General features: G+C 65.1%; 53 protein-coding genes, 6 tRNA genes and 1 other RNA gene (1 of these 60 cut by a window edge). 37 read left to right on the top strand and 23 right to left on the bottom strand.

Going from position 1 to position 55792, the window contains the following annotated elements:
* A protein-coding gene (locus ACT4ML_RS09620) for an IclR family transcriptional regulator (protein WP_444720667.1) crosses the window boundary here: on the bottom strand, positions 1-663 show its 5' portion. Its footprint begins 144 nt before the window's first position; the window shows 663 of its 807 coding nt (coding positions 1-663); it begins with the start codon at positions 661-663; the stop codon falls past the left edge of the window.
* Between the two features lie 433 nt (positions 664-1096).
* Positions 1097-1996: a polysaccharide deacetylase family protein gene (locus ACT4ML_RS09615; protein WP_444720666.1), complete on the bottom strand. Its 900-nt coding sequence runs from the start codon at positions 1994-1996 to the stop codon at positions 1097-1099.
* Between the two features lie 134 nt (positions 1997-2130).
* Here ACT4ML_RS09615 and ACT4ML_RS09610 point away from each other — a divergent pair, with 134 nt between their 5' ends.
* Positions 2131-3444: a twin-arginine translocation signal domain-containing protein gene (locus tag ACT4ML_RS09610; protein WP_444720665.1), complete on the top strand. Its 1314-nt coding sequence runs from the start codon at positions 2131-2133 to the stop codon at positions 3442-3444.
* 26 nt (positions 3445-3470) lie between these two features.
* A complete protein-coding gene (locus tag ACT4ML_RS09605) occupies positions 3471-4394 on the top strand; it encodes an ABC transporter permease (RefSeq protein WP_444720664.1) in 924 nt (307 codons plus the stop codon).
* 198 nt (positions 4395-4592) lie between these two features.
* On the opposite strand, the gene ACT4ML_RS09600 is transcribed toward ACT4ML_RS09605, so the two are convergent.
* Positions 4593-6353, bottom strand: a complete 1761-nt coding sequence (locus ACT4ML_RS09600; protein ID WP_444720663.1) for a TCP-1/cpn60 chaperonin family protein — start codon at positions 6351-6353, stop codon at positions 4593-4595.
* A 124-nt stretch (positions 6354-6477) separates the two neighbouring features.
* Between ACT4ML_RS09600 and ACT4ML_RS09595 the strand changes: the two genes are divergently transcribed.
* The 3 genes from ACT4ML_RS09595 (at position 6478) to ACT4ML_RS09585 (ending at position 9270) form a co-directional block, all read left to right on the top strand.
* Positions 6478-7311 (top strand): ABC transporter permease, encoded by an 834-nt coding sequence (locus tag ACT4ML_RS09595; protein ID WP_444720662.1) that lies wholly within the window; start codon positions 6478-6480, stop codon positions 7309-7311.
* A gap of 91 nt (positions 7312-7402) precedes the next feature.
* Positions 7403-8371, top strand: a complete 969-nt coding sequence (locus ACT4ML_RS09590; protein ID WP_444720661.1) for an asparaginase — start codon at positions 7403-7405, stop codon at positions 8369-8371.
* Positions 8372-8496: 125 nt separating this feature from the next.
* Positions 8497-9270 (top strand): SDR family NAD(P)-dependent oxidoreductase, encoded by a 774-nt coding sequence (locus ACT4ML_RS09585; protein WP_444720660.1) that lies wholly within the window; start codon positions 8497-8499, stop codon positions 9268-9270.
* Between the two features lie 81 nt (positions 9271-9351).
* Here ACT4ML_RS09585 and ACT4ML_RS09580 read toward each other — a convergent pair whose 3' ends face one another.
* Both ACT4ML_RS09580 and ACT4ML_RS09575 read right to left on the bottom strand, forming a co-directional pair.
* Positions 9352-10536: an ABC transporter ATP-binding protein gene (locus ACT4ML_RS09580; RefSeq protein WP_444720659.1), complete on the bottom strand. Its 1185-nt coding sequence runs from the start codon at positions 10534-10536 to the stop codon at positions 9352-9354.
* Positions 10533-11657, bottom strand: coding sequence for an ABC transporter ATP-binding protein (locus ACT4ML_RS09575; RefSeq protein WP_444720658.1), 1125 nt, complete (start codon positions 11655-11657; stop codon positions 10533-10535). The genes ACT4ML_RS09580 and ACT4ML_RS09575 overlap by 4 nt, the downstream gene beginning before the upstream one ends.
* Before the next feature lie 332 nt (positions 11658-11989).
* On the opposite strand from ACT4ML_RS09575, the gene ACT4ML_RS09570 reads away from it, so the two are divergent.
* Positions 11990-12742 (top strand): 3-oxoacyl-ACP reductase family protein, encoded by a 753-nt coding sequence (locus ACT4ML_RS09570; protein ID WP_444720657.1) that lies wholly within the window; start codon positions 11990-11992, stop codon positions 12740-12742.
* 53 nt (positions 12743-12795) lie between these two features.
* On the opposite strand, the gene ACT4ML_RS09565 is transcribed toward ACT4ML_RS09570, so the two are convergent.
* The 3 genes from ACT4ML_RS09565 to ACT4ML_RS09555 all read right to left on the bottom strand — a co-directional run bounded on the left by ACT4ML_RS09565 (position 12796) and on the right by ACT4ML_RS09555 (position 15800).
* Positions 12796-14040 (bottom strand): M20 family metallo-hydrolase, encoded by a 1245-nt coding sequence (locus ACT4ML_RS09565; RefSeq protein WP_444720656.1) that lies wholly within the window; start codon positions 14038-14040, stop codon positions 12796-12798.
* Between the two features lie 1009 nt (positions 14041-15049).
* Positions 15050-15123, bottom strand: a tRNA-Ile gene (locus tag ACT4ML_RS09560).
* A 77-nt stretch (positions 15124-15200) separates the two neighbouring features.
* A complete protein-coding gene (locus ACT4ML_RS09555) occupies positions 15201-15800 on the bottom strand; it encodes an FxsA family protein (RefSeq protein WP_444720655.1) in 600 nt (199 codons plus the stop codon).
* Positions 15801-15937: 137 nt separating this feature from the next.
* Between ACT4ML_RS09555 and ACT4ML_RS09550 the strand changes: the two genes are divergently transcribed.
* On the top strand, positions 15938-17590 hold the full coding sequence (locus ACT4ML_RS09550; protein ID WP_444720654.1) for a DUF255 domain-containing protein: 1653 nt from the start codon (positions 15938-15940) through the stop codon (positions 17588-17590).
* Between the two features lie 81 nt (positions 17591-17671).
* Positions 17672-18475: a TrmB family transcriptional regulator gene (locus tag ACT4ML_RS09545; RefSeq protein ID WP_444720653.1), complete on the top strand. Its 804-nt coding sequence runs from the start codon at positions 17672-17674 to the stop codon at positions 18473-18475.
* Here ACT4ML_RS09545 and mptA read toward each other — a convergent pair.
* Together mptA and ACT4ML_RS09535 are read right to left on the bottom strand one after the other, a co-directional pair.
* Complete coding sequence (gene mptA, locus ACT4ML_RS09540) at positions 18472-19398, bottom strand: GTP cyclohydrolase MptA (protein ID WP_444720652.1); 927 nt, start codon at positions 19396-19398, stop codon at positions 18472-18474. The two genes, ACT4ML_RS09545 and mptA, sit on opposite strands and share 4 nt — an antisense overlap.
* A 243-nt stretch (positions 19399-19641) precedes the next feature.
* Positions 19642-19845 carry a hypothetical protein gene (locus ACT4ML_RS09535; protein ID WP_444720651.1) on the bottom strand — a complete coding sequence of 68 codons (204 nt, stop codon included), beginning with the start codon at positions 19843-19845 and terminating at the stop codon, positions 19642-19644.
* 209 nt (positions 19846-20054) lie between these two features.
* Here ACT4ML_RS09535 and ACT4ML_RS09530 point away from each other — a divergent pair, with 209 nt between their 5' ends.
* The 3 genes from ACT4ML_RS09530 (at position 20055) to ACT4ML_RS09520 (ending at position 22898) form a co-directional block, all read left to right on the top strand.
* Positions 20055-20975 carry a nucleotidyltransferase domain-containing protein gene (locus ACT4ML_RS09530; RefSeq protein WP_444720650.1) on the top strand — a complete coding sequence of 307 codons (921 nt, stop codon included), beginning with the start codon at positions 20055-20057 and terminating at the stop codon, positions 20973-20975.
* A 361-nt stretch (positions 20976-21336) separates the two neighbouring features.
* The gene (locus ACT4ML_RS09525) at positions 21337-22110 is read left to right on the top strand and encodes a DNA-directed RNA polymerase subunit epsilon (protein ID WP_444720649.1); all 774 of its coding nucleotides are present in this window, start codon (positions 21337-21339) and stop codon (positions 22108-22110) included.
* A gap of 119 nt (positions 22111-22229) precedes the next feature.
* A complete protein-coding gene (locus tag ACT4ML_RS09520; RefSeq protein WP_444720648.1) occupies positions 22230-22898 on the top strand; it encodes a DsbA family oxidoreductase in 669 nt (222 codons plus the stop codon).
* Positions 22899-22909: 11 nt separating this feature from the next.
* On the opposite strand, the gene ACT4ML_RS09515 is transcribed toward ACT4ML_RS09520, so the two are convergent.
* On the bottom strand, positions 22910-23746 hold the full coding sequence (locus ACT4ML_RS09515; RefSeq protein WP_444720647.1) for an NAD(+)/NADH kinase: 837 nt from the start codon (positions 23744-23746) through the stop codon (positions 22910-22912).
* Between the two features lie 391 nt (positions 23747-24137).
* On the opposite strand from ACT4ML_RS09515, the gene ACT4ML_RS09510 reads away from it, so the two are divergent.
* The 5 genes from ACT4ML_RS09510 (at position 24138) to ACT4ML_RS09490 (ending at position 27997) form a co-directional block, all read left to right on the top strand.
* A complete protein-coding gene (locus ACT4ML_RS09510) occupies positions 24138-24377 on the top strand; it encodes an amphi-Trp domain-containing protein (protein WP_444720646.1) in 240 nt (79 codons plus the stop codon).
* A 1-nt stretch (position 24378) separates the two neighbouring features.
* Positions 24379-24741, top strand: coding sequence for a hypothetical protein (locus tag ACT4ML_RS09505; protein ID WP_444720645.1), 363 nt, complete (start codon positions 24379-24381; stop codon positions 24739-24741).
* Between the two features lie 80 nt (positions 24742-24821).
* Complete coding sequence (locus ACT4ML_RS09500) at positions 24822-25250, top strand: universal stress protein (RefSeq protein ID WP_444720644.1); 429 nt, start codon at positions 24822-24824, stop codon at positions 25248-25250.
* A gap of 191 nt (positions 25251-25441) precedes the next feature.
* Positions 25442-26923, top strand: a complete 1482-nt coding sequence (locus ACT4ML_RS09495) for a hypothetical protein (protein WP_444720643.1) — start codon at positions 25442-25444, stop codon at positions 26921-26923.
* A gap of 108 nt (positions 26924-27031) precedes the next feature.
* The gene (locus ACT4ML_RS09490) at positions 27032-27997 is read left to right on the top strand and encodes a transcription initiation factor IIB (RefSeq protein WP_138246382.1); all 966 of its coding nucleotides are present in this window, start codon (positions 27032-27034) and stop codon (positions 27995-27997) included.
* A gap of 89 nt (positions 27998-28086) precedes the next feature.
* Here the strand turns inward: ACT4ML_RS09490 and ACT4ML_RS09485 are convergent.
* Positions 28087-28157, bottom strand: a tRNA-Gly gene (locus ACT4ML_RS09485).
* Positions 28158-28621: 464 nt separating this feature from the next.
* Between ACT4ML_RS09485 and ACT4ML_RS09480 the strand changes: the two genes are divergently transcribed.
* A complete protein-coding gene (locus ACT4ML_RS09480) occupies positions 28622-29416 on the top strand; it encodes an NAD+ synthase (protein ID WP_444720642.1) in 795 nt (264 codons plus the stop codon).
* A gap of 16 nt (positions 29417-29432) precedes the next feature.
* Here the strand turns inward: ACT4ML_RS09480 and ACT4ML_RS09475 are convergent, their stop codons facing one another.
* Positions 29433-29963, bottom strand: coding sequence for a GNAT family N-acetyltransferase (locus ACT4ML_RS09475; RefSeq protein ID WP_444720641.1), 531 nt, complete (start codon positions 29961-29963; stop codon positions 29433-29435).
* Positions 29964-30033: 70 nt separating this feature from the next.
* Complete coding sequence (locus tag ACT4ML_RS09470; RefSeq protein WP_444720640.1) at positions 30034-30738, bottom strand: enoyl-CoA hydratase/isomerase family protein; 705 nt, start codon at positions 30736-30738, stop codon at positions 30034-30036.
* A 60-nt stretch (positions 30739-30798) separates the two neighbouring features.
* On the opposite strand from ACT4ML_RS09470, the gene ACT4ML_RS09465 reads away from it, so the two are divergent.
* Both ACT4ML_RS09465 and ACT4ML_RS09460 read left to right on the top strand, forming a co-directional pair.
* Complete coding sequence (locus ACT4ML_RS09465; protein ID WP_444720639.1) at positions 30799-31560, top strand: DUF7114 family protein; 762 nt, start codon at positions 30799-30801, stop codon at positions 31558-31560.
* Between the two features lie 97 nt (positions 31561-31657).
* Positions 31658-31729 (top strand) — tRNA-Thr (locus ACT4ML_RS09460).
* Between the two features lie 94 nt (positions 31730-31823).
* On the opposite strand, the gene gfo6 is transcribed toward ACT4ML_RS09460, so the two are convergent.
* Entirely contained in the window at positions 31824-32894 is a 1071-nt protein-coding gene (gfo6, locus tag ACT4ML_RS09455; protein WP_444720638.1) for a D-xylose 1-dehydrogenase Gfo6, read from the bottom strand.
* 203 nt (positions 32895-33097) lie between these two features.
* On the opposite strand from gfo6, the gene nadA reads away from it, so the two are divergent.
* From nadA to nadC, 3 genes are read left to right on the top strand one after another with little or no spacing between them, the layout of a single operon-like run.
* Complete coding sequence (gene nadA, locus ACT4ML_RS09450; RefSeq protein ID WP_444720637.1) at positions 33098-34231, top strand: quinolinate synthase NadA; 1134 nt, start codon at positions 33098-33100, stop codon at positions 34229-34231.
* A 2-nt stretch (positions 34232-34233) separates the two neighbouring features.
* A complete protein-coding gene (locus ACT4ML_RS09445; protein ID WP_444720636.1) occupies positions 34234-35772 on the top strand; it encodes an L-aspartate oxidase in 1539 nt (512 codons plus the stop codon).
* A 5-nt stretch (positions 35773-35777) separates the two neighbouring features.
* Positions 35778-36593, top strand: coding sequence for a carboxylating nicotinate-nucleotide diphosphorylase (gene nadC, locus ACT4ML_RS09440; RefSeq protein WP_444720635.1), 816 nt, complete (start codon positions 35778-35780; stop codon positions 36591-36593).
* A gap of 1 nt (position 36594) precedes the next feature.
* Here nadC and ACT4ML_RS09435 read toward each other — a convergent pair whose 3' ends face one another.
* The 3 genes from ACT4ML_RS09435 to ACT4ML_RS09425 all read right to left on the bottom strand — a co-directional run bounded on the left by ACT4ML_RS09435 (position 36595) and on the right by ACT4ML_RS09425 (position 38708).
* Complete coding sequence (locus ACT4ML_RS09435; RefSeq protein ID WP_444720634.1) at positions 36595-37155, bottom strand: DUF7529 family protein; 561 nt, start codon at positions 37153-37155, stop codon at positions 36595-36597.
* Between the two features lie 175 nt (positions 37156-37330).
* Positions 37331-37885: a methyltransferase domain-containing protein gene (locus ACT4ML_RS09430; protein WP_444720633.1), complete on the bottom strand. Its 555-nt coding sequence runs from the start codon at positions 37883-37885 to the stop codon at positions 37331-37333.
* 100 nt (positions 37886-37985) lie between these two features.
* A complete protein-coding gene (locus tag ACT4ML_RS09425) occupies positions 37986-38708 on the bottom strand; it encodes a lipoate--protein ligase family protein (RefSeq protein WP_444720632.1) in 723 nt (240 codons plus the stop codon).
* Between the two features lie 56 nt (positions 38709-38764).
* Between ACT4ML_RS09425 and ACT4ML_RS09420 the strand changes: the two genes are divergently transcribed.
* The 3 genes from ACT4ML_RS09420 (at position 38765) to ACT4ML_RS09410 (ending at position 40656) form a co-directional block, all read left to right on the top strand.
* Positions 38765-39652 carry a hypothetical protein gene (locus tag ACT4ML_RS09420; protein WP_444720631.1) on the top strand — a complete coding sequence of 296 codons (888 nt, stop codon included), beginning with the start codon at positions 38765-38767 and terminating at the stop codon, positions 39650-39652.
* 102 nt (positions 39653-39754) lie between these two features.
* Complete coding sequence (locus ACT4ML_RS09415) at positions 39755-40246, top strand: PaaI family thioesterase (protein WP_444720630.1); 492 nt, start codon at positions 39755-39757, stop codon at positions 40244-40246.
* 191 nt (positions 40247-40437) lie between these two features.
* Positions 40438-40656 carry a hypothetical protein gene (locus tag ACT4ML_RS09410; protein ID WP_444720629.1) on the top strand — a complete coding sequence of 73 codons (219 nt, stop codon included), beginning with the start codon at positions 40438-40440 and terminating at the stop codon, positions 40654-40656.
* Positions 40657-41169: 513 nt separating this feature from the next.
* Here the strand turns inward: ACT4ML_RS09410 and ACT4ML_RS09405 are convergent.
* Together ACT4ML_RS09405 and ACT4ML_RS09400 are read right to left on the bottom strand one after the other, a co-directional pair.
* Positions 41170-41334 (bottom strand): hypothetical protein, encoded by a 165-nt coding sequence (locus ACT4ML_RS09405; RefSeq protein ID WP_175416457.1) that lies wholly within the window; start codon positions 41332-41334, stop codon positions 41170-41172.
* 208 nt (positions 41335-41542) lie between these two features.
* Complete coding sequence (locus ACT4ML_RS09400) at positions 41543-42115, bottom strand: cysteine hydrolase family protein (protein ID WP_444720628.1); 573 nt, start codon at positions 42113-42115, stop codon at positions 41543-41545.
* A 122-nt stretch (positions 42116-42237) separates the two neighbouring features.
* On the opposite strand from ACT4ML_RS09400, the gene ACT4ML_RS09395 reads away from it, so the two are divergent.
* From ACT4ML_RS09395 to ACT4ML_RS09385, 3 genes are read left to right on the top strand one after another with little or no spacing between them, the layout of a single operon-like run.
* A complete protein-coding gene (locus ACT4ML_RS09395) occupies positions 42238-43959 on the top strand; it encodes an Hvo_1808 family surface protein (protein ID WP_444720627.1) in 1722 nt (573 codons plus the stop codon).
* A gap of 54 nt (positions 43960-44013) precedes the next feature.
* On the top strand, positions 44014-45543 hold the full coding sequence (locus ACT4ML_RS09390; protein ID WP_444720626.1) for an Hvo_1808 family surface protein: 1530 nt from the start codon (positions 44014-44016) through the stop codon (positions 45541-45543).
* Between the two features lie 30 nt (positions 45544-45573).
* Complete coding sequence (locus ACT4ML_RS09385; protein WP_444720625.1) at positions 45574-46734, top strand: nicotinate phosphoribosyltransferase; 1161 nt, start codon at positions 45574-45576, stop codon at positions 46732-46734.
* Positions 46735-46928: 194 nt separating this feature from the next.
* On the opposite strand, the gene ACT4ML_RS09380 is transcribed toward ACT4ML_RS09385, so the two are convergent.
* Positions 46929-47528 carry a TIGR00296 family protein gene (locus ACT4ML_RS09380; protein ID WP_444720624.1) on the bottom strand — a complete coding sequence of 200 codons (600 nt, stop codon included), beginning with the start codon at positions 47526-47528 and terminating at the stop codon, positions 46929-46931.
* Between the two features lie 248 nt (positions 47529-47776).
* On the opposite strand from ACT4ML_RS09380, the gene rnpB reads away from it, so the two are divergent.
* Positions 47777-48225: RNase P RNA component (rnpB, locus tag ACT4ML_RS09375), an RNA gene on the top strand.
* A gap of 84 nt (positions 48226-48309) precedes the next feature.
* Complete coding sequence (locus ACT4ML_RS09370) at positions 48310-48705, top strand: hypothetical protein (RefSeq protein ID WP_444720623.1); 396 nt, start codon at positions 48310-48312, stop codon at positions 48703-48705.
* Positions 48706-49028: 323 nt separating this feature from the next.
* On the opposite strand, the gene ACT4ML_RS09365 is transcribed toward ACT4ML_RS09370, so the two are convergent.
* Positions 49029-49101 (bottom strand) — tRNA-Arg (locus tag ACT4ML_RS09365).
* A gap of 391 nt (positions 49102-49492) precedes the next feature.
* Here ACT4ML_RS09365 and ACT4ML_RS09360 point away from each other — a divergent pair.
* From ACT4ML_RS09360 to ACT4ML_RS09350, 3 genes are all read left to right on the top strand, one after another.
* Positions 49493-50986: a single-stranded DNA binding protein gene (locus ACT4ML_RS09360; protein WP_444720622.1), complete on the top strand. Its 1494-nt coding sequence runs from the start codon at positions 49493-49495 to the stop codon at positions 50984-50986.
* Between the two features lie 66 nt (positions 50987-51052).
* Positions 51053-51484, top strand: coding sequence for a histone (locus ACT4ML_RS09355; protein WP_444720621.1), 432 nt, complete (start codon positions 51053-51055; stop codon positions 51482-51484).
* Between the two features lie 4 nt (positions 51485-51488).
* A complete protein-coding gene (locus ACT4ML_RS09350; protein ID WP_444720620.1) occupies positions 51489-52520 on the top strand; it encodes a histone deacetylase family protein in 1032 nt (343 codons plus the stop codon).
* Between the two features lie 18 nt (positions 52521-52538).
* Here ACT4ML_RS09350 and cca read toward each other — a convergent pair whose 3' ends face one another.
* Positions 52539-53978 (bottom strand): CCA tRNA nucleotidyltransferase, encoded by a 1440-nt coding sequence (cca, locus tag ACT4ML_RS09345; protein ID WP_444720619.1) that lies wholly within the window; start codon positions 53976-53978, stop codon positions 52539-52541.
* Positions 53979-54073: 95 nt separating this feature from the next.
* Here cca and ACT4ML_RS09340 point away from each other — a divergent pair.
* From ACT4ML_RS09340 to ACT4ML_RS09325, 4 genes are all read left to right on the top strand, one after another.
* A tRNA-Asn gene (locus ACT4ML_RS09340) sits at positions 54074-54179 on the top strand.
* 127 nt (positions 54180-54306) lie between these two features.
* Positions 54307-54891, top strand: a complete 585-nt coding sequence (locus tag ACT4ML_RS09335; protein WP_444720618.1) for a MogA/MoaB family molybdenum cofactor biosynthesis protein — start codon at positions 54307-54309, stop codon at positions 54889-54891.
* Between the two features lie 195 nt (positions 54892-55086).
* On the top strand, positions 55087-55215 hold the full coding sequence (locus tag ACT4ML_RS09330) for a hypothetical protein (protein ID WP_444720617.1): 129 nt from the start codon (positions 55087-55089) through the stop codon (positions 55213-55215).
* Positions 55216-55292: 77 nt separating this feature from the next.
* Positions 55293-55367: transfer RNA gene (locus ACT4ML_RS09325), tRNA-Ile, on the top strand.
* Positions 55368-55792: the final 425 nt, after the last annotated feature.

The raw sequence follows: 55792 nt of genomic DNA, 5'->3' as shown, positions 1-55792 counted from the left end.
ATTCCCGTCCGGGCCTTTGATGTCCGCCCCGACGGCTCGGAGCCCTTCGACCTCTTCTTCGATGTTGTAGGCGTACCCTCGCTCGCGGACTGCCTCTCGCTCTTCGAAGAGTTCGTCGATGTCCGTAATCGTGTTTGCAGTCCGCTTTCGGAGCCCGTGTTGGTCGACGATCTCTTCGACCCGTTCGTCCGGTAGATGCGCGAGGATCGATTTTCCCGCAGCCGTGTGATGGAGGCCGAGCGGCTTCCGTTCCATCTGATCCGGATAGTCGCTGCCGATTGCCTTCTCACCGCGTTTCAGGTAGAGAACGATACCGAGTCCGTGCTTTTCGGTCACCAGTTGTGCGTACTCGCCGGTTTCTTCGATGAGTTTGTCGATCTCCTTCTTCCCGAACCGATACAGGAGGTTCTCCTGACGGACGTGTTCCCCGATCAGGATGAAACACGGGCTGAGGTCGTACTCGTCGCCGTTCTTGATCACGAACCCGTTCTGCCGGAGCGTCGTCAAGTGATTGTATGCCCCGCCTTTCGAGAGGTCGAGATGAGACGCTAACTCGGTGACGGTCGCGCCGTTTAATTCCTTTAGCGCCTTGATCACGTCTAGTGTCCTCGTGACCGTCTGGAGCGTTCGAGGCGAGTCGGGGTCGGATGGGTTCTCTGTCATCGTGATGTCTTACCATGACTGCGCCTAAATCGTTTGTGGCCTGCAAATCCGGCAGTCAACTTTAGTTCCCTCCTTACGGTATGAATTTTTCCCAAGCCGCTTCACTGGTGCGATTTTCCGAAAATCACGAGACTAGTTACCGTGGATCAAACCATCGTGGCTCTCGCCAACGTTTGCTATTTGCAAACGAATCTCTGTGGCCGCTCTTTCGACCATACTCGTTTCTGCTCTTGAGGCCGGTATGATTTTACGATCTAGCTATTATATCGATATAGTATGTTTGTTCGGTCGTAGCTTCGTGGATAAGTTTGCAGGATACAAACTAGGGGTGGTACGAGTTACACGTCTGATGGCAGGGCGATAGCGATCCCTGTCGAACGTACCGATCAAAACGCGCAAAAATAGCGGAGTGTCCCGGTCGGAATGCGACTCTCTATATGTACTCGCCTTCGCTCTCGTAGACCGACGGATCGTCTTCGTACTTCCGTGCGATCTCTTCGATTGTCTTGAACTCCGCGTTCTCGTGGCTCTTGACGTACTGGATGAAGTCCTCGAACAGCGGGATCATGTGCGGGAGCCCGTGGATGTCCGGGTGAATGGTAAAGGTGTACACGCCGGCGCCGCGTCGGTTGTACAGGTAGTCGAACTGCGCCTTGTAGTACTCCTCGTACATCATCACGGGGCTCTTGTAGCCGGCGTTGTACGACGGCTGCTTGATGAACAGCATCGGCGGGATGTCGTCGCGGTACCAGCTAATCGGTACCTCCACGATGTCCGTTTCCTCGCCGTATTCGTAGGGCGTCATCCAACTCTCCGGCTCCTGATCGTATTTGATCGGCTCCCAGTCGTCGCCTTTGCGCATGTACCCCGGCTCGAACTCCCGCTCCATCAGGCTGCTGTCGTACAGGAAGTCATGCTTTTCGACGAGTTCCGGCGTGTTCTCACTGAATTCCCACCAGCTCGCACGGTGGCCGACGGGTTCTTCTCCCGTGACGTCTTCGATGAGATCCTTCGAAACGGCGATGATCTCGTCTTCTTGCTCGCGCGAGAGGTCCGTCGGGTTCTCGTGGGAATAGCCGTGGACACCGAGTTCGTGACCGGCGTCGGCGACCGCTTGGACTTCTTCCTCGAACGTCTCGATCGAGTGGCCCGGGACGTACCACGATCCCTTGACGCCCTCGTCCTCGAGGAGTTGGAGCATCCGTGGAATGCCTTCGTTCCCTGCGCACAGTCCGCGCGAGAGGTCTGCCGGCGAATCCTCGCCGCCGTAGGAACCGAGCCAGCCGGCGACACAATCAACGTCGATCCCGATTGCTATGTCTATGTCTCCCATAGTGCGATCGGATGACCTCTTCGGAGTGAGTTAAATACTTTCGCTCCAGTAATATTAGCCGGAGTCGGTCGCCTCGTCCCGCCGTCGGCGGCACCACCGATACCTTTATAGTATCTCGCACCACCCTCAGAACCATGTCTGGTATTAACAGACGAAACTTTGTCAAGGGTGCAAGTGCAGCTGCAGCAGCCGGCCTCGCCGGCTGTATCGGCGGCGGTGGCAGCGATGACGGCCTCCGCTGGATCGGTCCCGCGTGGTCGGCCCGCGACGAACAGGCGGCGAAGTACAGCGAAATGACCGGCAACGAGATCGACGTCACGACGGCAACGATCCCGACGGTCCAGCAACGGTTGCTCGGCGGCGAGAACTCGTCGATCGACGCGTACAGTGTCGAGACCTCGGGCGCCGGTGCGCTGGCCGACGTCACGATCCCGACGCCGACCGATGAGTTAGACAACTGGGACGAAACGCAAGTCTCCGACGCCTTCACCAACCCCGGCGAGCGCCTGAGCTACCTCGGTGCGCAGACGGACACGATCAACGATCTCCTGTGGGCGGACGACGAGCAGACGGAACTCCAGTTCCCGCCACACGCGTACAACTTCGACGCGGTTGGGTACAACCCCAAGTTCGTCGACGAGGCGTCGCGCTGGAGCGCCCTGTTCGACGAGCAGTACGAAGGGCAGTCGGTCATCGGGGAAACGGCGGCGATCACCATCCCGCAGGCGTTGATGCACATGGTCGACACCGACATGGTCGACGGGGACATCGGCGACCTCAACAACCCGACCCAGGAGCAACTCGACGCCGCCATCGATTTCCTGATCGAACAGAAAGAGGCAGGCCAGTTCCGGACGACGTGGGAGGCCTACGGTGAGTCCGTGACCCAGATGGCCGGCGAAGAGGCGGTGATCGGCGACCTCTGGCAACCGGCAGCGATGGACGTCCGGCGCGAGGGAACGCCGTGTACGTACGCAACCATGGAGGGCGGCATTCAGGGCTACCGCTACTGGTTCGGCGGTATCGCACCGGTCGATCCCGGCGCTCGAGAACGCGACAACCTCGGGGCGGTCCGCTCGCTCCTGAACGACGTTCACTACGGCGCTTGGTACCCCGGGTTCGTTCAGGGATGGGGGTACTCCGTTCCCCACTACGAGAACGAGGAACTCGTTCGCGACGGCTCCGACGACTCCGGCGAGGGGATGGGGCCCGAATACTACGACTGGGCGTACCGCGGCGAAAGCACCTACGACGCGGTCGACGAACCGGCGCTGTTCGATCCTCAAGAGTACGACTGGTCCGACGAGGAGGGCGATCCGAACTCGGACGGTTCGACCCGTGACAGCGGCCCCATCGAGGAGCGCTTCGATAACATCGGGTTCTTCCAGATCTGGCCCGACGAGGCGGACTACATGCAGGACCGCTGGGGCGACTTCCTCGCCGCGTAATCTGATAGCAGGTAATACACTTCACAATGACAACCGATACCGCGGCCGATTCCGCCGATGATAGATCAGTATCGGACCGAGCGACGAGCAAGGGCTCGCGGCTGCGCTTGAGCGAGCCGTACGCGCTGTCACTGCCGACGGTCGCGTGGTTTACCGCGTTTCTCCTCCTGCCGCTTGCCGTGATCGGCTTCTACAGCTTCATGTCCTACTCGAGTTTCAGCGTGATATACGAGTTCACGCTGGATCCGTGGGCCCGCGTCTTCACCGACGGGACGGTCCGTGCGGTCTTCGTCCGCACCATCGGAACCGGCATCCTGGTGACGCTCCTCACGCTCGTGTTCGCCTATCCCATCGCATACTACCTCCGGTTCTACACCAGCGAGTTGGGCGGGATCATCCTGCTATTGTTCCTCGTGATTCCGTTCTGGACCTCGGAGCTCATCAGGACGATCGCGTGGTTCCCGATTCTGGGTCGATCCGGGGCCATCAACTGGGTCCTCCTCTCGATCGGGATCATCGACGAACCGCTTCGGTGGCTCATCTTTAGCCTCTTCTCGCAGGTCGTCGGATACCTCCAGAACTTCCTCGTGTTCATGGCGGCGCCGATCTACATCTCGCTGTCCCAGATCGACGAGGATCTGCTCGACGCCTCGGAGACGCTGCGCGCTGATTCGATCGCGACGTTCCGCAACGTCACGTGGCCGCTCAGCCTGCCCGGCGTCGCCATCGGCTGCATGTTCACCTTCGTCCTCGCGATCGGGAACCTCACCATCCCGCAGTTCCTCAGTTCGGGCTCTGCGACCCTTACCGGGCTCATCTACCAAGAGGTCCAGCGCGGACTCCACTACCCGAACGCGTCGGCGATGTCGATCATGCTACTGGTCGTGATCTTCGCGTTCGTCTTCGCACTGTTCCGCGTCGTCGATATCAGCGAGATCGCACAGAACTAGCGCCGCCGTCTCCGTTTTCGACTCGAGTTCTACCTTCCAATCCGATACGAGTTGGCCAGTGAGACTCCGCGGATCGAATCGTTGGTCGTTGCATCCGATTGCAGTCGAATTGCTGTAACCAATGGCTCCCTCGTCGGTCAAGCAGTTCCGGCGTAATACGCCTGAAAACCGATACCGGCGCGCCGTCAGTAACCGAACCTACTCCCAGACGGTTCCGTCCGTGCCATGTTCGTCCAGGTGATCTCGGTGTTTCTCGGCGTGATCATCGAAGATCACGTCCCCCTCGTCGGCAGGCTCTCGAGACGTTTTGGCGTCGATGGCGTCGTCGATGCGGAGGACCGCTCCGGCGACTTCGACTGCGGTCACGTAGATCCACGTCTTCAGAGCGAACGGATCGAGGACGCCGCGTTCTTCCACGTCGGTGACGACTCCCTCAGGAAGCACCAGTCCGGTCTCATACCCCGTGTTACTCGCCGCCTCTCTGAGGTCGGCGAGCGTCGAGATCGGATCCAGACCTGCGTTTTTCGCGAGCCCGTAGGGAATCCGTTCGACGGCGTCGGCGAAGGCGTCCATCGCGAGTTGGGGGCGAGAGCCCGTCCCGGGTGCCGCCGCCCGAACGTCCCGCGCGACACCGATGTCGGCCGCGCCGCCGCCGGGCACCACGCCAGCCGACCGACCGTGTTCGCCGCGCGCCGACGCGACTGCGGCGGTAGCCTTACGGAGTTGCCGCGCCGCCTCGGAGTTGAGTTCCCCCCAGTTTCCGCGGAGGAAGACGGTCATCGAGTCGGGATTCCGGCAGCCGTCGAAGACGACGATCCGCCGTCGACCCCGCCGCCTGCTCCGTTTCTCGGCGCGTTGCTGCTCGACTCGTCCCGCGTAGCCGAGGTCGTCAGCGCTGATGTCGCTCGGGTCCCTGACCTGATTCGCCCCTGTCGCCTTGGCGATCCGTGCAAGTTTGAGTCGGTTCACGCCGCGAACGGCGAGGATACCGGCGTCGGCGAGCTGCCGTTGGTAGCGATCGTCGATCCCGAGTCGGGTGACGACGACGTCGACATCGTGCTCGATGAGCGCCCGTATGATCCCGCCCCGCCGCTCCGCATACAGATCTTCGTACCCCACGATATCCCCCGGCTCGGAGACCTCGATCGTTGCCTCCTGTGTGAGTTCGGGGTTCCGGAGACCGCCGACGCGGCCGTCCCCCGCGTCCCCGCGTTCGAAGCCCGACAGGACGAGGACGGTCGCGTCGTCGACCGCGGTCGGCATCCGCTCGGAGGCGATCTCGTTTCTCGGGAGGACGGTCCCCCGGAGCAGCCTCGAGTCCTCGATCGAGCCGGTCGACACTCCCTCCACGCCGAACGTTTCCGGCGTCGGATATCCGACCTCGGCGGCCGCCTCGCACGCGAACTCGGCCCATCGGTCGGCCATCCCGCCCACGTCGTTGCCGGTCATCGCGGTTCGTGCGACCGCCAGCTCGGCCGCCGCGGGGTCCGAAAACGAATCCAGCCGTTGGCGCGAGTCGCGCAGGGAGTCCGTCGCGATCGACAGCGCGTCGACGTACCCCTGTCGCACGGTCGTCGGGTGAACGCCCTGCTCGAGCAGCGTCTCGGCTTCGTCGAGCAGCGACGCGAGCAGCAGGACCGTCGACGTGACGCCGTCGGTGACGTGTTCGCCGACCGTTTCGGTGTCCTCCGGAAACTCGTCGCCTGCGACTCGTCTGACGACGGGCGCTATCGGGTGTTCCAGCGGCAGCGCGTCTAGAATCGTTCGTCCGTCACCGGTGACGACGTACTCGTCGTACGCGACCCCGCCGGGCGAGGACACCCCCTGCGAGGCGGTCCGTTCCCCGATGAACTTGTCGTGTGACACGGGGCCGAGCGACGGAGCGAGAACACCTGCGATCCCTTTGATCGCTGCGATGTTTGCTTGCGGAAAAGAAATCTCACTTTCGTCTAGGGACATGATCTGATCTGAAATCGGTTTTCGAGCCTTATGACTGTTGTTGCAGCGGCGACGAAGTCGCCAGCAGGCGAGGCCGTCCTGTAAAAAACCATGTTTTATGTGTGATGGGGTACCACATTGGGTGATGGCTACTCGCCAGAGTTCAACAGACGGATCTACAGTAACGAGGCTGCTGAATCGGCTCAACACCAAGCGACTAGTAACGGCGTACTTCGTCCTGATGGCGATCTACATCTACGCGCCGATCATCTCCCTGCTGGTGTTTTCGTTTAACACCGGCGGTGTGACGGCGCCCTTCGCCGGTTTTACGCTCGAGGCCTACGAGTCCCTGTTCGCGAACGGCACGATGTGGAGTGCGATTTCCCGGTCGATCCAGCTCGCGCTGGTCGTGACCGTAATCACGACGCTACTCGCGACGGCGACCGCCCTCGCGTACCGGTACGATTTCTGGGGGCAGCGCGGGATGTTGTATCTCATTATTCTCGGCATCATCACGCCGGGGATCACGTACGGCGTCGGCACGCTGCTACTGCTGACACAGGTGTTTCAGCTCAACCGGGGGCTCATGCTCGCGATTCCGGTCCACGTCGTCTGGACGCTCCCCTTTGCCGTGATCGTGTTGCTCGCCGGCTTCCCGCCGAACCTGCGGGAAAACGAGCGGGCGGCGCAGGTGATGGGTGCCAGCAAGCTCACCAGCTTTCGCAAGGTCGTCCTGCCGCAGATCCTGCCGACGGTGCTCGGGGCGGCGGTGTTCGCGTTCACGCTCTCGTACAACGAAGCCGAGCGAGGGCTGTTGCTCGTCGGCCGGGAAACGACGATGCCGATTCAGGTGTTCTCGGTGGCGTCAGCCGATCGGGCCACGCCGGAACTGTTCGCCCTCGGCAGCGTGACGACAGTCTTCTCGACGGTCCTCCTGCTCATCGCCGGCTGGCTCGTCATCCGCAATACGGCAAACTAACCGATGTCTCCGATCTCCACTCCCACTTCCGTCCGCTCCCGCTTCTCGCTTCGAAACGATTAGGTGCAGCAAATATCATCCCACAGATAGCATGAATTCAAACGTTCATATACTCAGCACAGGTGGCACGATCGCAAGCACCGGCAAGGATGACGGTGCCAAGCCGGACAAGCAGGGGTCCGAACTGCTCGCGGACATTCCCGAGATTGACGACTACGCGTCCGTCTCGGTCGAACAGGTCGCACAGATTCCGAGTTTCACCATGGACTTCGAGACGATGGTGACGATCGTCAGGCGAGCCGAGGCGGCAATCTCGGCGGGTGCAGACGCGATCGTCGTGACTCACGGAACGGACACCTTAGAGGAGTCGGCGTTTTTCGCCGACCAGACTCTGGGCGGCGACACTCCGATCGTGTTCACAGGCGCACAGCGCCGACCCGACGAAATCAGTCCCGACGGGCCCGCGAACATCGTTACCGCGGTCCGAGCCGCGGACCACGACGCGGTGCAGGCGGCCGGCGGCTCCTATGTCGCCTTCGACGAGCAACTCCACGAGGCGCGGTCCGTCACGAAGGCCCACACGAGCCGCCTCGATACGTTCCGGTCGCCCGACTCGGGGCCGGTCGCCTCGCTCGATCACGGCGGCTTCCGGTTTCACTACTCGCCGCCTGAGGCGAACGCGCTCTTCGACCCCGTCGTGCCGGACGCGGCGGTCCGGATCGTTCCGAGCTACGCCGACTGTCCGCGCGATCCCGTCGACGAGGCGGTCGATGCCGGCGTCGACGGCCTCGTTATCGAAGGCACCGGTCTCGGTAACACGACCGCAGCCCTCAGCGACGCGATCGCCGACGCGCTCGACGCGGGCGTCCCGGTCGTCGTTGCCTCGCGCTGTCTCGGCGGAGCCACGGCCCCCGTCTACGGAAATCCGGGCGGCGGCGAGACGCTGCGTCAACACGGCGTCGGGTTCGCCGGCGACCTCTCCGCACAGAAGGCGCGAATCAAACTCGCACTCGCACTGACGGCCACGGCCGACCCGCTAGAGCAATTTCCGGCGGAGTGACCGACGGAGTTAGTGCCGCGCTCGCAGTGACCGTTCGAAGCACGCGGGCAGCGGCAGGGCTGCAGCCGATCGGACCGGCGGCATCGATACCATTATTATTATCGAACTGCTGAGGTATGGGTGTAATGGCCTCACAACGGTTACACGGACGGACAGCATTGGTTACCGGAGCGAGCTCCGGCATCGGAAACGCCATCGCGGCGGAATTCGGCCGACAAGGTGCGAATGTCGTTGTCGCGGACATCCGCAAAGAACCGAAACTCGAGGACGAACGACCGGTGTTCGAGAAACTCGAGGAAGCGGGTGCGGACGCGACGTTCGTCGAAACCGACGTCTCGAGCGCCGACGACGCGGAAGCGGCGGTCGAAACCGCCGTCTCCGAGTACGGCGGACTGGACATCCTCGTCAATAACGCCGGGATCTATCACCAGTATCAGGCCCACGAGACGCCGGACGAGGCGTGGAACGACATTATCGATGTCAACCTCGGCGGGACGTTCCTCCTTACGCGGGCGGCGATACCCGCGCTCCGGGACAGCGACAACGCGAAGATCATCAATCTCGCGTCGATCTACGGCCTCGTCGGCGGCGAAAACAGCGCGGCGTACTGCGCCTCGAAGGGCGGCGTCGCGAACGTCACGCGACAGCTGTCACTCGACTACGCCGACGACGAGGTCAACGTCAACGCACTGGCACCCGGAATCATCAAGACCGCACAGAATCACGAGTGGCGCGAAACCGATGAAGACCTGCTCGAGGACTGGGAAAACCGGACCCCGTGGCCGCGCTTCGGAGAACCCGAGGACGTCGCGGACGCGGCGCTGTTCCTCGCGAGCGACCGGAGCGACTTCGTAACCGGTCACGTTCTCTCCGTCGACGGTGGCTGGACCGCTCGATAGCGCGATCGCTTACGATATCGGCGACGGCTCGCCGGACGATCGTCGCGAGTGAGAAATAGAGACGCGACCGAGACGACTCCGTTATTCTCCCAAGACGTCCTCGCTGAGGTCGACGTCGGGCAAGACGCTGATCTGCTCGAGGAGCGTGGCGTGTTCGGGCCGCCACGTGATGTCGACGGTATCGGTTTCGACATCGATGATCTCGTGGCTTTTCAACTGTAGTTCCGTGGTCTCCCCGGCGTCGTTCGTCGCCGTGAGCAGGACCTGCGTCCCGGCTCCGGGCTGGTGGATGACGTCATTGACGTCACACGCGAGCACGTTCTCGCCGTCCGCGCCGATCTCGAGGTACTGCGGGCGCACCGAGAACGGAATCTGCTCGCCCAAAAGCGAGTCGGGCGCGGAGTGGAGGTTCGCCGTCGACGCCGTGAACGCGCCGAAGGGGGTCTGGAGCGTGGCTCGAGTGCCGTCGTCGCTGATGTCGACCAGCTCGCCGGTGAACACGTTCGAGTCCCCGACGAACGTGGAGACGAACGCGGTGTTCGGCGCGTTGTAGACCTCGTCGGTCGAGCCAGAGTGTTCGATCTTCCCATCGTTCATGACGATGATCTGGTCGGCCAGCCGCATCGCCTGCGTCTGGTCGTGGGTCACGTAGACGAATGTCGTGTCCATCTCTCGGTGGATCCGGAGCAGCTCCCGCTCCATGCGCTTTTGAAGCTTGTAGTCCATGTCGCCGAGCGGCTCGTCGAGCAACAGTAGCTGGGGCTCTAACACGAGGCTTCGCGACAGCGCCACCCGCTGTTTCTGCCCGGCCGAGAGCTCCTCTGGCGACCGGTCGCGCATCTCGTCGAGCCGCATGATCTCGACCATCTCGTCGACGCGCTCGGTCTGCTCGTCCTCGGGGAGACCGAGTTGCTCGAGCCCGTACCTGATGTTCTCTTCGACCGTCAGGTGAGGGAACAGCTGGAAGTCCTGAAAGACGAGGCCGATGTCGCGCTGGTGGGTTTCCGCGTGGGTGATGTCCTCGTCCGCGAGGATCACTTCGCCCTCGGTGATCGGGAACCGGCCGACCAGCGAGTGAAGCGTCGTGGACTTCCCGCAGCCGCTCGGACCGATCAGGACGCAGAAGTCGCCCCGTTCGATCTCGAAGCTGATGTCCTCGACGGCGACGGTCCCGTCGGGGTACACCTTCGTCAGATCGTTTACCTCGAGTATCGTGTCGGTTTCCGTCGATTCGGCCGCGGACGTCGCGTTTTGTGCTACGGTCATAGTTTCAGAATATCGCTGGCGGTTTCGGTCTCGGTGGCACTCATTTCGGTGAAGAACTGTGCATCCTCACGGTCCCAGCCGACTCGAACCGTCTCGTCGTACTCGCCGACCTCGGCCTTTCCGGGAACGATGGCGTAGAAGTCGTTCTCCTCGATCGAGACGGCGATCTCCGTCGTCTCGCCCATATACGTACTCCCCATCGGGGTCGCCTCGAACTCGTTATCGAGGCCGACCGCGTCGTCGCCGATCGCGACGTTGACCGGGCGGATCTGTAGGAGCCCCGTATCGCCGCTCGCCGCGTCGTTGACGTTCTCCGCCGCGACGCGGCCGAAGGCGGTGTCGACGGTACAGCCGTCGGAATCGGTCTCGGCGACCTCCCCGTCCACGGCGTTGTTGTCGCCGAGGAAGCGGGCGACGAACGCCGTTTTCGGGTGGTGGTACACGTCGGACGGCGTTCCGATCTGTTCGATGCGACCCTCGTTCATCACGACGATCTTGTCCGCCAATTTCAGCGCTTGGTCCTGGTTGTGCGTGACGTAGACGAACGTACTCCCGAGATCCTCGTGGAGCCGACGGATCTCGAGTTCCATCTGCTTCTGGAGTTTGTAATCGAGGTCGGCGAGCGGATCGTCGAGCAACATCGTGTCACACTCGCGAATGAGTTGTCGTGCGAGTTCGACCCGCTGTTGTTGCCCCCCGCTGAGTTCCGATGGGGGATCGTCTTTCGTGTCCCCGATCGCCAGCAACTCGAGCATCTCGTCGATCTTCCGCTGTAGCTCTTCCTCGTCGATCGCCTCGTCTTGCTGTCGGACGCCGAAGGCGACGTTCTCGCCGACGGTCATGTGTGGGAACAGCGCGTCTTCGAACTCTTGGAACACGTACCCCAGTTCCCGGTCTTGGACGGACAGCTCCGCCGCGTCCGTGCCGTCGATGAAGACGCGACCGCGATCGGGTTCCGTCAGCCCGGCGATGCTCTGGAGGAGCGTGCTCTTGCCGCAGCCGCTCGGACCGACGATGACGCAGAACTCCCCCTCGTCGACGTCCAGATGGACGTCCTCGAGGACCTGCTCGTTCCGGAACGAGATGTCTACCGACTCTAATCGAATGTCTGTCGAGCCCATAGCATGTGATGTATTACCGAACCATATGGGTGTATCGGATTCGGCCGAGATTTGCCGGTGTCTCGTCGCGGGATCGAGACCAATGAGAGCAATCACGTCGAATCTCCGGCATCTACCGCGGACCGTACAGATCGAAACGAACGTCCTGATGGATCGTCCGGACGCCGCCTCGCCCGCCGACTGCCGCCGTTCGCTCTCGACTCGGAGCGGTAACCCGAGTCGAAAGCCAGTTTCGGGTCTCGAGACGGCCTTTCTCTCGTGGAGGTGCCGGCGGCACGGTACGATTCGACGGACCCGTAACTATAAGAGACAGACTAGCATGGACACTCGTAATGGGAGAGCTCAGCGACAAGTCGGCGTTGGTTACCGGCGGGAGCCGAGGTATCGGCCGCGGCATCGTCGAGGAATTAGCGGACGCGGGTGCGACCGTCGCAGTCAACCGCCACCCGGACGAATCCGCGAAATACGGTCGGGAGGTCGTCGAGAGCGTCGAGACGACAGAGGGCGATGCGTTCGTCTTACCGGGCGACGTCAGCGACGAAGACGACGTTCGTGAGATGATCGACGAGTTCGAAGCGCGGGAGGGCGCCGTCGACGTGTTGGTGAACAACGCCGGAATCCTCACGCAGTCGGAACTCGTTGAGATGTCGGTCGACACGTGGGACGAAACGATCGCCGTCGACCTCCGCGGCGTGTTCCTGACGACCCGATTCGCGCTGCCGGGCATGCTCGAGCAGGGAGATGGCCGGATCATCAACGTTGCCTCCCAACTGGGAATCAAAGGCGGCGAGGAACTGGTCCACTATTCCGCCGCGAAGGGGGGCGTCATCGCGATGACGCGGGCGCTCGCGCGGGAAGTGTCCCCCGCGGTCACCGTCAACGCCATCGCGCCCGGCCCGGTCGAAACCGACCTGCTCGACGACATTTCCGCGGAGTGGCGCGAGAACAAGGAAGCGGAGCTCCCGATGGGCCGACTGGGACAGGTCGAGGATATCGCACCGACGGCTGCTTTCCTCGCCGGCGACGGAGGCGACTACTACACCGGACAGACGCTCAGCCCGGACGGCGGCGACGCGATGCACTAGTTCGAGCGGGGGGTCGGGGACGTCCACCTCGAGACAGCGCGGGTACTATCGACTCACGCGTCGTCGTTCGCCAGCGCGAGTGCGGCCGACGCGAGGGTGTTCGCGGCGCTGTAACAGTCGTCCCAACTGGTGAACTCGTCTTCGGTGTGGCTCTTACCGTCTTCGCTGACGGCGAACACCATGCCGGCGTCGCACACCTCGGTAGCGTGGGTCGCGTCGTGGACGCCGCCGCTGAACAACCGCCTCGTCTCGTAGTTGTGCGCCGCCGCCGCGCGTTCGACCGCGTCGACGCACCGGTCGTCGAACGAGACGGGCTCGGCTCGCGCGCGGTCCTCGTGGTCGTACGCGACGCCTTCGCGGTCGGCAGCGGCGGCCGCTTCTCGTTGCACGCGTTTCTCGGCACGGTCGATCACTGATGACTCAGGATCGCGGAACCCGTAGCTGACCGTCACCTCGCCGGGAACGACGTTGATCGAGTTCGGCTGAACGTCAACGGAGCCGACGGTCCCGACGGTCCGTTCGCCGATCGCGTTGGGAATTCGACGTACCTGCGTAACGAGATCCGAAGCCGCGACGAGCGCGTCGCTGCGGTGGTGCATCGGCGTCGCACCCGAGTGGCTCGCCTCGCCGCGAAAAGTCACTTCGCCCCACGTGAGTCCGACGATACCGGTGACGACGCCGACATCCGCGCCGGTCTCTTCGAGAGACGGTCCCTGTTCGATGTGGAGTTCGAGATAGGAGTCGTACGCTTCGGCGGGGGCCGCCGGATGGTCGCCCTTATACCCGATCCGCTCGAGCTCCGACTCTACTGTCCGCCCGTTCTCGTCAGTCTTGGCGTACTCCTCCTCGAGGTCGATAACGCCGGCCCAGACGCCGCTGCCCTGTAACACCGGCTGGAACCGCGATCCCTCCTCGTTCGTCCAGTTGACGATCTCGACGGGACGCTCCGTCTCCACCTCTCGTTCGTTCAGTTCGCGGACGAACTCCAGCGCGGCGACGACGCCTAACGCGCCGTCGTAGATCCCGCCGTTGGGCTGGGAGTCGAGGTGCGATCCGACGAGAACGGGCTCGACGTTCCGGCGCCCATCTCTGCGGCCGAATATATTTCCGAACTCGTCGATCCGAACGGCGAGGCCGGCGTCCTCGAGTTGCGTTACGAACCAGTCGCGGACGGCTTTATCCTCGTCGCTCAGTGCCACTCGATGAAGGCCGCCGTTGTCGGTCCCACCTATTTCGGCCTGTTCTCGCATCGTCCCTACGAACCGATTGCGCTCGAGCGGGAATGTCACACGCACCATGACGACTAACTCTCCAATGAATGTTGGCAGAATGGTTAGAAAAACTATGGCTCTGATCTGTTCTGTCTGTACTGTCTCGAGCGGAAGTTGTCTAATCGATCACCTTGCATCGGGACTAGGGTGGATTGCTATCGACTATCAGTAAGAAGGAATATCGGGACCGTTCCACGGTTGGTAGCGCTGCGGATTTGAAAAGTATGTAATATGGTATGTAACTAATCCTATCGACTCAAATATATAGACAACAGTACTACTGTTCCAGTATTTCATCTCTCGAGGTCGAAATTCTTATCGATGGAATACCCTCTGAATCGGTTGCTCTCTCGGAGAGACGGACAGGATCGAAGCGAATCGTTTGCTGGACAAAATCGGAGAAAACCTCCTTCAAATTCTGTTTTGTGATTAAACACGGCATATATGTATCGCTCCGTTCCATACATAACATATAGACGGCCTCACTGATCGTCTGCTCGAAGCGCAAACCGCCGCGTCTAACGCGATCCGGAGCGATCGATCTCCCGGACTTTCGATGGTACTCGTTCCCCTATTGTATCGTACGTTTCGCGATTTCGGATATCAACCATATAGAAATCATATTGTGTCTAATAGTGATATCTCTGTGTGTACGGATCAGAACCGAGTTCCAGACATTGGTTTCACTACGTGTAACATAGCGGAGTTGATCGGTATACCCGATTAGATATCAACGACTGTGAGTCAGACCTGACAGTATCGAGTATCTACAAACTGTTCAGAAACTGAGCGGGCTCCCATCGGTCCGACCCGGTTGCGGACGGCCCTACTGGCTGCGCTCGCGAGTGTACCTCTGCTGCTCACAGCTCACTACATTCGCGTTGTTCGCAGCAAAAATGGGCCAACTCGGATTTGACCCACCTCGAGACGTTCCGGGTCGCTCGTTACACTCGCTTCCCGGGCCTGCGACTCGCGTAATTCAAATCCTCGCGGCAGCACACACTCCCGGCTCACGAAGTTGCTCGCCGCAAAAGTATGGGCCAACTCGGATTTGAACCGAGAGCCTCCACCTTATCAGAGTGGCGCTCAACCTAATTGAGCTATTGGCCCGCACTGCCTTCCTTCGCACTCGATAGTTGCTCGGTGGGACGTTTAAGCGTTTCTTTCTTTCGGACCCGTGCGAATCGCTACCGAGCGAGGGGATCGTCGTCTCGTTCGTCGTCCACGTCGTCCGTGCGTTCGTCGCCGAAGTCGATCGTGTAAGCGTCTTCGGAGCCCTCGCCATCGACGGTGTAGGCGTCGTCGCCGAGGTCGTACGTCTCGCCGCCGCTCGAGGCGGTCTCTCCACCCGACGCGCCCTCGTTCGGGAAACCGAACGTCCAGACCTGTCCGCTGGCGAACCCGCCGGTTTTCTTGTCCGCATACGGGACGATCACGTAGCGTTTGAGCACGGCGCGGATCGGGATCCGCGTCAGCGGAACGGCGAGCAGGAAGCCGATGGCGTCGGTGACGAGCCCGGGGGTCAGCAGGAACGCGCCGGCGGCGATCAGGAGCCCGCCGTCGAGCAGTTCGTTGGTCGGCGGCTTGCCCTCGGCCATCGTCCGCTGCATCTTTCGTATCGTCCGCCGGCCCTCGGCGCGGACGAGGAGCATGCCGATCAGGCCGGTCAGAACGACGAGCAGGATCATCCCGACCCAGCTGAGGAAGCCGAACTGGGTGACGACGACCGCGAGCAACACGGCGTCGAGAAACGGAATGAGCAACAGCGCGAAGATCCACCGGAGCATAGTCCGATCTAGTCGCCGAACGGTGAAAATCTTTTACTCTCGTTCCAGAAACGGAGTCGCACGACTCGAGGCCGGAGCCGACCGGCCGTGCCGTGTACGAACGAAGGGCTTACCCTCGCCACGTTCGTCGGTCCGGTATGGACGATACGACCCGCGTCGAGTGGCGCGACTGGGGACCGGAGGCCTTCGAGGACGCCGCGGCGGCCGACCGCCCCGTCTTGCTCTCGCTGACCGCGACGTGGTGCGATCACTGCCACGAGATGGACGAGGAGACCTATTCGGAACCCCGCATCGCGGCCAACCTCAACGACAGTTTCGTTCCCGTGCGGGTCGACGTGGATCGGCACCCGCGGGTCCGCGATCGGTACAACATGGGCGGCTTTCCGTCGACGGTCTTTCTGGCGCCCGATGGAAGGGTCCTGACCGGCGCGGGCTACCTCGGTCCCGACGGGATGCGACAGGTCCTCGACAGCGTCCGGACCATGTGGGAGACGAAGGGAAGCGGCGCGGCCCGTGTTCCGCGCCCGCTCCGGGAGGACAACCCGCCCGCGGGCGAGCTGACCGCCGAGATCGAGCAGGGCATGCTCGGCCACCTCACCGACACGTACGACGAGACCGCCGGCGGCTGGGGACAGACCCCGAAGTTCCCGCTGCCAGACGCCCTCGAGTTCGCGCTCAAGCGGGACCGGGAGATGGCGCTGCGCTCGTACGACGCGGTCGGCGCGAACCTGTTAGACGAGTACGACGGCGGCTTCTATCGCTTCGCGACCGACCGCGACTGGTCGGGGCTCCAGCGCGAGAAGCTACTGGACTCCAACGCCGCGTTAGTGCGCGCGTTCGCCAACGCCTATCTCCACACCGGGAAAGACGAGTACCGAAACCCCGCAGAGCGTACGGTCGAGTTCCTGACGACGACGCTGTGGAACGACGAGGCCGACGCCTTCGCGAACAGTCAGGCACCCGGTGAGGACGACGCGTACAGCCTCGACGCGACCGATCGGGCGGCCGCCGCCGAGCCGCCGATCGACGAGGGCGTCTTCGCCGGCCCGAACGCGCTGGCCATCGAGGGGCTGCTCACGTACTACGCCTACACCGACGACGAACGCGCCCGCCGGTACGCCGAACGCGCGCTCGCGACGCTCCGCGAGGACCTGCTCGACGAGGATGGCGTCGTCGCCCACGCACGCGAGGAGTCCGTCGAACGCGACGCTGACGGCGAGGCAGTCCCGCTCTTGACGAATCAGGCGCGCACGCTGGCGGCGCTGACGACAGCTGCGAGCACGCTCGAGCCCGATGCACTCTCGGACGCGACGGCCGTCGCGGAGGCGACGATCGATCGGCTCCACGACGAGGACTCGTTCCTCGACGGCCCCGCCGAGGGGGTCGGCCTCTGTGACCGCCCGCTGCGTCCGCTCGACGCGAACGTCGCGTTCGCCGACGCCCTGATCGATCTGGCGGTTCTCACCGGCGACGACCGCTACCGCGAGTTCGCGCGGGAAACCCTCGAGGCGTTCGCCGGGGCCAGCGACCGATTCGGCGTCCAGATCGCCCGCTACGCGACCGCCGTCTCCCGGCTGCTCGAGGGGCCGCTGGTGATCCGGGTGGCCGCCGACCCCGGTTCGGATCTCCACCGCGCGGCGCTCCGACTCGCAGACCACGAGAAGGTCGTTGTCCCCGACGCGGACGACCTCGAACCGGGGACCGCACGGGTCGAACGCGGCGACCACGTGTCGGCTCCCGCCGAAACTCCCGACGAGTTGAGTGAACGCGTCCAGACGATTCACGACTGATACTAGGCTCCTACCGGTCGAACCCGTCCGATCGCCAAACTACCACAGCGTTTATGTTTCTCCAGTGGGTTGCGTTCGCACATGGCTACTCTCAGGGATCTCGGGCTCTCCGAGTACGAGGCTCGAGCCTATCGTTCGCTGCTTACCACTGGCCCCACAACGGCCAAGGAGTTGTCGCGGGCGAGCGACGTGCCGATGGGGCGGATCTACGACGTGCTCAACAGCATCGAACAGTACAACCTCGTCCGGAGTCAGACCGCGAGCCGGCCGAAGAAGTACGTCGCCGTCGAACCCTCGACGGCGCTCGATCGCTTGCTCGAGGACAAGAAACGCGAACTCGAGGAGAAGGCAGACCAGTACGAGTCGATCGTCGACGATCTGTCCGACGAACTCGACGCGGCCGAGCCGGTCGAAGAACAGTTCTGGACTGCCGCCGTCGGCCCCGAGGAGACGATGGACCTGCTCTTAGAGCGGCTGGCAGCAGCCGACCGCGATATCGTGATGGTATCGTCCCACCCCTCCCCGCAGTGGGACATCCAAGCGGTCAGCGAGGAGATCAACGCCCAACTCGAGGACGCGATCGATCGCGGCGTCTCCGTCAAACTCCTGATGACCCGCGAGATGGTCGCCTCGATGTCCGAAGAGGTGGGCAAGCGCTACCGGGAGACCCTACAGCAACTCGACGACTTCGAGGTTCGCACGCACGACGACGTGACGGGCTCGTTCAACATCATCGACGGCGTCGAGATCTGCATTCAGGTGCCGAATCCCCTCACCTCGGGTGAGGCCTTCGGCATGATCGATCTCAAAGATCCCGAGTTCGCGGCGAACGTCCACGACGAGTTCGTCCCGCGGTGGGACGAAGCGGACCCGCTCCAGTTCTAGTTGCCGACTTCCTCGCGCAGCGTCCCCATCTCGACGACGCGCTCGGCGTGGGCGTTGTGCTGGTGGATCGACTCGTCGTTGGACTGGCTCATCGTGATCACCGCGTCGTCGTCGAGGTGATCGAACTCGTCGACGACACCCTCGGCTAACGCCCGCACGCAGTCCTCGACGAACTTCGCGTCGGCGTGGGCCGCGTAGGTCATGTGGTCCTCGTCGGGTCGCTTGGCGAGGTTGTAGATCCGGGCGCTCATCGAGTCCCGGGCGATGTCGATGACGTCGTTCAGATCGACCGATGGATCGCCGTTGGCTTCGACGGTCAGCGTCGCGTGCCCCCGCTGGGAGTGACCCGGCTGTGGCACCTCATCGAGGAACTCCGTGATCGTCTCCTCCTCGACGCCTAAGTCCTCGAGGGTCTGTTTTGCGCGGGCGGTCGACATCCCCTGCGAGCAGGGACAGACCGTCATGCCGGTGACTCGCGCGCCGATCTCCTCGCGGGTGCCCTCCTCGGTCGCCGTCGCCGAGGCCACGATGTCGACGGTGTGTTGGGTCTCGCGGTCGCTGGCGGGGGTCTGTTCACGGCGCATGAACTCGGCCTCCATCGAGACCTCCGCCTTCGAGGTGTAGTCGTGGCGCTCGAGCAGTCGTTCGGCGGCCTCGCCGCAGACCTCTTCGACCTGATAGGCCTCCTCGCGGGTCGCGTCTTCAAGAATCTCGTCGATGACCTCCATGTTACGGCTCATGTCCGCGCCCTTGCGCCAGCCGGGGAGATCGACGAAGACTTCGAACTCGGCGGTGAGGACGATCGGTCGCTTGTCCTCGCGGGCGATCTTGACGAGTTTGTCGACGCCGGTGACGCCGACCTGACTCAGGCCGACGGTCACGTCGGGCGACGTCGCTTGCACGTCCGGCAACTGATGACTCATTGCCCGCATTCAGGCGAGGGCGCGATTCAACCTTTCGGAACCAGTAGTTGTTGGCTCGGGAACGGGACGCCCTCGATACCGCCTCGGGCGAGCCGTCGATTCTTTAAGTGCCTCTGGTCACAAGGTAGAGCTATGACGGGAGGACGGCCGTTCTGCAGTCAGTAACTCACACTCGATAGTCACGCCGCTGGGTTTCGATCTTCGTTCGACTGGGAATAAGCGCCAGTCCCAGCGACAACGGGTTCACGAGTCGCTCGAGCCACCGACAATCCGTTTCGCTGCCTCCCACGCGACGGCGAGCACGAACAGGAAGAGCAACGTCGCACCCAATCCGGTGAGAAACCCGTCCGTGACGCGGCGTGCGAAGAAGACGGCAAGTCCGGCGACGAGTATTCTCGAAATCCGGTTCAGATCCCACTCGAGCAGTACGGATCGGAGGGCAGACATTATCTCATTCCAGACATTATCTCATTCGTGTGTTGGATTAGATATATGTCTATGGGAAGCACAGCGAGTATCGGTTGAGATGTTCTAGTCGGCTACACCATCCGCGGGCCGACCGTTCTTTAAGTGCCTCTGGTCACAAGGTGAAGCTACGAAGGGCATTCGTCACCCGGCCTTCTCGGGTTTTACTTCCATACCCTCGAGCCACAGCTATGGCTTCCGTTCCGACCCACGTCCACGAAACCGTCGACGACCATCTGACGGCGATCGAACGCGAACACGACATCGCGGTCGTGATGGCGGTCGCCCGCGGGAGCCACGCGTGGGGCGCGGCGAGTCCCGACAGCGATTACGACGTCGGCTTCGTCTTCGCGCCGACCGATCTGCGCCGGTACACCCACCTCGAGGGAGCGCCCGAAACCCTCGTCGACGACCGCGGCAAATTCGAGTATCAGGGCTGGGACGTGCGGACGTTCGCGCGCCTGCTCGCCGACTCGAACGACGGCGCGCTCGACCTGCTGCGGAGTCCCATCCGCTACCGGCTCGCGTACGACCCCGCTACGCTCGCGGACTACATCGAACGCGCGTACAATCCGATCGACCTCTATCACGCGTGGCGCGGGATCGCGACGAGCAACTACCGCAAGTACGTCTCGCACCATCTGGTCAGCACTGACGACGAGCTATTTCCGATCCTCGAGTCGAACGACGAGGCGTACACCGTCGAAACCGACGACGGGACGATGACGGTCCCGGCCGACGACGACCGGTTCAGTGAGACCCAGACCAAACCGACGGTGAAGCGAAACCTGACGATCTGCCGGGCGGCCATGTCCGCTTACTACCTCAAAGAGACCGGCGAGCGCGGCACACACGACCTGCCCGCACTCGAGTTCGAGACCTTCCTGTGCGAGCAGGCACCCGCGGTGTTCGACGCCAACCGGATCGACCGCGCTCGCGAGTTGCTCGAGCGGAAACGGGCGGGCGAGGGCGCGACCGAGATCGGCGACGCCGTCGGCCGTGACTTCGCACATCCGCCGAAAGCGATCGATCCCGACACTCACGCTCGAGACGGCCCGGATACCGACCGATTGGACGATTTCATCGACGAGATGATCGCCGCGGTCCGATAGCTCGTGCCGGCGTCGCTCCTTTAAGTGTCTCTGGTTACAAGGTGTAGCTACGACGGGAGAACGGTTCCTTCTCGACTGTGTCTCGACCGGATAGCGGCGCGTCTCGCGATAGCAGTGGTCGAACACCCACCTCCTCACGACGCCGACTGACTCGAGCGGTCGTTCTTTAAGTGCCTCTGGTCACAAGGTGAAGCTACGAAGGGCTTTTCGCGGACCACTCGTCTCGAGCAGCGAGCGATAGTGTCCGGTATCGATCGAGACGCGTTTCGCTCCGATACCTGTTAGAACACCTGTCTGTCCGTCGAACTGGTGTACTGAAAGGAGCGAGCCTTTTTCACTCTCCCTCTCCGAGCGACAGACGATGCAAGACGACGGTGCCGACCCTGGTCCAGATTCCGAGCGAGCCGTGCCCGCGGACGGTGTCGACCCCGCTCCCGAGCGCGAGCGCCGCCTCGAGACCCGGCCCGGGTCCGGGTCGCTCTCTCGAGCGGACGTCCAGCGCGATTCGACGGTCCGCCAGTGGGGCGTCGTCACGCCGAGCGCGACGGTCATCGGCCGCGCGGAATCGCCCGACGCGGACCTCTCCGAGAGCGTCCGTCGCCTCCACGACGAACAGCACGCGGCGACGCCGGGCTACAGCGAGCGCGCCCACCACCTCGACCGGCTGCGAACCACGCAGGCGCTGTGTAACGCCCTCGAGGTGACGCCGTGGCAGCGCGATCTCGCACTCGGTGTGATGGACGAGATCGACCTCACCGAGTTCGGGAGCCAGCGCGCGATCGAGAAGGTCGCGCTGGTGGTGATCCGCCACGTCGTCGACGTCGACCGCCAGCAGTACTTCGGGCTGGACGACATCGACGCACAGGAGCTCTCGGCCGACCGGATGGAGGACCTGTTCGGGCAGTACCGCGCTCACGACATCACCGACGAGGAGACGTTCAAGCGACTCGCGGCCGACTACGGGTTGGATACGACGAGCCTGAACCGGCTGCGCCGCGTTCTCAAGTCCCAACTCGAGGACGAACTGCCGGCCTACGGGCGCAATCCCTACCGGGACCCGAACTTGCCGGACGTGACGGACGCGGACGCCGATGCCGCCGACGCGCCGGCGACCGGATCGGAGAGCAGCGGGTGAACGAGTCGGTTCGCCCGTCACATGCCGACGGCCGGACCGGGTCCGCACCTCGTCTCGAGCCGCGTCCCGTCGACTGCCGGTGACCGGCGACTTTTCCGTCACGGATTCCTAGCGGCGCTATGGCCGACGCTGACACCGGATCGGCACCGGAGACGACCGACCGCATCGAAATCTACGCCGACTACGTCTGTCCGTTCTGCTATCTGGGGACGCGCTCGCTCGAGCAGTACCGCGAGGGGCGCGACGAGCCGCTGACCGTCGAGTGGCATCCCTTCGACCTGCGACACGGGAAACGGAATCCCGACGGGTCGATCGATCAGGAGGGAGACGACGGCAAAGACGACCAGTACTACGAGCAGGCCAGACAGAACGTCCGCCGGCTCCAAGAGGAGTACGGCGTCGAGATGGCCCACGAAATGGCGACCGACATCGACTCGTTCAACGCGCAGGTCGCGTCGTGGTACGTCAAGCAGGAATACCCCGAGCAGTGGGCCGCGTTCGACGACGCGATCTACACGGCGCTGTGGCAGGACGAACGCGATATCGGCGACGTCGACGTGTTGGCCGACCTTGCTGACGACATCGATCTGCCGACCGACGAGATCCGCGACGCGGTCGCCGACGAGGGCCTTCGGACGGAACTCGAGGACCTGTTCACCGAAGCACAGCAGAAGGGCATCACCGGTGTTCCGACCTTCCTCTCGGACGGCCACGTTGCCCGCGGCGCGGTCCCGCCGGAGCACTTAGAACGACTCGTCGAGGGCGACGGCTCCGGCGGGCGTCGGTAGACGCGACCGACTCACTCGAGTTTGTCGAGGGCGTCGAAGAAGTTCGCCTGCGGCCCGGCGAGCGTGACGGATTCGGCCGCGAGCGAGACCGAGACCGTGGCCGGGGGCTCGAGTCGCTGCCGGTTGCGCCCGTCGCTGATCGCGTACGCGGTGTCGGTCCCGGTGACGGTGAGGGTTAGTTCGGTATCCGGTTCGACTACCAGCGGCGGCATCGGCTCGGTCGCGGCCATCTGCGTGACGACGAGCGCGTCGGCCGTGGGGTGGATCAGCGGTCCGCCCTCGCTCAGATTGTAGGCGGTCGACCCCGTCGGCGTGGCCACGAGAACGCCGTCCGCGTGGCTCTCGGCGTACCGTTGGCCGTCGACGCCGATTTCGACGGTTGCCCCGCCGCCGTGACCCCGCCGGGGGCCGTGGATGACGATCTCGTTGAGCGCGGGCTCGAGCGTCCAGTCCCCGTCGACGCCGGTCGCCTGCAGCCGCGATAACTCTCGGCCCTCGACGGCCCCCGTTCGATCGAGTTCTGTCACGAGATCGGTGACGACGCCGAGTGCGTCCGCGGGCGCGACGGCGTTGAGAAAGCCCACTTCGCCGAGATTGACCCCGAGGATCGGCGTCGAGCCGACCTCGCGGGCGACGAACAACAGCGTCCCGTCGCCGCCGATGCTTACGACGAGGTCCCGACCGGCCATCGCGGCGACCGAAACGGGGGTCGCCTCGACCGCCTCGCCGGTCGCCTCGTCGACGACGACGGCGGCACCCTCGCGCTCGAGGGCGTCGACGAGGCTCGCGGCGAGTTCCTGTGCACGCTCGTTGTCACGTTGGGCGACGATGCCGACGGCGACGTCCATCGTCGGCGGCTACCCGCCCCGTCGTCAAAAAGCCACGCTTGTCCGGCGAGCGCCACCGGAGTTTTCGGGCGGATCGACACCGAAGACGGAACTCCGGCGCTGGCCCTCGAGTCACGAGACTGCCGTCTCCGTCTCGCGATAGCCGACTGGACGGCTCCCGTGAGACCCGTCTGTCGATCGAGATTCGGCCGATCCGCCACGCGAACCGCTTCGGGGACGAACCCGTCCGAGATCACGGGCGGGTAATGTGTCGACATATTTACCTCGTCCTCTCGTCTCATCGCCCCCTTTTCCGTCAATCGAGCGTTACAGTGCGGTTCGATCGAGTAAGAGCGACGTATCGACATGTTCAGGCTCCATACTTTTGCGGGTAGGTGTCCGATAGTGAGGTATGGCCCAACGGACGACAGCCGATGAAACGCTGCCGCGAGAGGAACTCGCCGCATACCTCCAAGAGCTCGCGACGGAGTTCGAGGGCGAGAGCGAGGAGGTCTCGATCAGGGTCGGGAACAAGAACGTATCGCTCAACCCGCCCCACAACATCGACGTCTCCGTCGAGACCGTCGAGCGATCCTCGATGCTCCGCGGGAACCGTGAGACAGTCGAGATCGAACTGAGCTGGAAACCCTAACATGGCTGCCGCAGACTCCGTCCTGATCTTCGTCCTGAGTTTACTGGTCGGAACGATCGGGATCCTGGCAGGCGCGCGGCTGGTGTTAGACAGGGACGCGAGCTTCGTGAACGCGGCGGTGACCGCGCTCATCGGTGCGGCCGCGTGGGCGATCACGAGCTTCTTCGTCGGGTGGGTCCCCATCCTCGGCGTCCTGTTAATGTTGATCATCTGGGTCGGCGTCATCAACTGGCGCTACCCGGGCGGCTGGGGCTCTGCGGCCGCGATCGGGTTCGTCGCGTGGATCGTCGCGGTCGGAATCATCTACGCGATGGCTGTCGTCGGCTTCGTCACGCCCGACGCGCTCGGCATCCCGGGCATCTGAGCCCGCTGCCGGTATTCCCGCGCGGAAAGAACGTGGGCAACTGCTTTTGCCGTCCGCTCGAGACCATCGCATAGACAGCGATGTACGAGACGATCCTGTTTCCGACGGACGGCAGCGACCACGCGGCGACCGTCGCTGCCCACGCCATCGACGCCGCGGCCACGCGGGACGCCGCCCTCCACGTCCTCTCGGTCGTCGACGACCGCGCGTTCCTCGTGCTCGACGACGACCGCGTCGAGCGCGTCCGCGACGACCTCGAGGCGACCGCCCGCGAGGCGGCCGACGACGCGGCGGCCCGCGCTGCGGACCGCGGCCTCGAGACGACGACGGCGGTCGATACCGGCAACCCGGCCGAGCGTATCGTCGACTACGCCGAGACCGCCGACGTCGATCTGATCGTCATGGGGACCAGCGGTGACGAATACGAACGTAACGTCGTCGGGAGCGTCTCCCAGCGCGTCGTCCGCGAAGCTCCGGTCCCCGTCACCACCGTCGGACCCGACGTCTGATCGCCGGCGGTTCGATATCCGTTCGACGGGGGTTCCGATGGCCGATCGCTGGTCGACTCGAGTGCAGTCGAAGACGATTCCGGCCGGCGCTGTGATCGGGGCCGTCACCCGCTCCGCCGCCGTTTTCGAGCGGGACACGCCGGAACGGTAACGCATGGTTTGATGTGTGCTCCGTCACTAGTGACGTGGAGATGCGCCGTTCGATCGTAATTACAGCCGTTCTGCTCGTTCTCGCCTTCGTACTCGTCGGCGGGCCGTCGCTGTTGCTGTCGCTGTCGACCGAACAGGTCGCCTCCGAGCAGTCGGCCCAGACGAAACCAGCGCCCGAACTCGTGTCCTTCGAGGACTCGGAAAGCGGCTTCTGGGAGTATCTCAGCCCCACTCGAGGGTTCCAAAAGCGAAGCCCGGTCAACGTCGTCGTCCGCGGTGACCTCGCTGATGTCGAGCGGGTACTGACCGACGCCGACGATGGCGACTGGTCGGAGATCAACGAGTCCGAGGAGGAAGCGCTCCCGGAGACGTACTCGCTCACCGGCGGGAACGCCTCCGAGAACGAAACGCAACCGGCCAACGCGACCGCCGAGGGCGACCAACCCGTACCCGACAACGAAACGGCGGCCAACGACTCGGCCGAGAACGCGACCGACGAGGACGCGACGGACGAACCGCGGGGCTCTCTCCCCAACCTCGACTGGGGCCAAGCCGACGGCGGGACCCGCTACGCCTACGTCGACCCCGGCCCGAACGAGAGCGGCTACTGGATGACCGAATCCCGCCAGCTCGAGGACGGTGACTACTACGGGCAGCGATACCACATCCGGCTCTACGAGAGTCCCAACGAGGACGACGACTGGGTCGCGATGCAGACCCACTCGGAGCACTTCGACTGGTTCACGCTCCGCCACCGCGTCCACGGCTCGCAGGACGCCCAGACGAAGGTCGAGAACGACTTCATGGAGCATCCGCGGGTCGACGTCCAGGAGGACGTGACCCGGATCTACCTCGACAACAGGAACTCCGCCGACGCCGACGGCTGGGCGACGCTCGTCGACCTCGCCGGGCTGCTCGTCGTCCCCACGGTAGTCGGCGTCGGAGCCGGCAGACGCCGTCTCGGCGCCTCGAGCGAGACCGAAGGGTCCACGGGCGACCGCATCGCCCAGCGAGCGCCGAGCGCGATCGACGACCGCCTGACCGACGTCGATCGACGCCGACTCGCCGCCGCCTACGCCCGCCTCGAGGCCGGCCACGTCCTCCTCGTCTTCACCATCCTGGCCCTGTATCTCGGTGTCCGGATGGGGGGACTCGTCCTCGAGCGTCAGGCCACGTTCCTGACGCCCCACCAGATCGCCGCGTTGCTGTACCCGGTGATCGGCGTCGGCATTCCCGTCGCGACCTACCTGCTCGCGCGCGGGCTCACGCGACGACTCGACGCCGCCGTCACCGCCGCCGCCTCGCTCGCGGTCGCGGTCTGGCTCGACTACAGCCTGCTCGGCGTCTCGTCGCTTCCCGTCGACGTCATCGTCCAGCGGATGCTCGTCGTCGTCGCGCTCGGGCTGATCGCCGGCGGCGCGGCCAAACGCGCGACGCGGAGTTCGAAGTTCAACGACATGCTACTCGTCGGCACGGTGATGTGGCTGCTCGTGCTGGCCGGGACCCTCCTCGGCTATCTCTGAGCCGCGAAACTGCCATATTTTGCCGCTATCACCGTGATCGAGGCCGATCGAAGCGCGCGTCTTCGGTGGCGAGCCCTTAAGTCCTTGCAACATCGTTATCTACATGAAATGGCAAGCCCCACCCGTCAGCGCGAACGCGATCCTGAAACGACAGAACAAACACAGGAGACAGAGCGCGAGCGGGTATGTGACGAGTGTGACGGCGGCACACTCGTCAAGAGCGAGGATCAGGGCGAACTCGTCTGCGACCAGTGCGGTCTCATCGTCGAAGGGACGAACATCGACCACGGGCCGGAATGGCGCGCGTTCAACCACTCCGAGCGCCAGAACAAGTCCCGCGTCGGCGCGCCGACGACCCAGACGATGCACGACAAGGGGCTGACGACCTCAATCGACTGGAAGAATCAGGACGCCTACGGCCGATCGATCTCCTCGGACAAGCGCAATCAGATGCGCCGCCTGCGGAAGTGGCAGGAACGAATCCGCACCAAAGACGCCGGCGAACGAAACCTCCAGTTCGCGCTGTCGGAAACCGACCGGATGGCCTCCTCGCTGGCGATCCCCCGCTCGGTCCGGGAAGTCGCCTGCGTGATCTACCGGCGCGCACTCGACGAGGACCTCATCCGCGGGCGCTCGATCGAGGGCGTCGCGACCAGCACGCTCTACGCCGCCTGCCGCATGGAAGGCATCCCGCGATCGCTCGAGGAAGTCGCCGCCGTCTCCCGCGTCGAGCGCAAGGAGATCGGCCGCACCTATCGCTACGTCGCACAGGAACTCAACCTCGAGATGGAGCCGGTCAACCCGAAGAAGTACGTGCCGCGATTCTGCTCGGAGCTCGAACTCTCCGAAGAGGTCCAGGTCAAGGCGAACGAGATCATCGATGTCACGACCGAAAAGGGGCTGCTCTCGGGCAAGTCGCCGACCGGCTACGCCGCGGCCGCGATCTACGCCGCCTCGCTGCTCTGTAACGAGAAGAAGACCCAGCGCGAAGTCTCGGACGTCGCGCAGGTGACCGAGGTCACGATCCGGAACCGGTATCAGGAGCAGATCGAAGCGATGGGCATTCACGAGTAGGCCGGGTTTCTTCCGTTTCTACCGCGACTGGAGACGTTCCGTTCATCAATCGAACAGCCGCCGCTATCGGCGCGTGAGGTCTCGAGAAGTGCGCCGGCCGGGAATTGAACCCGGGCCGCGAGCTTGGGAAGCTCGAGTCCTACCACTGGACCACCGGCGCTCGTTCACTGCGCTCACTCACGCCGTAGCTCGACGGACGGCGTCCGTCTCACCACCGGCGCGCATCGTCACTTCGTTCCTCGCGCGCCGAGGATCGCAGTTCCTCCGGAACTGCTCACCACCGGCGCTCACCCGAAGCTACCCGTTGCGCTCACTTCAACGTAGCGCTCTCGAGCGCTCCTCGCTTCCCACCGCATAAGAACCCGGCCTCGAGTTGCAAGAACTGCAGACTCTCCGTACGTATTAGGTATCCGCCGTGGTAGCGATAGATGCAGCAAGACAGTGTGTCCGGGTTGGGGTAGTGGTAATCCTTCAGCCCGTGGAGGCTGAGACGCGCAGTTCGATTCTCGCACCCGGACCTTTTTCGAGTTGTCTCGAGCCGCCAGCGGCCGCTGAAATCGACCGTCCGGTCAGTTTTTTCCGGAGAGGGGAGGCTATTAGGTCGTGCCGTCCGTATCCCGCCACATGATCGACCTTCGCTTTTCGGAGGCGGAACTCGAGCGGCGGCGCGAACACATCACCGGTTTCCTTCGCGAGCAGGTCGACGCCGCGGGGGCCGACGGTGCCGTCCTCGGGCTCTCGGGGGGGATCGACAGCACGCTGACCGGAACGCTCGCCGTCGAGGCGCTCGGAGCCGAGAACGTCCACGGGCTCGTCCTCCCGGCGACGGTCAGCAGCGAGGAGAACATGAGCGACGCCGAGTGGGTCGCACAGGACTTAGAGATTACCTACGACGTGATCGAGGTCGAGCCGATCGTCGACTCGCTGCTGTCTGCCTACCCGGAAGCCGAGGGCGACCGCGAGGCGGTCGGGAACGCGCGCGCTCGCGTCCGTGGAGTCCTGAACTACCTCGTGGCCAACCACGAGAGCCGGCTGGTCCTCGGGACCGGCAACCGCAGCGAGGCCGCCGTGGGCTACTTCACCAAGTACGGCGACGGGGCCGTCGACTGCCACCCGATCGGGAACCTCTACAAGGGACAGGTCCGCCAGCTCGCCCGCCACGTCGGCGTGCCGGAGGAACTCGCCGCGAAGACCGCCACCGCGGAGCTGTGGGCCGACCAGACCGACGAGGACGAACTCGGGATCAGCTACGACACCCTCGACTCGATTCTGGCGACGCACATCGACGGACCACTCTCCGCGGCGGCGACCGCTCGGCTGCTCGAGGTCGACGAAGAAACCGTCGAGCGGGTCCGCGAGATGTACGAGCGCAGCGAGCACAAACGGAACGCGCCGCCGGCACCGGAGCCCCTCGAGTGATCGAGTTCGTGGACGGTCACTCCCGCCACTCGTTCTCGAGTAGCCCGTACCAGTAGACGTCCTGCCACTCGCCGTCGATGAACTCGCCGTCGCGGTGGACTCCTTCCTGTGTGAATCCCGCCTTCTCGAGGAGTCGCTTCGACGGCTCGTTGAACTCGAACACGCGGGCGGCGATCCGGTGGAGCCCGAGCTGGTCGAAGGCGTACCGGACGACGCGCTCCGTCGCCTCGGTGCCGTAGCCCCGACCGTGGTGGTCGGGTGCGATCCAGTAGCCGATCTCGGCCTTCCGGGTCTCCCACTCGATCGAGTGGAGACCGATCGTTCCGATCGGCGTCGAATCGGCGGTGATCAGGAAGTTCACGGTGTCGTCGCCACAGATCACGTTCTCGAAGAACTCCCGCTCTTGCTCCCCGTTGACGGGCCGAGATTGCCCGATCGCCCGCCAGATCCGCGAGTCGTTGATCTGGGTCTGCAGGAACTCGAGGTCGTCCTCCTCGATCGGTCGCAGCGTGACGCGGTCGCCGTCCAGAAACACCGGGCCGGGCATACCAGTCCACTTCGTGTAAGCGAATAAATTACTTTTGTTCAACCGTCTCCCGCTACTCGAGTCGGCGGCGTTACTCGAGTAACGCGTCGATATCGTCGGCGTGAGCGGCGACGAGGTCGGCGAAGGCGTCGGCCTCGCGTCGCTCCTGTGTGGCGCGCTCGCCGTCGTCGCGGATTCGGCGTTTCAACGCGGCCAGCGCGTCGTCCGCATTCCCCGCGATCTCCTCGGCGACCGATCGGGGCTCGTCCTCGAGTCGCGAGATAAGCCCCATTCGCAGGGCTTCCTCGGCGTCGATCGACCGGCCGGAGAGCGCGAACTCGAGGGCGTCGCCCTCGCCCAGCACCCGGGGCAACCTGACGGTTCCGCCCCACGCACCGAACAGGCCGAAGCCCACCCCCGGCTCGCCGTACGTCGAGTCGGGCGTGCCGACCCGCACGTCACAGGCCAGCGCGATCTCGAGGCCGCCGCCGCGTGCGGGGCCGTCGATCCCGGCGACGACGACCGCGGGCGAGTCCTCGATGGTCCGCGCGACGCGCTGACCCAGTCGCGCGAAGTCGGCCGCGCGGTCGCGGTCCCCTTCCAGTGCCGCGACCTCGTTCAAATCCGCCCCCGCGGAAAACGCGGGGCCGCGCCCCTGCAGGTAGATCACCGGCTCCTCGGCGTCGTCGACCGCCGTCTCGAGGGCCGCGAGGCCGTCGACGGTGAGCGCGTTTCGGGCCTCGGGACGGTCGATCGTCACGGTGCGAATCGGGCCGTCGGCGTCGCTGTCGATCATGTTCGCAGTCGATCGGACGTTTCCAAAGGTCTTTGGCTCCCCCGTCGTAACCCCCCGCTAATGGAGAAGGCCGACAGCTGTCGGCGTGCCGCCGCCGAGGCCGTCGCGGACGTCGAACCACCACAGCTACACGACTACATCGAATCTACCCTCGATCGTGCATCGATGGTCCCCGGCGCGCTCACGCTCGAGAGCGCCGCGATGATGGCAGCCGAGGGGCGCGTCCTCGAGGACGAGTACGACCCCGGTCTCGACGACGGGGACGGCGGAGACGACGGAAACCGAACGCGAGCGGCCGACAGCGACCTCGACGGCGTCGCCACCCACGCGGCCGGCGTCCAACTCATCTACGAGGGGCTGCGACTGACGCGGTCGCTCGCCCGCGAGGAGCCCTGGACGGCGACCGACACTGACGCCGAGACCGACGGCGACCTCGCGATCCTCGCGGCCGACATCCTCGTCGCCCGCGGCTTCTACCTGCTGGCTCGCACCGACGCCGCCGACAAAGCGGTCCGAACCGTCCGGTCGTTCGGTCGCGACCAGACCCACCGCGCCGAGCGCGCCGCGAACGATGGGAGCGATCCCGCCTCGCTCGACGCCAACCTCGAGCGCGACGTGCTCGAACTCGCCGTCCTCACCGGCTCCGTCGCCGTCGGCGAAACCCCCTCGCCGCACCTGCTCGCCGTCGCCGAGGGACTCGCAGACGGTGTCGGCACCTCGTTTCCGCCAGTCGAGGACTCGCTCTGCGACCTCGAGCCCTCGGCTCGAGAGCACTCGCTCGAGGACCACGTCGACCGGGCGACGTCGGCGACCGATCCGTGAGCCGCTGCCAACTGTGGGACGGCACCGCGATAACCCGACGCACGGCCCGGGAAAATCGAAACCCATAAAGACATCTCCGGTCAACGAAGAAGTGCGCGCCTGGGTAGCTTAGCGGTAAAGCGCGTCCTTGGTAAGGACGAGAGCCCGGGTTCAAATCCCGGCCTAGGCTCTTTCTGATATCTTCGTGACACACTCTCAAGTAGCGATCTCTCGAGTCCCAACAGTAGCGAGTTAGTCGTCTATTTTTACCCGGCAGGATCGCCTCACTCGAGTCCCACCCGACACCCGGTCTCGGCCGACTCGTAGGCGGCCTCGATCGCGCGCAGGTCCGCGAGGCCGTCCGCACCGTCGGGTTCGGGGTCGGTACCCGAAAGCACGCAGTAGCCGAAGTAGTCGAATTCCTCGCGGACCTCGTCGACCGAGGGGCCGGTGTACTCCGTGCGTACGTCGCCGCTCTCGACGACCATCTCTTGGGGGACGACGCCGCCGAAGGGCGACTCGATGTGGATCTTCCCCTCGGTACCGACCAACTCGAGCTGGCTGCTGGCGTGGGCGTCGAGACTGGCCGTACACGAGGCCGTCGCGCCGGTCTCGAACTCGAGTTGGAAGGCGACGCGTTCCTCGACCCGATCGAAGGGCTCGCCGCTCGAGTGGGTGGTGGCGTAGATGCCCGTGGGCTCGCAGTCGAGGACGAACCGGGTCGTGTTGAGCGGGTAGATGCCGAGGTCGACCAGCGCGCCGCCGCCGGCCAGCTCGGGGTCGAGCCGCCACGTCTCGGGGCTCGCGTGCTCGAGCAGCGGGTGCGAAAAGCCGCCGTGGACCTGCACCACATCGCCGACCACGTCCCCGCGGACGAGCTCTCGAGTTCGGCGGACCGTCGGCTCGGTCTGCAGTCGGTAGGCTGGCATCAGCACCACGCCGGCGTCGTCACAGGCGTCGACCACTTCCCGAGCCCGCTCGAGGGTGGTCTCGAGGGGCTTTTCGCAGATAACGTGTTTACCCAATTCGGCCGCCGCGGTCGCGTACCGGCCGTGCAGGGCGTTGGGCGTCGCGATATAGACGCCGTCGTAGGCGTCCGCACGCTCGCCCGCGAGGAAGGCGTCGTAGTCGATGACGTGTGACACGTCGTGCGCTTCAGCGATGCCCGTGGTCCGATCCGGTGAACTCGTGACGAGCACCGTCGTCTCGCAGTAGGTGCCGTCGGCGATCGCGGGCAGTGCGCGCTGGCGGGCGAAGCCGCCGATCCCGATCACTGCGAGTCGAACGGTTCCCGCGATCGATTTCCGCTCCCAGTCCCGCTGCGTGAAGTTCGCGAAGCAGTCCTCGAGTGCCATGCCGTCTCTAGGGCCCGCGACGAAAAGGCGGCAGTGAACGGGAGAGTGACAGTCAGCAGCACAAACTAGTTGGTTCCACCGAATAACCGATTCTCCGCCTTCGACTAGGTTATCCACCGGTGGTATTCACCCATGCCAGCCTTTCGAAGGAAAAAGTTATTCAATAGTCGCCTGTGATATGCGATACTCACAGGTGACGTAAGATGGTCAAAATGGAAACGGCGGAGCTGGAAACCGATCTGAGTCTGTTCAAATACGATAACCTCGAACAACTCCCGTCTCGGTATCGGGACCTCGAGGAAGCCGAACGAACGGACCGGATCGAGGCGGCGCTGTCCGAACTCGGCGACGACGTGGTGATCCTCGGGCACAACTACCAGCGACGCGAGATCGTCGAGCACGCGGACTTCATCGGGGACTCCTACCAGCTCTCGAAGGAGGCCGCCGAGGCCGACGCGGAGTACGTGATCTTCGGCGGCGTGACGTTCATGGCCGAGAGCGCGGACATCATCACGGACGACGACCAGTCGGTGATCCTGCCGAGCATGGAGGCCTCCTGTCCGATGGCCGGGATGGCCGAAGCCCTGCAGGTCGACAGCGCGTGGGCCGAGATCACGGCCGCCGCGCCCGACGAGAACATCATCCCGATCACGTACATGAACTCCTACGCGGACCTGAAGGCGTTCTGTGCGAGTCAGGGCGGCCTCGTCTGTACCTCTTCGAACGCGCACAAGGCGTTCGAGTACGCCTTCGAGCGGGGTGACAAGGTCCTGTTCCTGCCCGATAAGCACCTCGGGGAGAACACGGCCCACCGGCTCGGAATGGAAGACGAGATCGCCGAGTGGGACCCGTGGGACCCCGAGGGGAAAGACGCGGACGAGGTCGCCGAGAGCGATATCATCCTCTGGGACGGCTACTGTCAGGTCCACGAGCGGTTCCGCGAGGACCACATCGAGCGGGTTCGCGAAGCGAACCCCGGTGCAAAGGTCATCGTCCACCCCGAATGCCGCCGCGAGGTCGTCGAGGCCGCCGACAAGGCCGGTTCGACCGCGACGATCTGCGAGACCGTCGAAAACGCCGACCCCGGCGACACGTGGGCGATCGGCACCGAGATCCACCTCACGAAGCACCTCCAGCGCTGGCACCCCGAGGTGAACGTCGTCCCGCTCTGTGGCGACGCCTGCATGGACTGCAACGCCATGCGCCAGATCGACCCCAACTACCTCGCGTGGGTGCTCGAGGAACTCGCCGCGGGCCGCGAACACAACGTGATCGAGGTCGCGCCCGAGGAGAAGGAACTCGCGGGCGTCGCGCTCGATCGCATGCTCGAGATCTAACCATGACCGAGACCACCACCGGCACGGAGACGACGACCGACGGCGAACGCGCGGACGTACTCGTCGTCGGCAGCGGGATCGCGGGCTGTGCGGCCGCGCTCGCGGCGGCCAGGGAGGGCGCGGACGTGTGCCTCCTGACCAAAGCGACGAAACCCGACGACGCCAGCACCGACTGGGCGCAGGGCGGCATCTCGACCACGCGCGGGAACCCCGACTCGCTCAAAGCGGACATCATCGACGCCAGCGACGGTACCGCGGATCCCGAGGCCGTCGAGACCCTCGTCGAACACGCCGACGAGGCCGTCGGGGACGTGCTCGTCGACACGCTCGAGGTCGACTTCGACGAGGGCGCGGACGGCGCGTTCGACTACACGCGCGAGGCCGCCCACTCCGAGTCACGCATTCTCCACGTCGACGCCGCGACCGGCACGCATATCCTGCGGCCGTTTCTGAACCACGTCGACGACCACGAACGTATCGCGGTCCGGCAGGACACCGCCGCGCTCGAGTTGATCACCGCCGAGGGGCGCGTTCACGGCGTGGTGAGTGACGAAGGACCGGAGGGGCACCCGATCTACGCCGGCGCGACGGTCCTCGCGACCGGCGGAATCGGCGCGCTCTACGGTCGGTCGACCAACCCCGAGGACGCGACCGGCGACGGCATCGCCATGGCCGCCCTCGCCGGCGCGGACATCGCGGACATGGAGTACGTGCAGTTCCATCCGACCGCCTATGCGGGCGAGGACCCCTTCCTGCTCTCGGAAGCCCTGCGGGGCGAGGGCGCAGTGCTCCGCAACGGTGAGGGCGAGCGGTTCATGGACGACTACCACCCGCAGGGCGATCTCGCGCCCCGCGACGTCGTCGCGCGCGCAGTCGAAACCGAACGCGAGGAGACCGGCGAGGTCGTGCTGGACGTGAGCCCCCTCGAGTTCGACGCCGAGTACCCCGGCATCGCCGAGAAGTGCCGCGGCCGCGGGATCGAGGGCGACGAGATCCCGGCCGCGCCCTGCGAGCACTTCCTCTGTGGCGGAATTGATGTCGACGACCGCGGGCGGACGAGCCTCGACCGGCTCTACGCCGTCGGCGAGTGCGCCCGCACGGGCGTCCACGGCGCGAACCGACTGGCCAGTACCAGTCTGCTCGAGGGCCTCGTCTGGGGGCTCCGCGCGGGGACGGATGCGACCGGATTCGAGCCCGAGGTCGTCGAAGCGCCGGAACTCCGCGACAGCGATCCCGCGCTTCCCGACCGCTTCGCCGCCGAGAAGTTCACCCGGCTCACGCGGACGATGGACGACTATCTGGGCCTCGAGCGCGATCCCGACGAGATCGCCCGCGCGAGCGCCGTCCTCCGGCGGCTCAAGGGCGAGGTCGATGCCTACGTCCGCACGCGGACCGCGCGGGACCTCTACGAACTCCGGAACGCCAGCGTCGTGGCCCTGCTGATCGCGCGGGCCGCGAGCGAGAACACCGAATCGGTCGGCTGTCACTACGTCGCGACCGAGCGCGACGAGTCGACGGCCGAACCGACGGCGGACGATTGAGTGTCATGATCACCGACGCACAGGTCGAGCGCTGGCTCCGCGAGGACGTCGGCCACCACGACGTGACGAATCAGGTGCCGGGCGAGACGACCGGTCGTCTCGTCGCGAAAGAGTCCGGCGTCGCCGCGGGCCTCGAGGCCGCGACGGCCGTCTTCGACTACCTCGGCGTTTCCGTGACCGATCGGCTCGAGGACGGCACCGCCGTCGAACCCGGCGACGAGATTCTTCGCGTCGAGGGACCCGCACGCGAGGTCCTGCGGGGCGAGCGCGTCGCGGTCAACCTCGGTGGTCACGCCTCGGGGATCGCCACGCGAACGCGGGAGGCAGTCGACACCGCCCGCGCTGAGAGCGAGACTGTCCAAATTGCCGCGACCCGCAAGACCACGCCCGGCCTGCGTGGCCTCGAGAAACGCGCCGTCGGCGCGGGCGGCGGCGACTCCCACCGGCTCGACCTCTCGCATATGGTCATGGTCAAGGACAACCACGTCGCCGAGATGGGACTCGAGGGGGCGATCGAACGCTTTGCGGACCGCACCTCGTTCGCGACGAAGATCGACGTGGAAGTCGAGCGCGTCGCGGACGCGCCGCGGGCGGCCGCGGCGGGCGCGGATATCGTCCTGCTCGACAACATGCCGCCCGAGGAGACGCGGGCGGCCGTCGACGCACTCGCCGACTACGAGGGCGTGCTGGCCGAAGCCAGCGGCGGGATTACTCTCGACGACGTGCCGGACTACGCCGCGACGGGCGTCGACGTGATCTCGATGGGGTCGCTGACCCACTCCGCGCCGTCGCTTGACCTGTCGTTCCGGACCGGCGACTGAGTCAGTCCGCGTTCCACGCGCGAACGTCTTCCGCCTCGAGGAACAGCGACGGGTCGTCGTGGGAGAAGCTGACCCACCGCTCCGTCTCGGCCGCGGTCACGTGCGTCAGTAGCTCCTCCTCGACGAGCGCCCGTTCGAAGACGGCTCTGCAGTCCGTGAGATCGTACGCCAGCGGCACGAAAATGGCCGTCTCGCTCGCTTCATCGCGCTCGACGGTCAGCGCGACTCGCCGGTCGCTGCCCTCGTCCCCGAGCGGCCGGTAGTATACGTCGGCCGCGGTGATCGTGACGTTGCCTTCCTCGATGAGGTCCTCGACGACGCCGTACGCCTCGGATGAGACCGTGACATCGAGTCCGATCCGCTCCTCGGTGTCGACCGGCGAGACGGCCGTCGGCTCGAGGACGACGGCGTCCCAGCCGTCCTCGCGGTACTCCTCGGCGATCGTCCGCGCGTCCGCGAGGAGGTCGTCCCACAGCGGCCCCGACGGCTCCGGATTGTTCGTCGGATCCGGGTTGTCCGCCTGCTCCGAACTCTCCGCCGGTTCCGACTCCTCCGCCGTCATCGGAGCCCCTCCGGTCGTGGTCGTCTCGTCATACTCGAGGGCGACGACGCGGAGCGGAAAAACGTTACCTCACTCAGTCGGACTCGAGTCTCGAGGACACCCGACGGTACCAAACAACGGACGACAACGGCCGACGACGCCGAGATGTTCCTCACGAAACCGTCACCGCCGTCGATCAGTTCGCGTCGCCGCCTTCCGCGTCGGTTCGCGGCAGATCGAGTCGTTCCAGCGCGTCGCGCCAGATGTCTTCGCCGTCGGGATCACACGCCGATTGCCACTCCGCCGGCGGCAGGATCGTCGCGTCGATCTCCCCCTCTTGGGCCGCCACGGGCGGGTCTATCCGGACCTGATGGATCAGCGTCCCGACGCCGTCGGTCTCGCGAATCCGGGCCAGCGTCTCCCTCGCCTCCTCGAGCGACAGGAACGACAGCATGCACTCCGTGACGAACACGTCTATCGCGTCGATTCCGAACGCCTCGCGCAGCGACGGGATCAGGTCCTCGTCTCGGATGTCCGCCTCGAGCAGCCGCTCTCGAATCTCGGGCTCCGCCGTTTCCAGTATCGATTGCGACGCGTCGAAGCCGTAGGCCGTCACGCCGTGCTCGCGCAACTGCTCGACCGTCGCTCCCGCGCCACAGCCCGCGACGACGACCACCGGTTCCCGATCGGCGTCCGCGACCGCCTCGGCGAACGCGGCGATCTCCCGCACTTTATCGAATCGCTCTCCCATGTTCTCCCACCGGCTCGCGCGTCGAAAACTCTCTCGGTTGGCGACTCTCGAGCGCGTTCCAGACGGCGTCTCGCTCCGTTTTTGGGACCCGAATGGTCGTCTACCGCCCGTCGCCGAGGTGCTCGACCGACACGTCAGCCGTGTCGCTCGCGTCGCCGATTAGGGCATCCTCGATGGCTGCCCGAACAGTCTCGGGATCAGCGGGCCCGCCCGCCCCCGCGATGGTCCCGACCGTCGCCGGATCGAGCGCCACCCCGAGCGCGTCGTAGACCCCCTCGAGCACACCCGCGAGTTCTCCGCGATTAGCGACGAGCACGGTCCCGGCGACGAGCGCGGCGTCGGCCCGAACGCGCTGGGCGATGCCGACGAGCTTCCGCCGTCGCCCGTCGGCGCTCGCGTCTGTTGCCGACAGCGAGTGCGTTCCGGGGCAGAACGACTCGTCGGGCTCGCCGCGGCTCGGCTCGAGGCCGATCGTTCGAAGCGCTCGCTCGAGAGCGGCCGTAGCGCGCTCGTACCGGTCCGTCGACCCGGTGCGGAAGTCCGCGACCGGTTCGGCGCGGACGAAGGCCAGCGTCGTCTCGCCGTCGTAAGCGACCGCCCGGCCGCCGACGTCGCGCTCGATCGGCGGGAGCCCGCGCTCGCGTGCGGCCTCGCGGGCGCGGTCGTACCCCTCGAGACGGGTGTCCCGGCGGCCGAAGGCGACCTGTCGGTGCGGGATCCAGACGCGGACGGCCGGCTCGCCGCCGGCGGCGATCGAGAGCAGCCGCCGGCTCGCGTCGCGATCGGCTTCGACGGACGACGCCCGGCCGCGAAAAACGCGCATAGCGGCCGTAGGTCCCGGTGGGCCTAAACGCTCCCGCCCCCAGAGACCGACAACGAATGGCCGTCACCCTCCCCGAGGCCGTGCTGTCCCAGTACGAGCGCTTCTCGCTGTACAACTCGCCGTATCCCGCCCACGACGGCGGCTGCGCGATCGATCTCTATCCCGGGACGCTGGTAGACGGGCGGACGACCGCCGCGCCGAGCCCGGTCGCCGGCACCGTCCGCGAGATCCGGACCGTCCGCGCGCCGCCGAAACCCTACGCGCCCGACCACGACCACCTCATCCTGCTCGAGCCCGCGGACTCGAGCCCGCTTTCGGGACTGACCGTTCGAATCCTCCACGTCGAGCCGTCGGTCGAAGGTGGTCAGCGCGTCGACCGCGGCGACTCGCTCGGCCGGCTCGTCCGGGCGGGCTTTTTCGCGCCGTGGGTCGACAACCACCTCCACGTCGGGTTTCGCGGCCCCGACCAGAACCCCTACCGCGCGTCGGGGTCGCTCCCGCTCGAACTCGGGACTTCGGTCCGACCGCTCGAGTGGGACGGCACCGGCCGCGTCGTCTCGACCGGGGATACCTACGCGGTCCTCGACGCGCCGGCGCATCCGAAACCCGGCGCGGGATTCGTCGGCGTGCGAGCCGACGGCGGCGGCGTCCTCGACGGCGGACTCCCCCACTACGACGGCGGCGGGCTGCTCGAGTCCCGCGGATCGCTCGACGCGGATCGCGACCCCGTCGTCTCGCTGAACGGCGACCGACTCGGCGTCGTCGACGGCCGAACGATCGCATGGGACGAGGTGACCGTCACGGCCAACGGCGAGCCGATCACCGGCCTGTCGCTGTTCTGCGCTCGAGACGGCGACTTCGGCGCGAAGTTGATCTGTCCGGACCGGTCGTTCGAGCGAGGGGAGCGCGTTCGGGTGCGGATCCGCTTGAGCGAGGCGGAGTGATCGGGTATCGTCCGATCGGACACCGTCCGGACGGATGAACGCCGAACAACGGATACGTCGAGAAACGTAGCTGTCAAGACCGTCGCCGGCGGACGGGTCGCCATGGCCGAGGACACGCCGACGATGGACGCGCTCGACGAGTTCGAGGACCTCGAGGGGATGCTCCAGTACTTCCTCGACGAGAACCAGGAGTTCCTCTCGTGGCTCGGGACGACCGTCGACAACGTCGGCGACGGGACGATGACGATGTCGATTCCCTACGACGAGAAGCTGACGAACACGCGGCCGGACCCCGACCCCGACGAGCAGGCGGACCTCCACGGCGGCGTCGCGGCCACCCTCGTCGACACCGTCGGCGGCCTCGCGTTGCGGACGGCCATGGACGACCCCTTCGCGTCGCGGATCGCGACGATCAACCTGAACGTCAACTACCTCCGGCCGGCGACGAGCGACCTCGTCGCGACCGCGGACGTGATCCGGGTCGGCGGCAGCGTCGGCGTCAGCGAGATCACCGTCGAGAGCACGGCCCCCGACGGGGAGACCAAACCCGTCGCGATCGGACAGGGCGCGTACCGCGTGTTCCGTCCCGAGTAGCAGTCGTCAGCAATACGGTTTCTTTATTCGGAGTAACCCTGGAAAGTCACGTTCAGTGCGGGTGAGCGACGTATCGCCCTGGACAAGATGGGAACATAGCATGCATTCAACTAAATCGTTGCTCTCTACTTTCTTGAACAAGGATTGTTGGTCATAAGAAGAAATTTATACTATTGCGATGAGTTATACGTATGAATGCGAACCCGACAGGCGGATACAATGAAATGCAACTAGTCGTGTTGGGTGTTGTCGTCCTTGCCATTTCTATAACGCTCATCCTCTCCCTCCTCGCCGTTCCACCGGCGTATCTCGGGACGATATTTGTCGTTCTGGTGGTCGGTCTGATGGTGCTGGCGTGGCCGCTCTTCGTCAAAGCCCACCCGCGAGAAGAGACCGCAACGTCAGATTGACAGCCGAGACGGTGAGACATCCGCCACCCTAACCCGCAGGTGGTTTTGCAAGGCTAATCGGCCAATCCGCACACACAGTTATCGTGCTATTCAATTGATTCTCAGTCAGAGTTCCGGATGAAGAACCCGTGCTCCGATCTACCGGGAGAATCCGAACCTCGAGTTCCATCCCGTTACGCCCGCAAGCAGGGGTGTCAGGAATCGGCGATCAGCCGCCGAAGCCGAACCACGAAAACAGCCAGTGCGATCCCGAACGCGGCGGCGGGAAGGGTGGAGCCGGCCGTGACGAAATACCAGAGCGCGTACGCGCTGATTCCGATACCCGCTAAGTACACGGGTCGCAACCGTTGTTCGTTCAATTGACCCCCTCCGCCGGCCTCGAGTCGGGCCGCGGTCCGTCGCTCCGCACCGCGAGCCGCAGTCGCCGCGTTTCCATACCCGTGGATCGGTGCTTCGGTAGTAAAAGCTACTCACTGGAGGGCGAGGCGGCGCCGTCGGATCGCCCGCTCGAGGCTACGTATCGGCGGACAGCATCCGGAGCCGAAATACGAGATAGACCGCGACGAACACGAACGCGCCGGCGTACAGCCACGTGCCGTTCGCCACGGCGTACGTGAACGCGACCGCGTTGAGCGCGATCCCAACGATGTAGATCGGTCGCAGCTGTTGTCTGTTCATTCGCGTTCACCGTCCGTCGTCGCCTCGAGGTGCGGTCGGAGCGCCGGTGCCAGCGGTCGCGAAAGGCGCGCGGTCATAGGTGGTCCTTGGAGCCGATCCGGTAAAACACTGCAACCCGAGCCCGGGCGTCGCTCGCGGCTCGTCCCGCGTCCGATCCGGACCGGTCGCCGTTTCGACCGGCGCGAGCCGAACGGAGCGGAGCGACCGCTCAGGCGAACTCGAGTTCCCCGCTCGGTTCGACCTCGCCGAACAGCCACGCGGCGTGCTCGAGGGCGTACTCGCGGTGCTCGTCCTCGATCGCGCCGATACAGTCCTCGACCATGATCGGGCGGAAGTCCCGCAGGCCCGCGCTGCCACCGGTGTGGAGCACGCAGACGTTCGCGAGCGTGCCACAGATGACGAGATCGTCGATCCCGCGGGCGTTCAGCCAGCCCTCGAGTTCGGTGTTGTAGAACGCGTCGTAGGTGTGTTTCTCGACGACGTTGTCGGCCTCCTCGACGGGGAGTTCGTCGACGATTTCGGCCTCCCACGACCCTTCGAGGACGTGTTCGCCCCACTGGTCGAACTCGTCGTAGTAGTGGGCGTCGTCGAACTGTTCCGGCGGGTGGACGTCGCGGGTGAACAGCAGCCGCGCCCCGGCGTCGCGAGCGCGCTCGACGAGGGCCGCGATCGGCTCGATGACGTCCTCGCTGCCCGGCGCGTACAGCGAGCCCTCGGGGTGACAGAATCCGTTTTGCATGTCGACGACCACCACTGCCGTGCTGGCTGGCTCGAGGCGCATGACTAAGCGGTCGTACGGACGGAATCGTAAAAACGTTCGCGCCGGACTCGAGAGCGACGGCCCACCGGTACAATCGTCGTTCTTTTTACACTGCCATTCGTACGGATAGCTATCCCTCCCATATGAGATCGATGCGCACCCGCCCGTCTGGGACCTTCCTCGCAGTGGCCCTCGCCGTAATGCTCGTGACCGGCGGACTCGCCGGTCCGGTGGTGGCGTCCACGGCTGCGACGCAGACTAACTCCGTCACCGCGACTTCGGGTTCGACTTCCGTACCCGGTGCCGATTCGACCGCGGTCGCGAGTACGGCGTCGGCCGCGACCCAGGACGATCGCCCCGCGAATCCGACGACCGAGGACACCGTCGGCTACGTCGCGGGCTACTGGTACGACGACGACCTGCCCGTCGACGACCAGTCCGACGCGGTCGTCGACGAGGACGATCTCGACCCCGTCGTCTATCGGGCGATGGCTCGCGTCGAGCGAATCCGCAATCTCACCTTCGACGATCGGGTCTCCGTCGATGTCATCTCCCGCGAGGAGTACCGGGAGACGAACGGCGACCGCTTCGCGAACATCTCGTCCGAGAACCGACTCGAGCAGAACGTCGGCTACGAGGCGCTGTTTACGGTCGACCGGAACACCGCGGCGACCGACGCGGCCGAGACGGTCTACGGCGGTGCCGTCGCCGGCTACTACGATCCCGCGACCGACGAGATCGTCATCGTCTCCGAAAACCCCGACACGCCCGAACTGAACGAACTCACGCTCGGGCACGAGCTCGTCCACGCCTTACAGGACCAGCGGTTCGATCTGTCGCAACTCGAGGGGACGACCCAAGACGGCGAGACCGCGAAAAACGGGCTGGTCGAGGGCGACGCCAGCCGGGTCGAACGCGAGTACGAGCACCGGTGTGGCACCGAGTGGGACTGTCTCGAGCCCGTCGACGGACCGAGCAGCGGGGGACTCGATATCAACTGGGGTATCTACTTCAGCGTCTACCAGCCCTACAGCGACGGCCCCGACTACGTCAACTACCTGCGCGATCAGGGCGAGGGCTGGTCGGCCGTCAACGCGGCCTACGACGACCCGCCGGCGACGACCGCGGCGGTGATCCACCCCGGCTCGGAGCGCGAACCGGCGAACGTTTCGGTCCCCGACCGCTCGAGCGGTGACTGGCGACAGCTCCGAGTCGACGGCGAGACGGCCAACGACACCGTCGGCGAGGCGGGCATGGTCGCGATGTTCGCCGCCGACGCTCTCGACTCCGACCAGCCATCGGTGATCGACTCCACTGAACTCCTCCAGAGCCCCGAGAGCTATAATTACAATCACTCGTACACGAACGGCTGGGCCGGCGACGAACTGGTCGTCTACACGAACGACGACGTCGAGAACGCGAGCGATCCGGCCGCGGCGGCCGGTCACGCGGGCTACGTCTGGCGAACCCAGTGGCAATCGAACGGGGACGCCCAGCAGTTCGTCAACGGCTATCTCCAACTGCTCGAGAACCACGACGCCGACGCCGTCGACGGGCGACAGGACACCTACGTGATCGACGACGGCGGCTACGCCGGCGCGTACTCCCTCGAGCGAACCGGTCAGACGCTGACGATCGTCCGCGCGCCCTCGGTCGACGAACTCCCGAACGTCGAGGCCGGTGCCGCGCCCGAGGGCGAGGACCGTCTCGAAATCACCGACTCGAGCGGGACCGGGACCGACACCGTTCCCGGCTTCGGCCCGTTGGCCGTGGCGAGCGCGCTCGCGCTCGCGCTGCTCGGCGCGGGGACTCGGATCGTCGTCGGCCGCGGCCGGACCGGCGGTGGCCCACGCGACCGTGACTGATCGCCCGCACGACCACCCGACGCTCATGTTACCGTCTCGCCGCAGAGTCACCCAATGAGCCGAGTCAGACTGTTCGCGGTACTCGTCCTCGTCGTTTGCTCGGGCTGTGCGCTTCCCGGCAGTTCGAGCGGGTTCGATACCGACCGCGAACTCGGATACGTCGGCGACTACGCCCACGACGACGTCTTCGAGTTCGACGCGAGCGACGGCCTCACCGAGGAGCAACTCGAGGCCGTCAAGTACCGCTCGATGGCTCGGATCGAGGTGGTTCGCGGCTTGAAGTACGAACGCGACGTCTCCCTCGAGGTGATCGATCGAGCCGAGTACCGCGACCGCCAGACGGCCGGGACCGAGAACGCGTCGGCGTTCGAGAACGAACTCTGGCGCGGCGCGTTCCTCGTCGACAGCGAGACGGACGTGAATCGAGCGTTCGACGACCTCTACGGCGACTCCGTGCAGGGCTACTACACGAACGATCGGATCGTCATCGTCGCGGACGACGCCGACGACATCCGGATCGACCGCCGGACGCTGGTCCACGAACTGACCCACGCGCTGCAAGACCAGCGCTTCGGTATCGCTCGCCGGAGCGAGACGATCGACGGCCTGCGCGCCGAAAACGGGCTGCTCGAGGGCGAAGCGAACTACGTCCCCGACCGATACGATCGGCGATGCGGGACCGAGTGGCAGTGTCTGTCCGACCCCCAGCCAGCGGCGGCGTCGGGTGAAACCCTCACCCAGCGGCCGTTCAACGTCGGCCTCTTCCTCTCGATTTACGCGCCCTACGCCGAGGGGCCGCCGTTCGTCGCCGATCTCTACGACCGCGGCGGCTGGGACGCCATCGATCGGGCTCACGACGAGCCGCCCCAAAGCACCGCCCAGTTGATCCACCCCAACCGCTATCCCGATACCGACCCGATCGATGTCGACGTTCCCGACCGCTCGAGCGACGAGTGGCGGCCGATCACCGACGGCACTGGCAGCGGTGACGGCGACGAGATCGAGGGCGGCGAGCCCCGCACAGAAACCGTCGGCGAGGCGTCCCTGTTCGCGACGCTCTGGGCCAACGGCGCGATCGATCGGCCACTCACGGAGGGGACGACCGAGCGCTCGCAGTATAACTACTCCCACCCCGCGACCGCGGGCTGGGCCGGCGATAGCATCCGCGTCTACCGACACGCGGACGACCCCGGTCGGACCGGCCACGTCTGGCGACTCGCGTGGGAGAGCCCCGCGGACGCGACGGCGTTCGCCGACGCGTACCGCCAACTTCTCGCGAACAACGGGGCCGAACGGACCGACGCCGCCGGGGACGGCACCTATCGGATTCCCGACGGCGAGCCCTTCGCCGGCGCGTATCGCGTCGCCGTCGCCGGTGACACGGTCGAAATCGTCGGCGCCCCGTCGGTCGACGACCTCGAGGGGATTCACGCAGCCGAATCCGAAGCGACCCCCGCGATCGAGTCACGCTCGTCCCTCGAGTCGGCGACCAACCCGCCAACTCCCGCCTCGCCGCGGCCCGAACCGGCGCCACTGGGAGCGATGTCGGCGACGCCGGCGGCGCACACGTCGGCAGACGGGTAGCTTTTTTGCCTCCCGCGGGAAACCGGCGATATGTCAAATCCGTTCGGAACCGTTCCCCCGGAAGCGATTCTCGCGGGGGAAGCCACGGACGCCTACTTCGAGCGCACGCGGGCCACGCTCGAGCACGCGGACAAGAATCCCCACGTCGTCGCCGAAGTGACCGCCGACCAGTTCCCCACCGGCCACTTCGACGTGTTCACCGGCGTGAAAGACGTCGCGACGCTGTTCGAAGGGCGCAACGTCGACGTCGACGCGCTCCCGGACGGACAACTGTTCGACGGCGGCCCCGTTCTCCGGATCGAAGGCCCGTACCTCGAGTTCGCCGAACTCGAGACCTCCCTGCTCGGATTTCTCTCCCAGCCAAGCGGCTTCGCGACGGCCGCACTCGAGGCCCGACTGGCCGCGCCCGACTCGCTGGTCCTGTCGTTCGGCGCGCGCCACGTCCATCCCTCGATCGCGTCGACCGTCGAGCGAGCCGCGTTGCTCGCCGGACTCGACGGCTTCTCTCACGTTGCGGCGGGCGAGATTCTGGACCGCGAGGCGGGCGGGACGATGCCCCACGCGCTCATGTTCTGTTTCGGCGAGGGGAACCAAGCCGAGGCCTGGACGGCGTTCGACGAAGCCGTCGGCGAGGACGTGCCCCGGATCGCGCTGGTCGACACCTTCTGGGACGAGAAGAGCGAGAGCCTGCTCGCCGCCGAGACGCTGGGCGAGGATCTCGACGGCGTCCGCATCGACACCACGAGTTCCCGTCGCGGCGACTTCCGGCACATCATCCGCGAGGTCCGCTGGGAACTCGACGCCCGCGGCCGCGAGGACGTCGACATCTTCTGCAGCGGCGGCCTCGGTCCCGATTCGATCCGACCCCTGCGCGACGTCGCCGACGGTTTCGGCGTCGGCAGCCACATCACCGGTGCCGACTCGGTGGACTTCAGCCTCGACATCGTCGAAATCGAAGGCGAACCGATCTCCAAGCGGGGCAAGCTATCCGGAGTCAAGGACGTCTATCGCACCCCCGAGGGCGGCCACCACGTCGCGCTCGCCGACGGCGACGGGCCCGACGAGGGCGACTCCCTGCTCGAGCCGCTGGTTCGCGACGGCGACATCGTCCGGGAGTTCGATCTGGACGACGCGAGCGAGCGGTGTCTCGAGGACGCCGAAGCGGTCGATTTCGGCGGGAAAGATACGTAAGGCGTCGATAACAGCTGCCGACTCGAGTCGCCGGTCCCGAAACGGTGGCGCTCGAACGTCCGAGTACCGGTCGCTGACGCCGTTCAGTGTCTCCCGAAGAGACGACCGGAATCGGTCGCGAAGAGGCAGGTCGCGCGGCTCTTCGGAGATGGCTGAGATCGAGTCGCAATACGGTCGCAGTCGCGAATCGCGTCTTAGACTTCTTCGATACTGCCGTCGGCCTCGCGCTCGCGGAAGACCTGCCCCTCGAACAGCGTGACGATGACGTCGTCGTCCTGCCACGCGCCCGGCGCGAGCTTCGCTTTGCGGCACGTCCGATCGAGGTACTCGCGAGCGCTCCAGTCGTTTTGAACCGGCACCGTCGGGTAGAGCCAGCCGCCCTCGCCGCCGTCGATGGCGACGCCGTGGGTGCCGAGCTCGAGGTCGGCGAGCGGATCGTCGGTCAGGATGACGTTCTTGACGGTACAGACCGAGACCGTCAGGTTCGGTAGCTCCGAGGGGCTCACTTCGGAGCCACAGGAGTCCTCGCTGGCCGCTTCGATCGCCGCGTCGACGATGACGTGGCCGAGCTGGTCGTCCGAACGGTACCCGCCTGCACAGCCTCGCAGGCTCCCCCGGCCGCGAGTCGACTCGAGACGGACGAACGCGCCCGTCCGCTCGTAGAAGGCTTCGCGCATGCTGCCCGGTTGTTCTCGCTGCCCGTGTTGTACATAGGATTCGACGGATTCACGCGCGAGTTCGACCGCGCGAGCACCGTCTTCGTAGGAGAGGTCTGCGCCCTGTCGCTGGGACATACAGATGGACAAGGGGATAGTCGTCCTAAAACGCTTCCATTCGCTGCGCGGCGCTTTTTGTGTCCCGACCGGGGGACTTATTCGCCCCACGTGCCTATACTGAGTGGGAGAGAGAGCCCGGTTGCCGCGATGGTCGTGCCGGCGACGGCGCGATCACCATGCCGTCGGCACCCATGCTGGTGACCGACGCGCACAACGTTGGCCACCTCTCCGAGGTGCCCAACGCACCTAACGTGGCCCATCTCTTCGAGATGCGCCACGCTCGCGAGGAAAGTCCCCCCACCTGTTCGGGCAGGTGACCGGACGCAAGTCCGGAGCGGGAGACCGCTGGCTCTGGAACAGAAACGACACGTCTCGGCCCGACCGATGATGCGTGCGAACCCGACCGAGAGGAAGGGGAGCGAACCCGCAGAGGGATGCGCGGTCCGATGGACCGCGAAACGTGAGGCGGTGCGAACCGCCGACCGAGCGAGCGGCATTCGCCGCGAGCAGTGTGCGGTTGCCAAACCGTGGTTCGAATCTACGGGTCACGTTCGTCGTGATCGACCGCACACGGACGGCCGAGGAGCGATGGAACGGCGAATCCTCACCGGTGCAAGTCCGCGCCGTGGTAGCCCGAACGCGCCGCGGCACCGCCGCGGGCGGCGCGGACGCTCAGCCGAATGCCGGGACGAACAGAAGGGGGCTTACTCCTCTCACCCAGTTTCGTACTCGAGCGGTCGCTATCCTCGCAGAAACCCCTGACAGAAGTTATTTATTCACTGTCACGCTCAGTTCTGATATGAACAGCCGCGAAGTCGTCGTCTATCTCGGGGCCATACTGCTGGCGTTCGTGGGGTTACTCGGAGCTGGTTTTGTGGCGTCTGTCCTCGAGTTCAACCCAGACATGGTGGAGATCGCAATGTTGCTCGTGTTCTACGGGATCGCACTCGGCGGCGGTCATCTGTACCTCGCGCTCCGAAACGAGGGCAGCGACGTGCCACCGTCCGCACGATGGCGATATCTCGCGGTTCTCATCATCCTCCTCGTCGCAGGTGCCGCACTCGCCGTTAACGGTGAGCAGACCATCGCAACGATCGAACTCAGGACGATCGGACGGGCCGTTATCGGCGTGACGATCGTCGGCTACGTCCTGACTGAAGCCGTCGACGGCTATCGGACGGTTCGCTCGAGTTGATTCGCCAATTTCCGCGGACAAGTTTCATCGACATCAGCCGCTCGCTTCGCTCACGGTTTGGTGTCGGTAGATGCGTCCTGACGGAGTCCAACGCGAACGAAGTGAGCGTTGGGCAGTCAGGACCGAACCCGAGAGCGGGCGCTGAGCAATGCGAAGCGCCCGCGATAAGTGAGCGTCCTGACGGAGATTTGAACACGCCGAGACGTTCCGGGTCGCTCACTGCGTTCGCTCCCGGACTGCGACTCGTCTGCTCAAATCTCCGTATTGGAGTTTCTTTCAGCACGGACTGCTCGCTACGCTCGCAGTGTTGTGCTGAAGAGAAACGTCCTGACGGAGATTTGAACTCCGGTCCCTGGCTCCGCAAGCCAAGAGGATAGTCCACTACCCTATCAGGACTCATCTCTTCATACCCCGGTGAACATTAAAGCCCTTTCGAAAGGCTTCCGCCGGCACGGGGTTTCGCTGCAGTCGGTCGACAGTTTCGCCCGCTCGAGTTCGCATCGCCGTCTCGGAATCTCGCACGACCGCCGCCGGCCGGTCGCGTGCGTCGTAATTGCTGTCGTGACGACGCGCAGCCCGTACTGACGTTTATATACTGTGAGGCGGCCAGCGTGGTGTATGATTTCCCGCTCGAGTCTCACCGAATCACAGCCGCGACGAGCAGTTTCCGTGCGGTCGGGACCAGTCGATTCGACCGACACGGCCGCCGCCTCCGTCGAACGCGGTACCGTACTGCGACACCGAATGGATAACGCTTATGCGCGGGCTACCCATGCACGAGCATAGAATGAGCGACATCGAGGGCGTATATGAGGACCTCGAGGCCGACGTTTCTCTCGAGGAGTTTCGCGAGGCCGTCGAGGCGAAAGTCGAGCAGATGGGGGGACTCGCGGACGAGGAGACGGCGGCGATGCTCGTCGCTCACGAAGTCGGCGAGAGCGAGGTCGGCGGCATCGCCGATATCGAACCCGGGATGGAAGAGGCGAAGTTCGTCGCCAAGGTGCTCTCGATCGGCGAGAAACGGACCTTCGAGCGCGACGGCGAGGACGAGGACGGACAGGTCGTCAACGTCGAAGTCGCGGACGAAACCGGCTCCGTGCGAGCCGCCTTCTGGGACGAACACGCCGAAGCCGCGATCGAGGAACTCGAGGAGGGGCAAGTCCTGCGGATCGGGGGCCGACCCAAGGAGGGCTTTAGCGGCGTCGAGGTCAGCGTCGACAACGTCGAGCCCGATCCGGACACCGAGATCGACGTGCAGATCTCCGATACGTACGCCGTCGACGACCTCTCGCTCGGGCTCTCGAACGTCAACCTCGTCGGCCTGCTTCTGGACACCGACAGCGTCCGCACGTTCGACCGCGACGACGGCTCCGAGGGGAAGGTCTCGAACCTCGTCCTCGGGGATTCGACCGGACGCATCCGCGTGACGCTGTGGGACGAGCAGGCCGACCTCGCCACGGAACTCGAGGCCGGCACGACCGTCGAGGTGATCGACGGCTACGTCAAGGAACGCGACGGGAGCCTCGAACTCCACGTCGGCAACCGCGGCGCCGTCGAGGAAGTCGACGAGGACGTCGAGTACGTCCCCGAGAACACGCCAATCGAGGACCTCGAGATCGACCAGACGGTCGACATCGCAGGGGTCGTCCGCTCGGCGGATCCGAAGCGAACCTTCGACCGCGACGACGGCTCGGAGGGACAGGTCCGGAACATCCGCGTCCAGGACGCCACCGGAGACATCCGCGTCGCGCTCTGGGGCGAGAAGGCCGACATCGACGTGGGGCCGGGCGACGAAGTCGCGCTCGGCGACGTCGAGATTCAGGACGGCTGGCAGGACGACCTCGAGGCCTCCGCGGGCTGGCAGTCGACGGTCACGGTCTTGGAATCCGATTCGACCGGCTCCGGCGATTCCGAGGGCGACGCCGAGGACTCGAGCGACCAGAACGCCGGCCTGTCGGCATTCGCCGGTGACGGAGACGGGGCCGGTGCGGAATCGGCGACGGGCGACTCCGCCGACACCGAGTCATCCGGCGGGGCTGACACTGGGGCAGACAGTGCAGAGACGGCCAGCGCGGACGCCGACGCGGACTCCGACGACCCGTCCGACGGCGAGGAACTCGAGTTCACCGGGGTCGTCGTCCAAGCCGGGAACCCGATCGTTCTCGACGACGGTGAGACGACGATGAGCGTCGCGACCGACACCGATGTCGGACTCGGCGAGGAGGTAACCGCCCGAGGGGTCGTCCGCGACGGCCGCCTCGAGGCAAACGACGTGTTCTGACGCCGCGAGCAACCTCATCGTCCGTCTAGGAAAAGCGTTAAGGGAGTTAGCTTCGCCTATCATGATATGAACGTCGAACTCCCGTTCGCCCCGGTGGATACGATCATCCGGCGGAACGCGGGCGATCTTCGGGTGAGTGCCGACGCGTCGAAGCAACTCGCAACGCGGATTCAGGAACACGGGAGCGAACTCGCCATCGACGCCGCCGAGGAGGCGACGGCGGACGGCCGCAAGACGCTGATGGCCCAGGATTTCGGCGTCGAACGCGTCGTCGACAAGGACGATCTCGAGCTGCCGGTCGCCCCGGTCGATCGCATCGCCCGGCTCGATATCGACGACCGCTACCGCGTTTCGATGGACGCCCGCGTCGCCCTCGCCGACATCCTCGAGGACTACGCGGACAACGTCGCCCGGGCGGCCGCGATCCTCGCGCACCACGCCGACCGGCGGACGATCACCGACGACGACATCGAGACGTACTTCTCGTTGTTCGAGTGAGTAGATGCAGTTCGGCTACAGCGAGGTCTGTCTCGCACACGATCCCGGTTCGCGCCACCCAGAGTCGCCGGACCGGCTACGGGCGATCCGAGAGGGGCTGAAGAAGAAACACGGCGTCGAGTACGTCGAAGCCGACCCCTGCGAACTCGAGACGATGGCGGCCGTCCACGAGCGCGAGTATCTCGAGTCGGTACGGGAGTTCTGTGCCGACGGCGGCGGGAGCTGGGACCCCGACACCACGGCCGTCGAGGAAACGTGGGACGCGGCCTGCCGGAGCGCTGGCCTCGCCTGTTGGGCCGCCGAACGGGCCCTCGAAGGTGCGACGGGCCGTAACACGCCCTTCTCGATCGGTCGCCCGCCGGGTCACCACGCCGTCTACGACAACGCGATGGGGTTTTGCTTCGTCAACAACGTCGCCGTCGCCGCCCAGCACGCCCTCGACTCGGACGCGTACGATGTCGATCGGGTCGCGATCATCGACTGGGACGTCCACCACGGCAACGGCACGCAGGATATCTTCTACGACCGGGAGGACGTCTTCTTCGTCTCGCTGCACGAACAGGGGCTCTATCCCGGTACCGGCGACGTCGACGAAATCGGCGAGGGCGACGGCGAGGGGACGACGATGAACGTTCCCATGCCGGCCGGAACCGACGACAGCGAGTACCTGGCCGCCCTCGAGGGGCCGATCGCCGCCGCGCTCACCGAGTTCGATCCCGACCTCCTCTTCATCAGCGCGGGGTTCGACGCCCACCGCCACGATCCGATCTCCCGTATCCGGCTCTCCACGGAGGCCTACGCCCTGATGAGCGACCGCGTTCGAACCCTCGCCGACGACACCGACGCCGCGCTGGCGTTCGTCCTCGAGGGCGGTTACGGGCTCGACGTCCTCGCCGACAGCATCGCGCTCGTCCACGAGACCTTCGACGGCCGCGAACCGATCGAACCGGACGACGACCCCGACGACAAAGCGACGTCCGCGCTCGAGGACGTCCTCGAGGCACACGATCTCGACGTCGATCTGGACACCCTCTAGGGTTCCCGCCGGCCGCTTTCAGGGTCGGGGGTCGAAGTACGCCGTGAGTTCCGTTCCGAACTCCGCGAGGAGGGACGTGATTTCGTCATCGATGAGTACGTCGTACCCGTCCTCGAGGGCCGTTTCGACGTGTGCGCCGAGCCCGACATCGAAGAGCCGGTCGCTCTCGAGGAACTCGCGAGCGGTGGTGAACTCCCGCTCGCGCTCGGTGACGTATCGGTCTCCCTCGATGAAGGGGCCGTAGGCGTCGGCGTCGTCCGCGTAGGCCTCGTAGAACCCCTCGGCGTGATCGCGGACGTGGATCGGCGGCCCGTCGTGGCGCTCGACCGCGGGACGCTCGCTGACCGCGAGTTCGGCGACGACGACGGCACTGTCGTCCGCGATCGCCGTCGCCCGGAAGACATCGAACCCGCGGTCATCGAGTCCTCGCGTGATCCCGTCGAGGGATTTCTGAAGCTGTGGGTAGAGCTGATCCTCGACGAGGTCGGGGGCGTCGAACCGGACCGCGACGGGGGTAGTTCCTCGCCGCTCGAGGTGAGCGCGTAGTTCGGATTCGGTCAGCGGCTCGTGCTCGTCGGGCTCGAAGTAGTCGGACCGCGGCGTTTCGAGAATCTCGCGGGCGTAGTGCTGGAAGCGGGCGACGTTTTCCCGCGAGCAGACGGCGGCGACATTGCGTTCGGGGTCCGTGGGGTCGATGACGACCAGGGGATCGTCGAACTGGCTGGCGGCGTCGCCGGCCGCCGCATTCTCTGTCTCGCGTGCGCGGCCGTGACCCTCGGGATCGATCTCGACCTGTGGATGCCAGTCGGCCGCGGCCTCGAGCAGCGGTCGAAACCCGCCGTACTCGCAAACGAGCAGCTCGGTGAGGTAGCCGCTGAACCCGCGGGTCCGGAGATCGCTGCCGTAGACGCCGATCCCCTTCAGGAACTGCTTCGTGACCCGCACGTCGTCGGCGAGTTCGTCGTCGAGTCGCCGCTGGAGGTATCGGGTGTGGAACGGCGTGCGGTCGACCGCCGAGCGGATCTCGGTCGCCGACTCGAGCCGAAAGCAGGGGACGACATCGATGTCGAACCCTTCGACTTCCCCTTTGACGTAGGGATGTTCGGCGTACTCCTCGTGGCCCTCGGGCAACGTGGCGTGGCCGACCTCGAGGCCGTACTCCTCGAGCGTTTCGCGGTCGAGATCCGGCGGAAAGCGGACGAAGATATCGATGTCCCGATCGCCGCTGATCCACGTGTCGCGGGCGGTCGAGCCGACCTGCAAGACGTCGGCTCCGTCACACCGCTCCGTCGCCGCCTGTTCGGCTCGCTCCATGAGCTGGTCGGCGACCTCGCGGAGCCGCGCGCGTTCGTCCGCGTCGGGCGTGACCTGCGCTCGAACCTCGGCGACGACCCGCTCGAGTTCGCGATCACCGTCTCGATCGTCGGGCTCGTCGCCCTCGGCGTCCTCCTCGCTCATTGGGGACGCGTACTCGAGCGGTGCGTGAAAGGGTATCGAACCGCGGGAAGGGAAAACGAAAGCCCTATCAAATGCACCCGACTATCACGAGATGAGCCGAAGTAGCTCAGATGGTAGAGCACCTCGCTGTTACGGCGACTCAGGTACTGCCTGTCCGCCGCAGATACGAGGTTGTCCCAGGTTCGAGTCCTGGCTTCGGCGCTTCTTCCTGATTCACGACGGTGAGCGATCCGTCTTTGCTGCGTATCGACGATAGCAGCCACGTCGAACTGCGAGTCCTCTCACCATCGGGGGAGGGATTATCGTCTTTCGGCAGTGACGTGGGGACATGACCAGCGATACCGATGACCGGCGGAGTACCGACGATCACGGCCACGACATCATCGATCCCCTCTTCGTCGGGATCGTCACCGTCTCGAGTTCGCGCGCGGACGAAGACGACCCCGACGATCCGGGTGGGGATACCATACAGGAGTGTTTCGAGTCTGCAGCCCACGAGGTTCGAGAACGGGTCCTGGTTCGGGACGATTACTCGGCGATCCGGACCGCCGTTCGGGGGCTGGTCGCGCGCCAAGACATCGACGTGGTGTGTACGACCGGCGGCACCGGCGTCACCGTCGACGACGTCTCCCCCGAAGCGACCGCGTCGCTGTTCGAGCGCGAACTGCCGGGCTTTGGCGAACTGTTCCGGTCGCTCTCGTGGGACGAAGTCGGAACGCGAGCGATGGCCTCGCGCGCGACGGCGGGGATTGCCGTCGACACACCGGTCTTCTGTCTCCCCGGGAGCGAGAGCGCCTGCGAAACCGCCTGTGAGGAACTGATCGTCCCCGAGACACCCCACCTCGCAGGGCTGGCGACGCGTCATCGCACCGAAGCGAGCGACCGGACGCTCGCGGATTACGGGAGCGAATAGCCCGACTGTTATCTGCTCACCTCGGCTCCGAGTCGGTGCTCTCGATGACAGATGCTGATCGTGGCTCACTCGAGGGATCGCCCTCCGAGGACCCACGGCAGTGAGAACATTTCTCCCCCGTTTCGAAACACCAGGCGAACAGTCAGATTGCCTGAACCAGCCTTTATTGAGCGCACGCGCGTGTATTCGATTGCTATGTGCCACCACTTCGAATCCGTCACCGAACTCGACGCCGAGGAACGCGAGGACGTCCTCGACGCCCACAGCAAGGCGGAGCTCGAGGCCGAACTCAGCGACGAGGCACTCGAGGCCCTGACCGCGTAGCGTCGCTCCGTCTCTTTCCCTCGAGCGGACCGGACAGCAAACGTTAATTAGCGCGCACGATTTTTCCCGACTGAAGAGGGCCCTTAGCTCAGTCTGGTTAGAGCGCTCGGCTCATAACCGAGTGGTCGATGGTTCGAATCCGTCAGGGCCCATGGAGTACTGCGAGCCGACGCGAGCGGTACGGAATCGTTCTTCCCAGTTCGAACCAGACGCCGACAAGCGAAGCGTGCCGTCAGCGAGGTTCGAATTCATCAGAATTCAGGCCAGATATCTGAGTGGCGCGTACTATAAAATGCTATCATGTTAGTGAGTATAATTGGGATACTGTCCTATAATCATGTGTGGTACTCCCTCTCTGTGAAGTCTCGGTTCGTAGGCCTTAAGTAGTAACCAGCGATTGTGAATTAATACGAAGAAGGAGGCGGCGTGCCCGATGCACGCTACCTCCGCGGATGGCTCGAGTCCGAAGGGGTTATGTACCCCAGACGGCTTAGGAATACATCCGCACGAGATGAGGATTCCACCCCTGCGGTCCGCCGTACAGATGGGATCTGATGTTAGCCTTGGTAGTTCGGTG

Source organism: Natrinema sp. LN54, from assembly GCF_052439245.1.
In the GTDB taxonomy this organism is placed as follows: domain Archaea; phylum Halobacteriota; class Halobacteria; order Halobacteriales; family Natrialbaceae; genus Natrinema; species Natrinema versiforme_A.
Note: the sequence above shows the minus strand (reverse complement) of the source record. Positions and strands in the feature narration are given on the sequence as shown.

Coding starts and splice junctions, on each gene's coding strand:
- ACT4ML_RS09565 (WP_444720656.1), bottom strand. CDS start 14,040: ATGGTGCGTGTGACATTCCCGCTCGAGCGCAATCGGTTCGTAGGGACG.
- ACT4ML_RS09555 (WP_444720655.1), bottom strand. CDS start 15,800: ATGCTCCGGTGGATCTTCGCGCTGTTGCTCATTCCGTTTCTCGACGCC.
- ACT4ML_RS09430 (WP_444720633.1), bottom strand. CDS start 37,885: ATGGGAGAGCGATTCGATAAAGTGCGGGAGATCGCCGCGTTCGCCGAG.
- ACT4ML_RS09475 (WP_444720641.1), bottom strand. CDS start 29,963: ATGCCCGGCCCGGTGTTTCTGGACGGCGACCGCGTCACGCTGCGACCG.
- ACT4ML_RS09510 (WP_444720646.1), top strand. CDS start 24,138: ATGGCCCAACGGACGACAGCCGATGAAACGCTGCCGCGAGAGGAACTC.
- ACT4ML_RS09350 (WP_444720620.1), top strand. CDS start 51,489: ATGCAGTTCGGCTACAGCGAGGTCTGTCTCGCACACGATCCCGGTTCG.
- ACT4ML_RS09370 (WP_444720623.1), top strand. CDS start 48,310: ATGAACAGCCGCGAAGTCGTCGTCTATCTCGGGGCCATACTGCTGGCG.
- ACT4ML_RS09385 (WP_444720625.1), top strand. CDS start 45,574: ATGTCAAATCCGTTCGGAACCGTTCCCCCGGAAGCGATTCTCGCGGGG.
- ACT4ML_RS09435 (WP_444720634.1), bottom strand. CDS start 37,155: ATGACGGCGGAGGAGTCGGAACCGGCGGAGAGTTCGGAGCAGGCGGAC.
- ACT4ML_RS09500 (WP_444720644.1), top strand. CDS start 24,822: ATGTACGAGACGATCCTGTTTCCGACGGACGGCAGCGACCACGCGGCG.
- ACT4ML_RS09515 (WP_444720647.1), bottom strand. CDS start 23,746: ATGGACGTCGCCGTCGGCATCGTCGCCCAACGTGACAACGAGCGTGCA.
- ACT4ML_RS09480 (WP_444720642.1), top strand. CDS start 28,622: ATGATCGACCTTCGCTTTTCGGAGGCGGAACTCGAGCGGCGGCGCGAA.
- ACT4ML_RS09570 (WP_444720657.1), top strand. CDS start 11,990: ATGGGAGAGCTCAGCGACAAGTCGGCGTTGGTTACCGGCGGGAGCCGA.
- ACT4ML_RS09410 (WP_444720629.1), top strand. CDS start 40,438: ATGAATGCGAACCCGACAGGCGGATACAATGAAATGCAACTAGTCGTG.
- ACT4ML_RS09575 (WP_444720658.1), bottom strand. CDS start 11,657: ATGGGCTCGACAGACATTCGATTAGAGTCGGTAGACATCTCGTTCCGG.
- ACT4ML_RS09425 (WP_444720632.1), bottom strand. CDS start 38,708: ATGCGCGTTTTTCGCGGCCGGGCGTCGTCCGTCGAAGCCGATCGCGAC.
- ACT4ML_RS09470 (WP_444720640.1), bottom strand. CDS start 30,738: ATGATCGACAGCGACGCCGACGGCCCGATTCGCACCGTGACGATCGAC.
- ACT4ML_RS09355 (WP_444720621.1), top strand. CDS start 51,053: ATGAACGTCGAACTCCCGTTCGCCCCGGTGGATACGATCATCCGGCGG.
- ACT4ML_RS09605 (WP_444720664.1), top strand. CDS start 3,471: ATGACAACCGATACCGCGGCCGATTCCGCCGATGATAGATCAGTATCG.
- gfo6 (WP_444720638.1), bottom strand. CDS start 32,894: ATGGCACTCGAGGACTGCTTCGCGAACTTCACGCAGCGGGACTGGGAG.
- ACT4ML_RS09535 (WP_444720651.1), bottom strand. CDS start 19,845: ATGTCTGCCCTCCGATCCGTACTGCTCGAGTGGGATCTGAACCGGATT.
- ACT4ML_RS09610 (WP_444720665.1), top strand. CDS start 2,131: ATGTCTGGTATTAACAGACGAAACTTTGTCAAGGGTGCAAGTGCAGCT.
- ACT4ML_RS09505 (WP_444720645.1), top strand. CDS start 24,379: ATGGCTGCCGCAGACTCCGTCCTGATCTTCGTCCTGAGTTTACTGGTC.
- ACT4ML_RS09600 (WP_444720663.1), bottom strand. CDS start 6,353: ATGTCCCTAGACGAAAGTGAGATTTCTTTTCCGCAAGCAAACATCGCA.
- ACT4ML_RS09395 (WP_444720627.1), top strand. CDS start 42,238: ATGAGATCGATGCGCACCCGCCCGTCTGGGACCTTCCTCGCAGTGGCC.
- ACT4ML_RS09490 (WP_138246382.1), top strand. CDS start 27,032: ATGGCAAGCCCCACCCGTCAGCGCGAACGCGATCCTGAAACGACAGAA.
- ACT4ML_RS09380 (WP_444720624.1), bottom strand. CDS start 47,528: ATGTCCCAGCGACAGGGCGCAGACCTCTCCTACGAAGACGGTGCTCGC.
- mptA (WP_444720652.1), bottom strand. CDS start 19,398: ATGAGTCATCAGTTGCCGGACGTGCAAGCGACGTCGCCCGACGTGACC.
- ACT4ML_RS09580 (WP_444720659.1), bottom strand. CDS start 10,536: ATGACCGTAGCACAAAACGCGACGTCCGCGGCCGAATCGACGGAAACC.
- cca (WP_444720619.1), bottom strand. CDS start 53,978: ATGAGCGAGGAGGACGCCGAGGGCGACGAGCCCGACGATCGAGACGGT.
- ACT4ML_RS09495 (WP_444720643.1), top strand. CDS start 25,442: ATGCGCCGTTCGATCGTAATTACAGCCGTTCTGCTCGTTCTCGCCTTC.
- ACT4ML_RS09585 (WP_444720660.1), top strand. CDS start 8,497: ATGGCCTCACAACGGTTACACGGACGGACAGCATTGGTTACCGGAGCG.
- ACT4ML_RS09545 (WP_444720653.1), top strand. CDS start 17,672: ATGGCTACTCTCAGGGATCTCGGGCTCTCCGAGTACGAGGCTCGAGCC.
- ACT4ML_RS09520 (WP_444720648.1), top strand. CDS start 22,230: ATGGCCGACGCTGACACCGGATCGGCACCGGAGACGACCGACCGCATC.
- ACT4ML_RS09525 (WP_444720649.1), top strand. CDS start 21,337: ATGCAAGACGACGGTGCCGACCCTGGTCCAGATTCCGAGCGAGCCGTG.
- ACT4ML_RS09420 (WP_444720631.1), top strand. CDS start 38,765: ATGGCCGTCACCCTCCCCGAGGCCGTGCTGTCCCAGTACGAGCGCTTC.
- nadC (WP_444720635.1), top strand. CDS start 35,778: ATGATCACCGACGCACAGGTCGAGCGCTGGCTCCGCGAGGACGTCGGC.
- ACT4ML_RS09415 (WP_444720630.1), top strand. CDS start 39,755: ATGGCCGAGGACACGCCGACGATGGACGCGCTCGACGAGTTCGAGGAC.
- ACT4ML_RS09400 (WP_444720628.1), bottom strand. CDS start 42,115: ATGCGCCTCGAGCCAGCCAGCACGGCAGTGGTGGTCGTCGACATGCAA.
- ACT4ML_RS09530 (WP_444720650.1), top strand. CDS start 20,055: ATGGCTTCCGTTCCGACCCACGTCCACGAAACCGTCGACGACCATCTG.
- nadA (WP_444720637.1), top strand. CDS start 33,098: ATGGTCAAAATGGAAACGGCGGAGCTGGAAACCGATCTGAGTCTGTTC.
- ACT4ML_RS09615 (WP_444720666.1), bottom strand. CDS start 1,996: ATGGGAGACATAGACATAGCAATCGGGATCGACGTTGATTGTGTCGCC.
- ACT4ML_RS09330 (WP_444720617.1), top strand. CDS start 55,087: ATGTGCCACCACTTCGAATCCGTCACCGAACTCGACGCCGAGGAACGC.
- ACT4ML_RS09590 (WP_444720661.1), top strand. CDS start 7,403: ATGAATTCAAACGTTCATATACTCAGCACAGGTGGCACGATCGCAAGC.
- ACT4ML_RS09390 (WP_444720626.1), top strand. CDS start 44,014: ATGAGCCGAGTCAGACTGTTCGCGGTACTCGTCCTCGTCGTTTGCTCG.
- ACT4ML_RS09595 (WP_444720662.1), top strand. CDS start 6,478: ATGGCTACTCGCCAGAGTTCAACAGACGGATCTACAGTAACGAGGCTG.
- ACT4ML_RS09335 (WP_444720618.1), top strand. CDS start 54,307: ATGACCAGCGATACCGATGACCGGCGGAGTACCGACGATCACGGCCAC.
- ACT4ML_RS09550 (WP_444720654.1), top strand. CDS start 15,938: ATGGACGATACGACCCGCGTCGAGTGGCGCGACTGGGGACCGGAGGCC.
- ACT4ML_RS09465 (WP_444720639.1), top strand. CDS start 30,799: ATGGAGAAGGCCGACAGCTGTCGGCGTGCCGCCGCCGAGGCCGTCGCG.
- ACT4ML_RS09405 (WP_175416457.1), bottom strand. CDS start 41,334: ATGAACAGACAACAGCTGCGACCGATCTACATCGTTGGGATCGCGCTC.
- ACT4ML_RS09360 (WP_444720622.1), top strand. CDS start 49,493: ATGAGCGACATCGAGGGCGTATATGAGGACCTCGAGGCCGACGTTTCT.
- ACT4ML_RS09445 (WP_444720636.1), top strand. CDS start 34,234: ATGACCGAGACCACCACCGGCACGGAGACGACGACCGACGGCGAACGC.